Genomic DNA, 56476 nt, shown 5'->3' with positions numbered 1-56476 from the left:
TGCCCGCGTGCTGCTCAAGCTCGGCGATTCCGTCACCACGGACCACATCTCCCCGGCGGGTTCCTTCAAGTCGGACACCCCGGCCGGCCAGTACCTCCTGGCCAACGGTGTGGAGCGCAAGGACTTCAACTCCTACGGTTCACGCCGTGGCAACCACGAAGTCATGATCCGCGGCACCTTCGCGAACATCCGCATCAAGAACCAGCTGCTGGACGGCGTCGAAGGCGGTTTCACCCGCGACTTCACGCAGGCAGACGGCCCCCAGGCCTATGTCTACGACGCCGCCCAGAACTACCAGGCAGCCGGCACCCCGCTGGTGGTGCTGGCAGGCAAGGAGTACGGCTCCGGTTCGTCCCGTGACTGGGCTGCAAAGGGCACCGCGCTCCTGGGCGTCAAGGCTGTCGTGGCCGAAAGCTACGAGCGCATCCACCGCTCCAACCTGATCGGCATGGGCGTCCTTCCGCTGCAGTTCCCGGCCGGCGAATCAGCCGCCACCCTGGGCCTGACCGGTACGGAAACCTTCGCAGTGGAGGGCGTCACCGCCCTGAACGAAGGCACCACGCCGAAGACGCTCAAGGTCACCGCCACGGCCGAAGACGGCTCCGCCAAGTCCTTCGATGCGGTCCTCCGCATCGACACCCCGGGCGAGGCCGACTACTACCGCAACGGCGGCATCCTGCAGTACGTGCTGCGCCAGATCACCGCTAACTAGCGGCAGCGGGCAACACCGGCGCCATCAAAAGCCCCGGCCTGTCTCTGACAGGCCGGGGCTTTTGCGTTGCGCCGCCCGGGTCCGGCGCCCGTCCAGCCTTCAAGGCGTTAGAGTTAAAAGGCATGTCTACCACCCGAAGGGGGCCCCGTTGGGAATTTTGGACACCATCCGGAATCCGCAGGACCTGAGCAAGTTGACCGAAGAACAGCTGTCCCAGCTGGCTACGGAGGTCAGGAGTTTCCTGATCGGCAACGTGTCGCAGACGGGTGGCCACCTCGGACCGAACCTCGGCGTCGTGGAACTGACCATCGCCGTACACCGTATTTTTGACTCTCCCCGCGACAGCATCGTCTTTGATACCGGACACCAGTCGTATGTCCACAAACTCCTTACCGGACGCCAGGACTTCAGCACCCTCCGCCAGGAAGGCGGAATGTCCGGTTACCCGGACCGGGCCGAGTCCGAGCACGACATCGTGGAAAGCTCCCACGCATCCTCCTCGCTGTCCTGGGCCGACGGCATCTCCCGCGCCCGGCAGCTGACCGGCGACGGCGACCGCTATGTGATTGCCGTGGTGGGCGACGGCGCCCTGACCGGCGGCATGGCCTGGGAAGCGATCAACAACATCGCCGCGGACAAGCGCCGGCGCGTGGTCATCGTGGTCAATGACAACGGCCGGTCCTATGCACCCACCGTCGGCGGCTTTGCAGACTACCTCGCATCACTGCGTCCCACCATCGATTCCTTCCGCGCAGCCCCGGCCTACGAGGGAACCCTGGACTGGTGGAAGCGGAAGCTGCAAAACGGCGGACCGGTGGGCCAGTTCACCTACCGCAGCCTGCATGCCATGAAGAAGGGCATCAAGGACTGGTGGGCGCCCCAGGGCATGTTCGAGGACCTTGGCATGAAGTACATCGGCCCCGTCGACGGCCACAACCTCCAGGCCATGGAGCACGCACTCTCCACTGCCAGGAACTACGCCGGTCCGGTCATCGTGCACGCGATGACCGAAAAGGGCCACGGCTACGCGCCCGCGCGCGCCCACGAGGCTGACCAGTTCCACGCCGTGGGCATCATCGATCCCGAAACCGGCGTGCCCACCGAAGCCGGCGGCGCCCAGTCCTGGACGTCGGTCTTCGCCGACGAGATCGCCGCCATCGCCGATGAGCGCAAGGACATCGTGGGCATCACCGGTGCGATGCTCATTCCTGTGGGCCTGCACAAATTCGCGGCACGGCACCCGGAACGCGTCTTCGACGTCGGCATTGCCGAGCAGCACGCGCTGACCTCCGCCGCCGGTATGGCCTTCGGCGGGCTCCACCCCGTGGTTGCCGTCTACGCCACATTCCTGAACCGCGCCTTCGACCAATTGCTGATGGACGTTGCGCTGCACCGGGCCGGCGTCACCATCGTGCTGGACCGTGCCGGGGTCACCGGACCGGACGGCGCCAGCCACCACGGCATGTGGGACATGGCCATGGTGCAGATCGTTCCGGGCCTCCACCTGGCCGCGCCCCGCGACGCCACACGGCTCCGTGAAGAACTCCGCGAAGCTGTGGCCATCAGGGACGCCCCCAGCGTTGTCCGGTATTCCAAGGGGAACGTGGGCGCCGAAGTGGAAGCCCTCGAGCGCCTCAGCGACGGCGTGGATGTGTTGGCCCGCCGTCCTGCAGGCTCCAGCGAAAATGACGTGCTGATCGTGAGCGTGGGCGCCATGTCCGAACTCGCCCTGGACGTCTCCAACCGCCTCGGCGCCCAGGGGATCAGCTCCACCGTGGTGGACCCCCGCTGGCTGCTGCCGGTCCGGAAATCCATCATTGCGCTGGCTGCCCGCCACCGCCTGGTCATCTGCATCGAAGACGGCGTCCGCGCCGGCGGTGTGGGATCACGCATCCGCCAGGAAATGCGCGCCGCCGGTGTGGACACCGCCCTGAACGAAGTGGGGCTGCCGGTGGAGTTCCTGGACCACGGCACCCGCGCCCAGGTGCTGGAACGCGTCGGTTTGACCGGACGCCAGATCACGCACGACGTCGTCGCCCAGGTCCTGGGGACCAAGGTGCCTTTCGCACGTCCCCTGCCGGGCCAGGAGCATCCGACTACGGGCAGCCTGCCGAAACTGTGATCCCGCACGAGGCCACACCTCCCGAGAGCCTCAAACCGGGAGACCTGGTGGTGGCGCGGAACCGCAAATGGAATGGCGGCGCCCACTGGGTGGTCCCGGGTAACTATCTCGGTGAAGACCGGCACGGCTGGTGGATCTTCCAGCCCAAGGGCTCGTTCATCTCACGGCCCGGTGCCGCCTTCCACGCCAGTTCCGATGCCGTGCTGCTCGTTCCCCGCACCGGCGACTACGTGGCCACGTTTTACGACGACACCTACCCCGGGGACTTCCGCGTGTACGTGGACCTCGCCGTGGGCCACGGCTGGAACGGCATCAGGCCCGGGACCCTGGAGTTCCACGTGATCGACATGGACCTGGACGTGATCCGGTCCGTCACCCGGGGCGTGTACATCGACGACGAAGACGAATTCGCCGAACACCAGGTGAGCATGGAGTATCCGCGGGACATCGTGGACCGCATGCTCCAGGAGACAGAACAGCTTTATCAGGCCGTCAAGGCACAGCACGCACCGTTCGACGGCACAGACGCCGAGTGGTTCAGGAGAGGACGGGCATGAGCGGAATTATCAGGGTCTACAAACGCGACGACGAAGGGGTTCTCCAGTTCCGGGAAGCCTGGTTCGATGAGGACTACAGCCAGTTCGTGATGAATCACGGCGTGGTGGGGCACCAGAGCAAGACGGATGAAACGGATGTTCCCGATGCCGCGGCTGCTGAAGGCCTCATGGACGCTTTCGCCGTGCAGTGCGCTGAGGACGGCTACGCGGAGATCGCCGAGGAAGACCAGTTCTGGGTGGTTGCCCAGTATGCGTTGAAAACCAAGGACGGCACGGACCGCGACCGCTACCTCGAGGAAAAGGCGAAGGACGCGCTCATCAGCCACCTCGCCTGGCGCGGCCTCGGCACCGTGGAGCGGTCAGAGTTTGGTGATGCCAAACTCAACATCTTCTGCCTGTGCCCGGACGTCAACAAAGCCGTCAACGCCATCAAGGTCTGCATCCGGGGCGAGGACCTGGACTACACGAAGCTCAGCATCGGGGCGGCGCCGTTCGGAGATCCGGAGGCGTTTAAGCTCAAGCACTCGCCGAAACCGGCTTCGGGCTTTACCCTCTAAGAGGGGGCAACCGACTTTCTGGGAGGCATCCGTAATGACGCGTAAATCCGTTCAACCAGGCCATACCCCGATTCCCCACGGAATCGGCGCGCCTGCCCGCCGGGCCATGGCCCACGCCGGACTGGAAACCCTGGAACAGGTGGTCCAGTTCGGTAAGCGGGAACTGTCGAAGTTGCACGGAATGGGCGTCAAAACCATGGCCCAGCTTGAGGATGCCATGGACGAGCACGGACTCGAGTTCCCGGCCGCCTGACCGGCCGCAGTACCCGCCGCTGCCACAACGGGCAGCGTCGGGTCTTTCCGCGCGGCCGTTATAGGCTGATTTCATGACTGAACACCGCCGCCTTGGAAACTCCGGATTGACCGTCTCTGTTGTCGGCCTTGGCTGCAACAACCTTGGCCGGGCCAATACGGTGACGGAGTCGCAGGAGGGGACCGACGCCGTCGTCCATGCCGCCCTGGACGCGGGCATTACGCTCTTTGACGTCGCGGACACCTACGGCCGCGAGCCCGGACTGAGCGAAACAATGCTGGGCAGGGCCCTCGCCGGCAGGCGGGAGGACGCAGTCGTTGCCACGAAATTCGGCATGGACATGCGCGGAGCCAACGGCAACGACTTCGGTGCCCGCGGCTCCCGCCGCTACATCGTCAAGGCGGCCGAGGCGTCGCTGCGCCGGCTGGGGACGGACTGGATCGACCTCTACCAGTTCCACACCCCGGACCCGCTGACGCCCATCGACGAGACTCTCGCCGCCCTGGACGACCTCGTCACGAGCGGCAAGGTCCGTTACATCGGGCACTCCAACCGGGCCGGCTGGCAGATCGCCGAGGCCGAATTCGTGGCCCGAGGCCGCGGCGGTTCCCGTTTCATTTCGACGCAGAACCACTACAACCTGCTGGACCGGCGCGCCGAGCTGGAAATCACGCCGGTCGCGGAAGCCTACGGCCTGGGCGTGCTGCCCTACTTCCCGCTGGCCAACGGCCTGCTGACGGGCAAGTACGCGCCGGGCAAGGCGCCGGAAGGCTCCCGCCTCAGCCACACCCGCACCAACCTTGTCCACGACGCCGACTGGGACCAGCTGGAGAAGTTCAGTGCGTTCGCCGCAGAGCGCAACCTCAGCGAGATCCAGGTGGCGTTTTCGTGGCTGGCGGCCCAGCCGTCCGTGAGCAGTGTGATTGCCGGCGCCACGAGGCCTGAGCAGGTCCGCGAGAACGCCGCCGCTGTGGCCTGGGTGCCCACTGCCGACGAACGTGCCCAGCTGGATGAGATCTTCCCCCGCACGCCCAAGGTTGCTCTCTTCTGATGCATTCGGTCCTGATGGACGTCGACACCGGGATCGACGACGCACTGGCCCTGGTTTACCTCCTGTCCCGCCCCGACGTCCGGTTGCAGGCCATCACCTGCACCGCCGGTAATGTGGGCGCACGGCAGGTGGCACTGAACAACCTGGCCCTGCTTGAGCTGTGCGGCATACCGGGGGTCGAGGTGGCCATCGGCGCGGAGGTGCCACTGGAGATCCCGCTGGTCACCACGGAGGAAACCCACGGCCCGCAGGGCATCGGTTACGCGGAACTTCCGACGCCGGCCGGCGCGATCTCAACGCGGCATGCCGTGGACGTGTGGGTTGACGAGGTGCGGAAGCACCCCGGCGAGATCACCGGCCTGATCACGGGCCCCCTGACAAACTTCGCCCTCGCCCTGCGCCGGGAACCGGACCTGCCACGCCTGCTCAAGGGCCTCGTGATCATGGGCGGCAGCTTCTACTACCAGGGCAACACCACGCCGACGGCGGAGTGGAACGTCTCCGTCGATCCGCATGCCGCGAAGGAGGTGTTTGCCGCCTACCGGGGCCTCCCGGAGGACAAACTGCCCGTGGTGTGCGCGCTGGAGACCACCGAGCTGATCGAGATGCGGCCCGAACACCTGCAGAAACTGGGGGAGGCCGCGGGCACCGACCAGCCGGAACTCGTCCTCCCCGAACAGCCGGAGGGCCTCCGCAGCCGGTCCGGCAACCCCCTGGTGGCCTGCCTGTCCGATGCCATCCGCTTCTACATGGAGTTCCACCGCCTCTATGACCAGGGCTTCGTGGCACACATGCACGACGCCTTCGCCGCCTGTGTGGCCGTGGGGCGGACGGCAATCACCACGGAGCTGGCGACGGTGGACGTCGAAACCCGGTCACCGCTCCTGATGGGCACCACCGTGGCCGACTACCGGGGACTGTGGGGGCTGCCGCCGAACGCCCGGATCGTGACGTCCAACAACCCGCAGCAGTGCTTTGACGAGCTCATCGGTTCGGTGGGCGCATTGGCCCGGCGGCTCGGCTCCGTATAGGCCCCCGAAGAGCCCCCCGAAAGTAGGAAGCCCCCGCGCACGGCGGCCGCTAAGATGGTAGCTGCGCCGAGGTGACATAGGCGCACGTTTGCCGATCCCGGTACCGGTGTACCCGCGGAGCGCAGCCCACAGCCAAAGGAACAACCATGTCACAGCAGTCCCTGATCCTGCCCGCACCCGGACAGCGGGCTGTCCGCATCCGTCGCCTGCTTGAGGTGCTCGGCGCGGTGTCCATCGCGGCCACTTTCATCTTCCTTGTCCTGACGCAGCCCGCGGACATCACCAACGGGCTGGCCAGCGGGTCCACGCTGGTAGCCCTGGGCGGGTTCCTGCTGGGAGCCATTCTCCTGATCATCGGAGTGCTGCCAACCCTTCCCACGTCCACCCTGGTGCTGATTCCGGTGGCACTGGTCCTCAACATCGCCCTGGGACAAATCATGGGATCCACCGGCCTGCCGTTCTACTTCGATGCGATCGGCACCGTGCTCATCGCCGTCCTGGCCGGCCCGGCCGCGGGCGCCGCAACGGGCGCCCTCAGCAGCATCGTCTGGTCCTTCATCAACCCCACCGTGCTGCCCTTCGCCGCCGGGGCGGCGCTCATCGGGTTCCTGTCGGGGCTGGCTGCCCGCCACGGACTGTTCCGCCGCTTCTACCTGGCCCCGGTGGCCGGTTTTGTGACGGGCATCCTGGCCGGCGTCGTCTCCGCACCCATCGCGGCCTTCGTCTTCGGCGGCACGTCCGGCGCCGGGACCGGCGCGATTGTCGGGGCCTTCCGGGCCATGGGCGACACGCTCCTCGCAGCGATCACCAAGCAGGCGCTGATTTCCGATCCCATGGACAAGGCCATTGTGTTCACCGTCGTCGCGCTGCTGGTGTACGCGCTGCCGCGCAGGACCACGCTGCAGTTCGCCTTTGTGCGGCGATTCAACGTCCTCGCCGGCAAGAAGCAGGAAACGCCGGGCGCCTGATTCCGTGCCGGCACGCCTGAACCCCCTCACCGCCTTGGCGGCGGCAGCAGCCACCGCGGCGACCACGACGGCGGCGTCCAGCTGGGCCGCGTCCCTCACCGTGATCCTTGGCGGCGTTGTGCTGGCGGTTCGTGCCGGAGTGTGCGGCCGCCTGGCGCCGGCCGCGGCCGTAATCCTGGCGCCGTTCTGGCTGTCCCTGTTGATCATGCACGGGCTGTTCTTTCCCGAGGGCCGGACGGTCCTGGCGGAATGGGGCGCGGCCCGAGTGACGACGGAAGGTCTTGGCTTCGCGCTGGACATGGGCACCCGGACGGCAGCGTACGTTGTGGTGTTCCTGCTCTTTTCGTTCACCGTCCGCGTGCCCGACCTGGTAGCGGTGATGTCAGCACGCCGCGTGCCGCCGCAGTTCGGCTACGTGCTGGCATCCACCCTCACACTGGCGCCGGCCATCTCCGGGCGGCTGGCCCGGATCCGGCAGGCCCAGGAATCACGGGGACTGGTAGTCCGTGGCGGACCGCTGCCCCGGCTGGCGGCAGCCCGGCTGCAAATGGTGCCGCTGGTCCTTTCGCTCATCCAGGAGGCCGGCGACCGGGCCCAGGCCCTTGATTCCCGGGGCTTCAACGGCGCCACGGCCCGGACCAGCTACCGGGACGTGCCGGACACCGCCGCCCAGCGGGCCTTCCGCGCCGTCGCCCTGCTGCTGGCCGTCGCCGCTGTGGCGCTGCGGATCTCCGGACAGTGGCCTGACATGCAGTGGCCCAGCAGTCAGTGGCCCGGGGGAGTGCCCGGATGAGGCCGACATTGCTGCAGGCGCGGATTACGGAATTCAGCTACCACGGGGAGGACGCGTCCGTCCTGCGGGACCTGGCGGTTGACGCGGTGCCGGGCACGCTCACTGCCGTGCTCGGCGGCTCCGGCAGCGGCAAGTCCACCCTCGGCAGGCTCCTGGCCGGCTGGCTGTCCGGAGGACACTCCGGCCGGTTCCGGGGCAGCCTCCAGCTGGGCACCGCGGCCGGCACTGCGGCAGGGGACAGCGCTCCTATCGTTTTTCACGGCGGCCCGGACGACCCGCGCATCAATCCTTCCCTGTGGTCCGACCGCGTGGGCTACGTTCCGCAGGATGCGGCCGCCCTGTTGTCCACGGTCGGGTCCACCGTCGCCGAGGAGCTCGCGTTCGGCCTCGAGAACCGCGGCATGGACCGGCGTCTGATGCACGACGCCGTGATGCACGCCGCCGAAGCAGCGGGACTGGCTGCCTTGCTGGAACGCGATCCCGCCACCCTCTCCGGCGGTGAACTGCGGCGCTTGGCGGTGGCGTGTGCCGCCATTACCCGTCCCGGTGTGCTGGTGCTGGATGAACCGCTCGGTTCGCTGGACAAAGCCGGCGCGGCGTCGGTCCGCTCACTGGTCCGCAGGTTGACCGGCTCCGGAACCGCCGTGATCGTACTGGGCCAGGCCGTGGATGAGCTGGCCCTCGAGGCAACCCAATGGCTGGTGCTCGACGGCGGGACGGTCACCGCCCGCGGCACGCCCGGCGAGCTGGCGGGCAGCCCCGGGCTGCTGCAATCCGGCGTCGTGATGCCCGCCCGGACGGGCGGTTGCTTCACCGCGGTCCGCCGGGCTGCTGACCCGCACACGGCCGACCACCGTCGTCGGACTGAACATGATCACGGTGCAGAAACCGCTACACCTCCCGTTCTGGAGCTGGAGCGCATCGCCTTCGCCTTCCCCTCCGGACGGCGCGGAAAGGGTCCCGGTATCCTGGCCGACCTGAGCCTGGCCGTACGGGCGGGACAGATCGTGGCTGTGACGGGCCCGAACGGGGCCGGGAAGTCCACGCTGCTGCGGCATTTCAACGGCCTGCATCGTCCGGACCGGGGGTGCGTCCGGATCGGGGGCGCGGACATCGCCGGCATTCCCACCGGAAAGGTGGCGGACCGGGTGGGCCTGCTCTTCCAGCATCCGCGCGACCAGCTGTTCGAGCGGACGGTTCTGCGCGAAGTGCTCTTCGGCCTGGACCGGAGGTTCGGGCCGGAGGCGGCCACCAAGGCGCTGGCGGCGCTGGCCGCCGTCGGGCTCGCGGACCAGCTGGAGATCCATCCGCATGAACTTCCGGCGTCCCGGCAGCGGCTCCTGGCCCTCGCCACGGTACTGGCCCGGGAACCGACGCTCCTCGCGCTGGACGAACCCACCGTGGGGCTCGACCGCCACGGCCTCGAACGCCTCAACCAGGCCATTGGCGCCGCCGCGCTGCGGGGCGCCGCCGTCGTCATCGTGACGCACGAGCTCGCCTACGCCCGGGCCACCGCCCACCGCATCCTGGAGCTGAGGGACGGCACGCTGCGGGAAGAATGATGCCGGTGCGGCGGCCCGCGGGCAGCACAACGGCGCCGCCGCCCGCACCGGTAGACAGCGCGGGCGGCGGCGCCGGTTGGTTAGGTAGGGTGCTGCTAGGCCGCCACCGCCGCGGAGGCGACACCGGGTGCCAGGAAGCGCTTGCCGTTGACGCGTTCCGAGGCGCCCACGCGGTCCAGGTACGGGGTGATGCCGCCCAGGAACATCGGCCAGCCGGCGCCGAGGATCATGCACAGATCGATGTCCTCCGGTCCGGCCACCACGCCCTCGTCCAGCATGAGCCCGATCTCTTCGGCCAGCGCGTCCTGCGTGCGGCGGAGGACCTCCCCGCCCGTGGACGGGGAAGTGCCGAAGGAGAGCAGCGCCAGTGTTTCGGCCGGAATGAACGGCTTGCCGTCCGGGCCCTTCTCCGGCGCCCACAGGGACTTGACGCCGTTGTCGATCAGCTTCTGCAGGTTCTGTGAGACGGTGAACCGGTCCCCGAACGCGGCGTGCAGGGATTCCTGGACGTGCTGCGCCACCGGCAGGCCCACCATCGCACCCAGTGTGAACGGCGTCATGGGCAGGCCCATGGGCCGCAGCGCGTTGTCCGCGACCTCGGCCGGCGTTCCCTCATCGAACGCGGCCGTCACTTCGCCCATGAGCCGCAGCAGGAGGCGGTTGACCACAAACGCGGCGGCGTCCTTGACCAAAACGGCGGACTTCTTGAGTCCTTTGGCGAGCTCAAACGCGGTGGCCAGCACGGCGTCGTCGGTCTTCGGTGCACGGACGATCTCCAGCAGCGGCATCACAGCCACCGGGTTGAAGAAGTGGAATCCGACCAGCCGTTCGGGGTGGACAAGGTCCGCCGCCATGGCCGTCACTGAAAGCGACGACGTGTTGGTGGCCAGGATGCACTCGGGCGAGACGATCGCCTCAACCTCGGCGAACACCTGCTTCTTGACGTTCAGCTCTTCAAACACCGCTTCGATGACGAAGTCGGCGTCGGCAAACGCCTCCTTGGAAACCGAACCGGTAACCAGGGCCCTGGTGCGGTTGGCGGCGTCGGGGCTGATGCGCTTTTTTGCCAGCAGCTTGTCCACTTCCGCATGGACGTAGCCCACACCCTTGTCCACGCGGGCCTGGTCGATGTCCGTCATAACCACCGGCACCTTGAGCTGCCGGGCGAACAGCAGGGCCAGCTGGCCGGCCATCAGGCCTGCACCGACCACGCCCACTTTGGTCACGGGGCGGGCCAGCTTGCGGTCCGGAGCGCCGGCCGGACGCTTGGTGCGCTTCTGCACAAGGTCCAGGAACGCGTACACGGTGGAGCGGAACTCATCGGTCTGCATGAGGCCGGCCAGCGTTTCGCACTCCAGCGCCGCCGAGTCCTCCTGGCTCATGGTTCTGTTGGCCTCCATGATGTCCAGCACCTTGGCCGGGGCGGGGGAGGCATTGGACGTCTTGGACTCCACAAAAGCCCGCCCGGCGGCAATGGCGCCTGCCCAGCGGCCAGCAACCGCCGGGTCGGAGGGGTCGACGGCGTTGGGCCGCTCCGGGGCGGCGTCGCCCGAGATGACCCCGGCAGCCCAGGCGAGGGACTGCTCCACGAAGTCGGCGGGTTCAAACATGGCGTCGGCCATTCCCAGGCCGAAGGCCTGCGGACCGGTGAGCGTGCGGTTGTTGCTGAGCGGATTTTCGATCATCACCTTGACGGCGTTCTCCGGCCCGATCAGCCGGGGCAGGATGTAGACGCCGCCCCAGCCGGGCACCAGGCCGATGAAGGCTTCAGGAAGGGCCAGCGCGCCCGCGCCGGTTGACACCGTGCGGTAGGTGGACTGCAGGGCGATCTCCAGGCCGCCGCCGAGGGCGACGCCGTTGATGAACGCGAAGCTGGGGACGCCGAGGTTGGCCAGGGTGGCGTAGACGTCGTGGCCGAGCTGCGCCATCCAGAGGCCGTGGTCCCGGTTGTTGAGGGATTTCACGGCGGACAGGTCCGCGCCGGCCACCAGGAAGTACGGCTTGCCGGTGACGCCGACGCCCACGATTTCGCCGCGGGCTGCACGGTCCTTGAGGCCTTCGAGGACCGTGCCGAGCTCCACGAGGGTGTTGGGACCGAGCGTGGTGGGCTTGGAGTGGTCCAGGCCGTTGTCCAGGGTGATCAGGGCGAAGGTTCCGGCGCTGGGCTTCCCGCCACTGTTCTTCCCTCCTGCGGCGGGCAGCTGGATGTCCTGGACGTAGGAATGCGTGACGGTCTCGTCGGGGAAGAGATCGGCAAGCTTGCGGAAATCTGCGGCGCTCATGCTGCGGCTCCTTCGGTTTCTGTGGTGGCAGGTTCGGTGGTGGCAGTTTCGGCGGCGGAATTGTCGCCTGGGAACACGGCCCCGCTGTAGCCTGCGTATTCCGAGTGACGCGGGTTTTCCCAGATGACGGTGGCGCCCATGCCCAGGCCGATGCACATGGTGGTCATGCCGTAACGGACCGAGGGGTCCTCTTCGAACTGGCGTGCCAGCTGATTCATCAGCCGCACTCCGGACGAGGCGAGCGGATGCCCCACGGCGATCGCGCCGCCGTAGCGGTTGACGCGGGGATCGTCGTCGGAAATACCGAAGTGGTCCAGGAAGCTCAGCACCTGGACGGCGAACGCCTCGTTGATTTCGAAGAGCCCGATGTCCCCGATGCCGAGGCCGGCGTTCCTGAGCGCCTTTTCCGTGGCCGGGACCGGCCCGATGCCCATGACTTCGGGCTCGACGCCGGCAAAGGCGTAGCTGACCAGGCGCATCTTCACCGGCAGGCCCAGCTCCGCTGCAGCGTCGGCGGAGGCGAGCAGGGCCGCCGTCGCGCCGTCGTTCAGTCCGGCGGCGTTGCCGGCTGTGACCCGGCCGTGGGGTCGGAAGGGGGTACGCAGCGCGGCGAGGTCCTCGAGGGAAGTTCCCGGCCGGGGCGGTTCGTCAACGGTGTTGACCGTCCAGCCCTGGCCCGGTTTCATGGTGGCCACCGGCGCAAGGTCCGGCTGGATCTGGCCTTTTCCGTAGGCCGCTGCCAGCTTGTCCTGGGAAGCTACGGCGTAGGCGTCGGTGCGGTCCTTGGTGATGGCCGGAAAGCGGTCGTGCAGGTTTTCGGCGGTATTGCCCATGTTGAGTGCTGCGGGATCCACCAGGCGCTCGGACATGAACCGCGGGTTGGGATCTCCGCCCTCGCCCATCGGGTGGTTGCCCATGTGTTCCACTCCGCCGGCGATGACGACGTCGTAGGCCCCGAAGGCGATGCCGCTGGCGGTGGTTGTCACCGCGGTCATTGCGCCGGCGCACATACGGTCCACGGCGAATCCCGGGACGGTGCGGGGGAGCCCCGCCAGCAGTGCCGCCGTGCGGCCGATAGTGAGGCCCTGGTCGCCGGTCTGGGTGGTGGCGGCAATTGCTACTTCATCGACGCGGTCGGCGGGAAGGGAAGGATTGCGGCGCATCAGTTCGCGGATGCACTTGACCACGAGGTCATCGGCGCGGGTTCCGGCGTAGATGCCCTTCTCGCCCGCACGGCCGAACGGCGTTCGGACACCGTCCACAAAGACGACGTCGCGGACGGTGCGGGTGTTTCTGCTGCTCCGGGCTTGGCTCACGTGATACTCCTCATCGAGACATTGATGCCGGACGCACGCCAGTGGCAGCAGCGGTCCGGGCGACATTGATCCCAATGTTACTCGTGAGTAACTTAGCTGGCAAGGACCCCTGCGGCCATTCTGTCCTTTCCTTGAAATCATGCGATGAGGGCGGGCTAGCCTGACGCCCCGCGGCTAACTCCCGTGCTAACTCCCGGCGGCGGGAGCGGCCTTGGGTTCCTTCGGAGGCAGCGGCTGCGGATTGAGGAACGCCGAGGTGATCAGGGGCGCCGTCAGGTCGATCTGCCATGGTCGGGCGCCGAGTTCACTGAGCTCTTCGGCGATTGCTTCTTCGCTGAGCTCCACGGGCGGACGCCAGGCCACGCGGCGCAGGAAGTCCGGCGTGAGCAGGTTCTCGACGGGAAGGTTCAGTTCATCGGCTTTGTCCTGCAGCAGCGGCCTGGCAGTCGACAGCCGTTCGGCAGCTGCCGGGTCCCGGTCGGCCCAGACGCGCGGCGGTGGCGGCGCGTTCGTGGGCAGATGCAGCGGCGGCAGTTCCTCCATGGTCCGTGCAGTGGCGATGCACCGCAGCCAGCGGGGGGCCTCCCGTTGTGCGGCCCGGCCGTGGAAACCTTTGGTGCCCAGCAGCTGCGGGACGGTGGCGGGCATGGCCTTGGCCGCGGCCACAAGCGAAGAGTCCGGGATGAGCCGGCCGGGGGCAACATCGCGCTTGCGGGCCAGGGAATCGCGTTCCATCCACAGTTCGCGGACCGCGGCCAGCTGGCGGCGGTCACGGATCTGGTGCAGCCCTGAGGTCTTGCGCCAGGGATCCACCCGGGGAGGGGCAAGCCCGGCCGCGAGGATGGCCGCGAATTCCTGTTCGGCGTATTCAAGCTTTCCGTCGGCCTGGAGCAGCTCGATGAGCTCCTCGCGCAGTTCCGTGAGGACCTCGACGTCCAGGGCCGCGTACCGCAGCCAGGGTTCGGGCAGCGGGCGCGTGGACCAGTCGGCAGCGGAATGTTCCTTCGCGAGTCCGAAGCCGAGCAGCTGCTCAATGACGGCCGCGAGGCCTACCCGCGGCAGTCCTGCCAGCCGGGCAGCCAGTTCCGTATCAAACAGTTTGTGCGGCCACATGCCCAGCTCCGAAAGGCACGGAAGGTCCTGGCTCGCTGCGTGCAGGATCCACTCAACGCCGTCCAGGGCATCGTTGATGATCTGCAGGTCCCCGAAGGGTTCCGGATCGATGAGCCAGGTTCCCGAGCCTTCGCGCCGGATCTGGACCAGGAAGGCCCGCTGTCCGTAGCGGAAGCCAGAGGCACGTTCAGCGTCCACGCCCGCCGGACCTGTCCCGGCGGCGATGGCGGCTGCGCAGCGTTCCAGGCCGGCAGGGGTTTCAATAACGAGCGGCACTCCGTCGCGGGGGGCATCGAGGTCGATGACCTCGGGGACCAGGCTGTCGAAGCCTTCCACCGTGATGTGGGGAGTAATGTCAGCAGCCGGGACGCCGGCTGTGGTGTGTTCCGGATTTTGAGGGGTCATGATGCCTTCAGTTTACCGACATCGCGCTGAAGGGCGTCCCGCCGTGGCCAGCCATGGTCAGTTGCGCCGCCTGCGGGGCAGGGCGGTCACGCCCTCCGGCAGCGGGGGGAGTCCGGCGAAGGTGCAGACCATGTCCGACCACGCTTCCAGGTGGGACCGGATATCCGGTCCGGCGGGCGTCCAGGAAGCCCGCAGTTCGATGTCGATCGAACCGGGCCGGTCCGAGAGGGTGCCGAAGCTCTCTGACAGGACCCTGGTGGCCGTTCCGCCCGCTGCCCGGTAGGGTGCCCGGTGGTTCTCCAGCGCTTCGACGAGCCAGGTCCAGGCCACCGAGCCGAGCATTTCGTCGTTTCCCATTTCCGGCTCCAGCTGGGCGCGGATGTAGGTCACGATCCGGAACTCGCCGTCCCACACCGCTGATCCGTCGGGGTCGTAGAGCAGGATGAAGCGGCCGGTGGCGAGTTCTTCGTTGTCATCGTCAACGGTGCCGGCAGCGCGGACGAGCGCCGCGGAAACCGGCCCGTGCACTGCTGCCGGGGCCGGGTGCGGGACAGGCCCAATGACCTCAGCGCCAAGGGCCACCGCAAAGGGTGCCAGCCTTGAGGGCGCGGGGATCTCGTCCAGGTGCAGCTCACTGCGGCACCGTGCTTTTCGAAGGGATTCCAACGCGGTAAGGAACTCCGCGGGAACCTGGTCGAGTGCGTTCACCTTCGCAGGTTACGCAAGATGTGGCGCCGATCCCGGCAGGCTCGCCGCCCCGGACGCCCGCTCAACCGGCCGCCAGCTCCCGCTTGATGGCGGCGACGAACGAATCCACGTCCTCTTCGCTCGTGTCGAACGAGCACATCCAGCGCACTTCCCGGGCGGCTTCGTTCCAGTCGTAGAAGCGGAAGGATGCCCGTAGCCGGTCCGCAACGCCCTCGGGCAGGATGGCGAACACTCCGTTGGATTCCGTCTTCTGGGTGGGCTCCACGCCGTCGATCGCGTCCACGGCAGCGCGCAGCCGGGCAGCCATGGCGTTGGCGTGCCTGGCTGACCGCAGCCACAGGTCGCCCTCGAGAAGCGCGATGAACTGGGCGGACATGAACCTCATTTTGGAGGCCAGCTGCATGTTCATCTTGCGCAGGTACACCAGGCCGTGGGCGGCCTCCGGGTTCAGTGCCACCACCACCTCGCCGAACAGCAGCCCGTTCTTGGTGCCGCCGAAGGAGAGGATGTCCACGCCGGCGTCGCGCGTGAACGCCCGCAGCGGCACGTCGAGGTGGGCTGCTGCGTTCGCCAGCCGGGCGCCGTCCATGTGGAGCTTCATGCCCTTGGCATGGACGTGGTCGGCGATTGCGCGGACCTCTTCGGGTGTGTAGCAGGTGCCAAGCTCGGTGGTCTGGGTGATGGATACGGCCAGGGGCTGGGCGCGGTGTTCGTCGCCCCAGCCCCAGGCTTCCCTGTCGATCAGCTCCGGGGTGAGCTTGCCGTCGGCAGTGGGGATCTGGAGCAGCTTGATGCCGCCGATCCGCTCGGGCGCTCCGTTCTCATCCATGTTGATGTGCGCCGTCGACGCGCAGATCACTGCGCCCCAGCGCGGGAGCAGGGACTGAAGGGAGAGCACGTTGGCTCCGGTTCCGTTGAAGACCGGGAAGCATTCGATGCCTGCGCCGAAGTGCCCTTCCATAAGCACCTGCAGCCGTGCGGTGTAATCGTCTTCGCCGTAGGAGACCTGGTGCCCCTCGTTGGCTGCTGCCAGGGCCGCCAGGACTTCGGGGTGGACGCCTGAGTAGTTGTCGGAGGCGAAGCCCCGGACGGCGGGGTCATGGAGCCGTGCCGCGGTGGCGGCAGGGGCAGTTTCAACTGTGGTTGTCATCGCTTTGGTCACGCTTTCAGTCTAGGGATGTCCGCGGTCAACGGCTAAGGAGCAGCCGCTGGCCGTTCAGTTCCGCCGCGGAGGCGGTGAAGAGTCCGACGGCGGCGGCGGCCAGGTCCGCAACGTCGGTATAGCCGGGGAAGCTGCGGCCGGGGGACTTCGCGCGCATTCCGGGGTCCATGAGGCCTTTGACGACAAAGATGACCGCGGCGCTGTGCTGTTCGCCGCTGCCGCTGTGCGGTTCCGTGCTGAAGCCCTCGGCCACCGCCAGGGTCCAGGCTTCGGCGGCGGCCTTGGCCGCAACGTAGCTGGCGCCGGCCGCCGTCGGGGTGGCTACTGCCGTGGAGGTGACCATGGCAAAACGGCCGGCGTCGGAGGCCGCGAGGTCGTCGTAGAACACCCGCGTCACATTCCTCACGGTGGTGATGGCGCCACGTTCCAGGAAGTCCCAGTCCTCGTCAGTCTGGTCCGTGATGCCGCTGGCGCCGCGCCAGCCGCCCACAAGGTGGATGACGCCGTCGACCCTTCCGACCCTGCCGGCAATCGTGGCGTGCAGTGCCCTGACATCCGCCAGGCTGGCGAGGTCGCAGGTCAGCGGAACGACGCCGTCACCCGCCTCCGCAGCGGCGGCCGCGATCCGGGGGGCGTCCGAACCGACCGTGAAGACCGTATGGCCGGCCTCGCGCAATGCACGTGCCGTGGCGATCCCGGACGGTCCGCTGCCGCCGGTGACCACAACGTTCAATGGGCGTCCGGCACTCATCCGGCGTTCAGTGCCCGGGTGGAGCCGCCGTCGTTCGTCGCTGCTCCGGTGTCCGACGTCCCTGTGATGCCGGCCGTGGATTCGATGACCGGGCGCATCTTCTTTTCGAGTGCCTCGTAGAACATGGACAGCGGGAATTCGTCGTCGAGCACCTGGTCCGTGAGGCCGCGCGGCGGTCCGTCCAGCGGGAGGGCAGCCGGACCCTTGGCCCAGACGGAGGCCGGGTGGGGTGTGACTGTCCCGGAAATCAGCTCATAGGCCGCGAGCCAGTGGGCAGCCTTGGGGCGGTCGATCGAGCGCCAGTACAGCTCCTCGATCCGGGCGCCGAGCCCGACCACCACGTCCGCGGCCTCGTCCCAGTCGATGCTGAGCTTGCTGTCGGTCCAGTGCAGGACACGGTGCTGGTGCATCCAGGCGAACAGCAGCTGTCCGCCGAGGCCGTCATAATTGCGGACCCGGCTGCCGGTGATGGCAAAGCGGAAGATCCGGTCGAAGATGACGGCGTACTGGACCAGCTTGGCGTGCCGGCGTGCTTCCGGATCGGCGTCTTCGTCCTTTTCGATCTTCACGGATTCCCGGAAGGCCGTCAGGTCGCAGCGGAGTTCCTCCAGGGAGTACAGGAAGAAGGGCATGCGCTGCTTGATCATGAAGGGATCGAAGGGCAGGTCGCCGCGCATGTGCGTGCGGTCGTGGATGAGGTCCCACATCACGAACGTTTCCTGGGTGAGTTCCTGGTTTTCGAGGAGTTCCGCGGCTTCGGCCGGCAGTGCCAGGCGGGTGATGTCGGCGGCCGCCCGGAGGACCCGGCGGAAGCGGGCGGCCTCGCGGTCCGCGAAGATGGCGCCCCACGTGAAGGTGGGCGTTTCCCGGACCGCGACGGTTTCCGGGAACAGCACGGCCGAGTTGGTGTTGTAGCCCGGGGTGAAGTCCAGGAACCGGATCGGAACGAACAGCTTGTTGGAGTATTCGCCCTCCTCGAGGCCGGCAATGAACTCCGGCCAGATGACCTCGATGAGGACGGCCTCGACGAGGCGGCTGCTGCTGCCGTTCTGCGTGTACATGGGGAAAACCACCAGGTGCCGCAGTCCGTTGATCCGGTGCTGCTGCGGCTGGAAGGCGAGCAGCGAATCCAGGAAATCCGGGACGCCGAAGCCGCCGGCGGCCCACCGGCCGAAGTCGCGGACGAGGAGTTCGAGGTACCGGGCGTCGTGCGGGAACTCAGGGGAGAGTGCCTCCACCGCTGCGGTGATGGTGCCGACGTGTCCGGCGGCGGCCGCATGGTCAGCGGCGTCGGGCACCGAACCGTCCTGGGTCTGGAGGGCCTGCAGGGCGGTGGCGGCGGCCTTGAGCCGCACCCACTCGGGGTGGTTTTCGGTGAGCGGGGCGGCTGCGGTGAGAGCGGTCGTAGTCATCGTCGGCGATCGCCTTTCTGGTTGCTTGGAGCTTCTACGGCGAGCGTAGCAAGCAAACAGATCTTCTAATGCAAAATATGCCTGAGCATAAGTAAGTCTTGGGCAAATGGCTCAGCAAGCCCGCCCCAGCTACAGCGGTGGGCGTGGCTGCCTGTCCCGGCGCTAGCCTCATGGGGAGCCTGGCGGTGGCCCGCTGCGCGGCTGGCCACCGCGCGGGCGCCGGGGCGGAACGGGCTACTTGGCGGAGTCGTCCGTCGAAACCAGCTTCAGCGAGACGGAGTTGATGCAGAAGCGCTGGTCCGTGGGGGTGCCGTAACCCTCGCCCTCGAACACGTGGCCGAGATGGGAATCGCAGTTGGCACAGCGGACCTCCACCCGGTCCATGCCCATGGTGCGGTCATGGATGTAGCGGACGGTGCCGTCTGCAAGCGGGGCCCAGAATGACGGCCAGCCACAGTGGGAATCGAACTTTTCATTGCTGGTGAACAGTTCCGCACCGCAGGCGCGGCAGTTGTAGACACCCGCCGTGTGGGTATCCCAGTATTCGCCGGTGTAGGGACGCTCGGTCCCGGCCTGGCGGAGCACCCGGTACTCCTCCGGAGTTAGCTCCCGGCGCCATTCCTCGTCTGTCTTTTCAACCGGCGGGGTGGCGTTTTCGGTTCCGGGTGCGGCGCCGGGGGACGGGACGGGCGCGACTTTTGGCCTGTTGCTAAAGATGCTCATAGCTTCAATAACGCTCAGGAGTCCCCGATAAATCCCGAACCTGCGTACAGGTGCAGCACGGGCAGTCCCAGCTGGTCCTGGGCCTTGTTGGCCCAGTCGGTGTGGAAGGTGTCCGCGATGGCGTGCGGGCGGGTAATAACGACAGCCTGGCCCGCTCCGAGTTCCTTGACCTTGGCCACCAGGCCCTGGACGGCGCCACCGTCCACCACTTCGCCGGTGACCCCGCTGCCGATCCCGGCCAGCGCGTTGAGCGACACCGCCAGGGTCTCGGCGGCGGCGGCCCGTTCTGATGCAGGGTCCGGGGAATGCGAGGTCAGCTCCCGGAAGGCCTTCGCGACGTCCAGCAGGGACAGGTTTTCGAGGAAGTCCACCAGGAGGTGCCGTTCGGTGTTGGCCGGCACCAGCACGACCAGTGGCGCGTCACCCCCGTCCACCAGGCGTTCGATGTTCACGCGGTCGTCCGCACCCAGCGGCTCTTCTGTCAGAATGACGATTGGATCGCTCATGTCCTCAGCCTAGTCCCGGCCTGACCTTCCCGCACGAATTTCGTCCGCGAGGGCCCGCAGCAGTAAGAATGGATCCATGGCATCCATTCCGGGGCTGCGCCCGGCCAACACAGCGAATCCGCCCCTGGCAACGGGCAAGGTCCCGGTCCCCACTGAAGCCGGCATGTCCTCGAGCGCCAAGTGGGCCCTGGGCGGCGTCATCGCAGGAGGTGCCGCCGCCGGCCTGCTGGGTGCCGGATCCTCGGCGCTCGCCCTGTACTTCGCCAGGCGGGTTATCACTCCGGTGCGGGTCCGGGACGAGAACCAGGAGGTACTGGCTGTCATCCGTGCCGCCGGCGGCCTCCAGGTCATCCTTGCCGCGACAGACGACGCCACCGTGCAAGGCGTCTACGGGCTTTTTTTCGACGGCGGCCGCGGCCACGCGCGGATCGGCCGGATCATTTCGTATTCACCTGCGGAACGCACCGTTCTGCGCGAAGTCGAAGCGGTCTATGCCGGAGACCTCACCACCGCCCGCCGCGGCTACTGGAGCGGCGCCGCCTACCCGGATGCGGCTTCCATCGGACTGTCCGCCGAGGATGTACAGATCGACGTCGAAGGCGGGACCGCGCCGGCCTGGCTGGTGCGCGGGGCGCCGTCGTCGGACATCTGGGCGATCATGGTCCACGGCCGCGGCGCCAGCCGTCAGGAATGCCTGCGCGCCCTGCGCCCGGCGCAGGAGCTCGGCATGACAAGCCTGGTGATCTCCTACCGCAACGACGGCCTGGCGCCGTCGGCCCCCGACGGGCGCTACGGCCTGGGCTCCACCGAATGGCGCGACGTCGAGGCAGCGATCAGTTTCGCCGTCGCCAACGGCGCAAAGGAAGTAGTGCTGTTTGGCTGGTCCATGGGAGGCGCGATCTGTTTGCAGACGGCCGACCTCTCCCGGCACCACCAACGGATCCGGGCCATGGTGCTGGACGCACCGGTGGTGGACTGGGTCAACGTCCTGGCGCACCATGCGCAGCTGAACCGCATCCCGTCCGCGGTGGGACGCTACGGGCAGCTGATGATGAGCCACCGGCTGGGCCGCCGCCTGACCGGGCTGGCGGCACCGGTGGACCTGAAGTCGATGGACTGGATCTCCCGGGCCGTGGAGCTCAGGACCCCCACGCTGATCCTGCACAGCGTCGACGACGAATATGTCCCCTACGGACCGTCAGCAACCATCGCGGAGAAAAACCCGGAGATGGTCACCTTCGAGACCTTCCGGGACGCCCGGCACACCAAGGAATGGAACGTCGATCCGGAGCGTTGGGAAGGCCTGGTCACCGCGTGGCTGCGGCGGCAGCTGGCCCCGCGGGCCAATCCGGGTTCCCGCTCCCGGGAGCGGGATGACGCCGGACCGCGCCCCGCAACGGACGCCCCGGGGACAACCGCCGGCCCTGCCGCTAACGGTCCGGAGTAGCTTTCGGCCCGGTGCTAATGCGGGCCGTGACTGCACCGGTGAGCCGCACCAGGTGGTCCGGACCCAGTTCGATGTCCAGGCCGCGCCGGCCGCCGGAGACCAGGATGCTGTCCTGGCCCAGGGCGCTCTCATCCAGGACCGTGGGGGACGGCTGGCGCTGTCCCAGCGGCGAAATCCCGCCCAGCACATAGCCGGTCCTGCGCTGGGCTGTGGCCGGATCCGCCATGGCGGCCTTCTTGCCGCCGAGCGCAGCAGCTATGGCTTTCAGGTCAAGGTTTCCGTTGACCGGGACGATCCCCACCGCGAGCCTGCCGTCGACCTCCACCATGAGCGTCTTAAAGACCTTGGCGGGATCCACGCCCAGTACCTCGGCGGCCTCCATGCCGTAGCTGGCGGCCGAGGGATCGTGGACGTACGGATGCACCACGAAGGGAACGCCGGCTGCCGCGAGTGCTGCTGTAGCCGGCGTTCCCTGGGAAACCTGTTTGCGCGCCACGCGGTGCCTGGGCCTTCCGGCTCAGGCTTTCAGTGCGGCGGAGGCAGCGACCTTGCGCTTGATCCGACCCAGCATGGCCGTCATTCCCCGCATGCGCAGGGGAGTGATGGCACGCGTGAGCCCCAGGAGCTCGGGCATGTCATCCGGCACCGCCAGGATCTCCGGGGCCGTCAGGCCGTCGAGACCCTCATGCAGGACACCTGCGAAGCCGCGGGTGGTGGGTGCTTCCGGCGGGGCCTTGAAGAACAGCCTTACGCTCTCCGGAGAACCGGCAGCCTGCCGTTCCGTCTCAATGGTCAGGAACAAGGGCGACTGGCATTCCACGACCTGCTCCAGCAGTTCCGGGTGGTCCTTCAACCGGTCCGGAAGCTCAGGGAGCCCCTGCGAGAACTCCAGCAGCAATTGCAGCCGCTCGGGTTCGGTAAGGGCCTGGAAGTCGTCAACTATTTCCGCCAGTGCGGCGGGAAGGGCTTGGTTACTCATCGAGTCCAGTTTACGCCGGTACCGTGCCGCGCTCGGCGCCCTTGGCGATTGGCACGCGGACGGCGTTGCCCCACTCGGTCCACGAGCCGTCATAGTTACGCACGGTGTCGAAGCCCAGCAGGTACTTCAGGGCGAACCAGGTGTGGCTGGAACGCTCGCCGATGCGGCAGTACGCCACGACGTCGTCGCCCGCCTTGAGGCCGGCTTCGCCGAGGTAGAGGGCTTCCAGTTCGCCGCGGTTCCGGTAGGTGCCGTCCTCGGCAGCCGCGCGGGCCCAGGGAATCGACGCCGCCGTGGGGATGTGGCCGCCGCGCAGGGCGCCTTCCTCGGGGTAGGCAGGCATGTGGGTGCGCTGGCCCGTGTATTCCTCGGGGGAGCGGACGTCGATCAGCGGCTTGCCGAAGTGCGCCAGCACGTCTTCCTTGAAGGCGCGGATGGGGGCATCGTTGCGCTCCACCTCGGGGTATTCGGCAGGGGAGGGGACCGTAACGTCGGTGGTGAGGGCACGGCCTTCGGCGATCCACTTGTCCCGGCCGCCGTCGAGCAGCCGGACGTCCTCGTGGCCGAACAGGGTGAAAACCCACAGTGCATAGGCAGCCCACCAGTTGGACTTGTCACCGTAGATCACCACGGTGCTGTCGCGTGAAATGCCCTTCGCCGCCGCCAGGGCCGCAAATGCCTTGCCGTCAACGTAGTCACGGGTGACCTCGTCGTTCAGGTCGGTGTGCCAGTCGATCTTGACGGACCCCGGGATGTGGCCGGTTTCGTAGAGCAGAACATCTTCATCGGACTCCACCACCACAAGCTTGCCGTCGGCCAGGGCGCCGCCGTCGAGGGCTGCCGCGAGCCACTCGGTGGAAACGAGACGCTCGGGGGACGCGTAGGCGGAGAACTTGTCGTTCTGTTCAACTGGGTAGGACATTGAGATGGCCTTTCACTGAAACGGTCAGGGGACCCGTGCCACCGGGAGGCGTCGCTGCGGCCGGGCCAGTTCCAACACTAGCCACGGGCCGGAAGTATTGCGCCCCTGCGTTCACAGAGGGAAATATGGCCTTCGTCACGTGGGCTGTCCGCCCAATGAACCCGGCGCCGCATTGCCGGTATCCTTTCTGGGGACACGAGACCAGCAGAACGGACCACCTTGGTACAGATCGAACAGCTCTCCGCGCGGACACCGGCGGTTTCCGTGGATGAACTCCTCAAGGGTTTCTATCCCTCGCCGCGCTTCGGGGAGGTTTCCTTCGCCAGTTACCGGCCGGACTCCTCGCAGCCGAGCCAGGCCGGTGCAGTGACTGCGCTGGAGTCGTTCGCAACAGGCGTTGGCGCCAACGGCAGCTCCGGTCTCTTCAAGAAGTTTTTTGCGAAGAAGGACAATTCCCGTGCCGGGATCTACCTCGACGGCGGCTTCGGCGTGGGCAAGACCCACCTGCTGGCGTCCCTGTGGCATGCGTCCCCCGGCCCCAAGGCTTTCGGCACGTTCGTTGAATACACCAACCTCGTGGGCGCGCTCTCGTTCCGCAAGACGGTGGAAGCGCTCAGCCACTACAAGCTGGTGTGCATCGATGAGTTCGAGCTCGACGATCCGGGCGACACAGTCCTGATGTCCCGGCTGATGCGGGAACTGGCCGACGCCGGCGTCAAGCTCGCCGCGACCTCGAACACGCTTCCCGGATCGCTCGGCGACGGACGGTTCGCCGCCGTCGACTTCCAGCGCGAGATCCAGGTGCTGGCAGACCAGTTCGACGTCGTCAGGATCGACGGCGAGGATTTCCGCCACCGCGGACTCCCGGCAGCGCCGGCTCCCCTGAAGAACGAGGACCTGACGCACCACATGCAGGCGGAGTTCCACGGCAAGACGGTGGCCCGGGATGACTTCAAGACCCTGATCAACCATCTTGCGGGTGTCCACCCCAGCCGGTACCGGCAGCTCCTGGCCGGGATCGAAGGCGTGGTGTGGCGTGACGTCGAAACCATTACCGAGCAGGCTGTTGCCCTGCGGTTCGTGGTGCTGGCGGACCGGCTCTACGACAAGGATGTGCCCATCCTTGCCAGCGGCGTCCCCTTCGACCAGCTCTTCACCGACGATATGATGACCGGCGGCTACACCAAGAAGTATTACCGGGCGGTTTCCCGGCTGACGGCACTGGCCCGCGAGGGGCAGAACCACGAACCGTCCTAGCCGTTGAACGCGGCCGCCAAACGCCGCGCCTAGGCACCTCCTTTAAACGCCAAAGGCGCCGGCGCCGCCTCACGGCGGGACCGGCACCTCGCTGACGTTCCTGGGTTAGAGGCCCTGCTGCCGGGGTTCCCCGGCTACAGGTGGCTCTCCGGCGACGGGAGGTTCTTCGACAGGAGCCGTGTCCGGCTTCGGGTCGACCTTGTCCACGAGGCCGGTTGCGCCCTTCTGGACGGTATCGATCTTATCGGCGTACTTTCCGCCGGTCTTTGAGTCGATGAAATCACCGGCTTTGCCGATGCCGTCCTTGATGGCCTGTTCATTGCCACCGACCAGTCGCTGAGCCTTGCCCTTCAGATCGTCAAGAATACCCACGGGCACCTCCCTTCTGTCGCGGAGCCAGATCGCTCCTCCGCATTCGATCCTAGCCCCAGACCCTGGGTGTGCCAAGGGCAGGGCCGGGGGTGCGCGCCGGTGTTTGTCTAGGGTCTTGATGCCCTATCAGGGGCCGGCCGGCGCATTCGGGCAACAAAAAAGCAGCTCCTGGGAGCTGCTTCGTGGTGGGCGATACTGGGATCGAACCAGTGACCTCTTCCGTGTCAGGGAAGCGCGCTACCGCTGCGCCAATCGCCCGCGCCCGGAAGAATCCGGCGGGAACACCCGGCTGGGCCGGGAGTGTTGCGTCATTAAAGAAAAGAGAGCGGACGACGAGATTCGAACTCGCGACATCCACCTTGGCAAGGTGGTGCTCTACCAGCTGAGCTACGTCCGCACATGAAGCACATACCGGTGCGACCGGCCGTACAACAACAAGCAAGTTGCCTTGCTCTGGTGGGCGATACTGGGATCGAACCAGTGACCTCTTCCGTGTCAGGGAAGCGCGCTACCGCTGCGCCAATCGCCCAAAAATTTCTCCGGGATTAACCGGAAACCAAGGTTTTCACCGAGGTGGGTACGGGATTCGAACCCGTGTATACGGCTTTGCAGGCCGCTGCCTCGCCTCTCGGCCAACCCACCGTGTAAGCCAGATTCCGGGGAATCTTTGCCTTGACAGTGTCCTGCGAGCGGACGACGAGATTCGAACTCGCGACATCCACCTTGGCAAGGTGGTGCTCTACCAGCTGAGCTACGTCCGCATTATTGTCAGCATTTCCGTGCCGCATTCGGCATTTCCTCGCTTTCCAACGAGTAAGAACTCTATAGGAGGTTCAGGGAACTTACAAATCGGGACGGCGTCACAAGCGCCCGATGGCTCCGCTTCCTTGAAATCTAGCGGATTTTACTAATTACAGGTGTGTAATTTGGGCGGGCGCTCCGACCGGTGTCATTCATGCCTAGGCGACGCAATCGGACGCTGCGCCGGCGTGGAACGGCCCGATTTCCAAATGCCGCCAGGGTGGGCTAGCATTCAATGGCATTGGGGCGATTGGCGCAGTGGTAGCGCGCTTCGTTCACACCGAAGAGGTCACTGGTTCGAACCCAGTATCGCCCACCAATGAATGGCCCGTTCCGCTGAATCAGCGGAACGGGCCATTTCGCTTTTGGGCGGCCTGGTCCCGTCAGCACTTCACGCACGTATTCCTGTCAGCCCTTCATGAAAGAGTATTTGCATGACTGATCCACTCCTTGCCCACGCCACGGAATACGGGCGGATGTATGCACGCTCGACGTCCGACGCTTTCTCCGTTCCGTCCATTACGACGGTCATCGGCCAGCAGCCGCACGGCCTTGACGGCTGGTTCGGGTACATGGGGGCGAACAGCCTTGCCAACGATCCGGCGCTCCCCGCCATCCTGGGAAGTCCGGGCAAGGTCCGCCAGGCGGTCAGCAGGGCAGCCAAAGCCGCAGAAACCTATCGCGACGACGCCGCGAAGCGCGGGGACCGGGTGCACAACTACTGCGAACAGGTTGCGCTCAGGGCCCTCGGCCGGCCCCACCAGATGAAGGAAATGCGGGAGGCGCTGGCAGCCAACGGCGAGGAAGCCTTTGCTGCCCGCTTCGATGAGTGGTGGGAACTCTTTGGTGTGGAGCCCATCGCACCGGAAGTCACGGTCTGGAACAAGACAGTGGGCTATGCGGGCACCCTTGACCTTGTGGCAAAGATCAACGGCAGGACCTGCATCATCGACTACAAGACCAAGGGCACCACCCGCGACGGCACCGTCAAGCCGCTGGACGACAAAGTGGTGATGCAGCTGGTGGCAGGGATGAAAGCCGAGGAAAGCCTGGTTGATCCCGTCGCGGGGGAGTGGGAGCCGTGGAAGCACGGTGATTCCCCGGTGCTGCTGGCGGTAGCCGTGGGCGAAACTGAGGTCCGGCCGATGCGGGCCAACCCGGATGTGCTCAAGCACCACTGGTGGAAGTTCTGCTCCCTTCGCCGGGTCTGGGAGATGTCTGCCGACACAATCGGCGCCGGCACAGCACTGCTTCCGGTGGCGCCGCCGTCGCTGCCCGTGCCAGCGCCCGCGCTGCAGGCTGTGCCCGGAAGGTAGCGGGCCAACTAAACTGGACTGGATCCCGTAGCGCCCACCGAAGGACAGATTGCACATGGCCATTTTGAATATCCGCATCATCGGCGACCCCGTGCTGCGCACAGTGGCCGATCCCGTGACGGAATTCGGGCCGGAACTCGCAAAACTGGTTGCCGACATGACAGAAACCATGGAGGACGTCGACGGCGCAGGCCTGGCCGCGCCGCAGGTCGGGGTCAGCAAGAGGGTTTTCACCTACCGCATCGGCGGCGTGGAGGGCCACATCATCAACCCCGTGCTGGAGAACAGCGACGACTTCCAGCCCGATGAGGTGGAAGGCTGCCTGTCCATCCCGGGCCTTGGCTTCCCTGTCCGCCGCCGCCGGGCCACCCGCGTTACCGGCGTCGACCTGCACGGTAACCCCGTCTCCGTGGACGGCGAGGGCATGCTTGCCCGCTGCTTCCAGCATGAAACGGACCACCTCGACGGCATTCTCTTCACCGACAGGCTCGAAGGCGAAGACCGCAAGGCCGCGCTGCGCTCCATCCGCAATGCCAACTACGACGCCATCACCGAAAAGACGACGTCGAAGCGGGCGAAGACGGTGGGCTCCAGCTTCGGTGGCGGCAGTTTTGGCAGCGGCAGTTTTGGCGCCGGCGAGTGAGGGTACTCTTTGCCGGCACCCCGGCTGTCGCAGTACCGTCCCTCGACGCATTGGTACAGGCAGGGTTTGACGTCGTTGCCGTCCTGACCCGGCCGGATGCGCCGATTGGACGCAAACGCGTGCTGACGCCGTCGCCCGTTGCCGCCCGCGCCGCCGAACTGGGTATTGAAGTGATCCACGCGGCCAAAGTGGATGCGGACGTCACGGCAAGGATCGCCGCAGTCGCGCCGGATGTCGCGGCGATCGTGGCGTACGGCGGCCTGATCCCGCGCGCGGCCCTGGACGTTCCACGGCACGGCTGGATCAACCTGCACTTCTCCCTGCTGCCCGCATGGCGCGGCGCCGCGCCGGTGCAGCGCGCCGTCATGGCCGGCGATGACATCACCGGCGCTGTCACGTTCCTCCTCGAGGAAGGGCTGGACACCGGCCCGGTGTTCGGCACCCTCACCGAGGCCGTCCGCCCGGAGGACACTGCCGGTGATCTCCTGGAACGCCTCTCGCACAGCGGCGCGGTCCTGCTGGCCCAGACTCTTTCTGCAATTGAGTCCGGGCGGGCGGCAGCCGTCCCCCAGGCGGGGGACGTGTCCCTGGCGCCCAAACTGGGCATCGATGACGGCCGGATTGACTGGCATGAGCCTGCCCTCGCGATTGGGCGCAGGGCGCGCGGCGTCACGCCCGAACCCGGCGCATGGACCACGCTTGAAGGGCAGCGTGTCAAACTCGAACCGGTGGCGCTCCGGACCGAGGGCCCGGAACTGAAGCCGGGGCAGGTGCTGCTGAACGGTACAAGCGTGCTGGTAGGGACGGGATCCCACCCTGTTGAGCTGACGCGGATACAGCCCTCGGGCAAAAAGATGATGGCCGCCGCTGATTGGGCGCGCGGACAAGCTGCACTGGAAGGCGTGGTATTCGAATGAGTGAGTCCGGAACGGGCGGCAGCAGCCGCGGCAGGGATCCCCGGCACGGGAAAACAAGCGGCGGAGGGCAATCCGGAGGGCTCTCCGGCGGCAGCCGCCATGGCAGCCAGCGGGACGCCCAGGGCCGGGAGCGCAACCGCGGCCCGAAGCGGAACTTCACCGAGAACGCCCCCTCCCAGCGCACCCGCCGGGCTGATCCGGCCCGCCTGGTGGCTTTTGAAGTGCTGCGTGCCGTCGCCTCGGACGAAGCCTACGCGAACCTCGTGCTGCCGGCCCGGATCCGCCACCACGGGCTGGACAAGCGGGACGCCGGTTTCGCCACGGAGCTGAGCTACGGGGCCCTGCGCGGCCAGGGGACCTATGACGCCGTGCTGGCCCGCTGCGTCGACCGCCCGCTTGACCAGCTGGACCCCGCCATCCTTGACGCCCTGCGGATTGGCGCCCACCAGCTGCTGGCCATGCGCGTCCCCGCCCACGCTGCCCTGGACCAGACCGTGGGGCTGGCCCGCGCCGTCATTGGCGCCGGGCCGTCTGCCCTCATCAACGCGGTACTCCGCAAAGTCTCCGCCCACACCCTCGAGGAGTGGCTGGAGCTGCTCCTCAGCGACGAGACGGACGAGACCCGGATCGCCTCCATCCGCTACGCGCACCCGGAGTGGATTGTCCGCGCATTGAGGCAGTCCCTCGTGGCACACGGCCGCCCCGTCACCGAAATCAACGAACTCCTCGAGGCGGACAACGCAGCCCCGGTGGTGAACCTCGTGGCGCTGCCCGGGCTGGGCAGCCTGGACGAGGCGCTGGAAGGCGGAGCAACCGCGGGCGAGCTTGTGGAAGGCTCGGCGCTCTCCAGTGGAGGAGACCTCGGCCGGCTGGCGTCGGTGCGCGAAGGCAGCACCAGGGTCCAGGATGTGGGCTCGCAGCTGGTGGCCCGCGCCATGGCCGCCGTGGACCTGGCTGCCGTCGATGGGGAGCGTGCGGACCTTGCGGCCGGCCAGGCCGGCGAAAAATGGCTGGACCTCTGCGCCGGACCGGGCGGCAAGGCGGCACTGCTGGGAGCCCTCGCCCGTGAGCAAGGCGCCACCCTGCTGGCCAACGAACCCGCACCGCACCGTGCCAAGCTGGTACGGCAGGCACTTGCCGCGGTTCCGCACGAGGTCTGGCATGTCCGGACCGGAGACGGCCGCGAAGTGGGCACGGAGATGGCGGAGACTTTCGACCGCGTACTGGTGGACGTCCCTTGCAGCGGGCTCGGTGCCCTGCGGCGCCGGCCCGAGTCGAGATGGCGGCGCACCCCCAAGGACCTCGCGGACCTTGGCCCCCTCCAGCGCGAACTGCTCAAGTCGGCACTGGACGCCGTCCGGCCCGGCGGCGTGGTGGCCTACGTGACCTGCTCGCCGCACCCCGCCGAAACAACCGCCGTCGTCACTGATGCGCTGCGCAAGCGCGATGACCTCGAACTGCTAGACGCCGGCGCCGCCCTGGACAAGGTGAGCCTGCCCGGCCACCTTGAAGCCGGGCATGAACTGACGGCCCAGCTATGGCCCCATGTGCACCGGACCGACGCCATGTTCCTGGCCCTCATCCACAAGAAACCCTGATCCCTCCGCCTTTTGTGAAAGGAGCCGACATGGCTCAGTGCTGCATCAACCCCAGCATCCTCTCCGCCGACTTCGTCAACCTCGAGGCGGAGCTGCGCAGAATCAGCAATGCCGATGCCGTCCATGTCGACGTCATGGACAACCACTTTGTGCCGAACCTGACCCTCGGCCTGCCTGTGGTCCAGCGCATCCAGGCCGTCAGCCCTGTGCCGCTGGATGCGCACCTGATGATCGCCGACGCCGACCGCTGGGCACCCGCCTACGCCGATGCCGGCGTCGCCTCCGTGACGTTCCACGTCGAAGCCTCGATCGCGCCCATCAAGCTGGCGCGCGAACTCCGGGCCCGCGGCGCCAAGGCCGGAATGGCACTGCGCCCCGGCACCCCGGTGGAGCCGTACCTGGACATGCTTTCCGAACTGGACTTGCTCCTGATCATGACCGTGGAGCCGGGTTTCGGCGGCCAGTCATTCCTTGACCTCACACTCCCCAAGATCAGGCGGGCCCGGGCAGCAATCGATGGTTCCGGCACCGGCGTGGCGCTGCAGGTGGACGGCGGCATCACCGAGGAGACGATTGTCCGGGCAGCCGAGGCGGGGGCCAACGTCTTCGTCGCAGGGTCCGCCGTGTACGGCGCGGACGACCCCGCAACGGCGATTGACCGCCTCAGGGCCGCTGGCTCGCGCCCGGTTTCGGCCGGGGCGCATGCCGTCCCGGAATCATGACGGAGTCTGACGGGAATAGCAGGACCAGTCATTCAGTTGTGACAGAATAACAACACACATACGTGCTCCGGGGTCGGTGTAAGTCCGAACCGGCGGTGACAGTCCGCGACCCGCGAGTCGGCACAGGTCCTATCCAGGAGCTGTTCCGGCGGACGGTTGAACCGGTGAAATTCCGGTACCGACAGTTAAAGTCTGGATGAGAGAAGCACGTACAGCTGTTACTGCAGCGCCCTTCGGGCGGTGCGGTATTGCGCTGTCGTATACCCCCGGAGCCAACGCGGTTCTTGAGGGAAGGAACGACGAACGCTTTGACGCCGCAGACAACAGCCATGTTCAGCGCTGCCGAGATCGATGCCATGGAGGTCGCCCTCGACGCGGCCCTCCAGGGTCCCCGCGGGGCAAACCCGCTGGTGGGCGCCGTCGTCGTCGGATCCGACGGCCAGCGGCTGGTGACCGGATACCACCGCGGCGCCGGGACCGCCCACGCGGAGGCCGACGCCATTGCCCAGGCCGGGATGAAGGGCATCGACCTGGCCGGGTCCACCATGGTGGTCAGCCTGGAACCCTGCAACCACTGCGGACGGACCGGGCCGTGTGCCCAGGCAATCATCGACGCCGGCATCGCGTCCGTGGTGTACGCCGTGGACGACCCCCACGATCCTGCCGCGGGCGGAGCCGCAACGCTGCGGGCCGCCGGCGTCGACGTCCGTTCCGGGCTGTCCGCCCGGGCTGCGTTCGAGCTGAACCGCCGGTGGTTTGAAGCCGTCTTCGCCAAGCGCCCCTTCGTCACCCTTCACATCGCCCAGACGCTGGACAGCCGCATCGCGGCAGCGGACGGCACCAGCCAGTGGATCTCCAGCCCGGAATCCCTGGCTGACAACCACGGACTCCGCAGCCGGGTTGATGCCATCCTGGTGGGCACCCAAACACTCCTGGTGGACAATCCCCGGCTCACCGCCCGGGACGCCTCGGGCGAGACGGCCGGCAGCCAGCCGCTGCGGGCGGTCATGGGGCTCCGCGGGATTCCCGACGACGCCGCCATCCACGGGGACGACGGCCGCGTGCTGCACCTGCCCACCCGCGACCCGAACGAGGCCCTGGAGCAGCTCTTCGCCGCCGGCGTCCGGCACGTCATGGTGGAAGGCGGTTCCCGGATCCTGAGCGCCTTCCTCGCCGCCGGACTCGTGGACGAACTGATCGTCTACCTGGCGCCCACCCTGCTCGGATCCGGCACGGCAGCCCTCGGCGACCTCGGCATCACCACCCTGGCCGAGGCCCAGGGCTGGGAATGGGATGCGGCGTCCGGGGGAGCCGTACAGACCCTCGGCCGGGACTTGAGGCTGCACCTCTGCCCGGGGCATCCCGAACCCGCCGGCCTGGCAGTCGACCCCGGCCCTGAACTTTTCCCATCCGAAATCCACCCACCCGAACCCTTACCGCACCGCACCGGCGCGGGCACCGCCACAGGAGGCCACTGATGTTTACCGGAATTATTGCCGAACAGGGCAAGGTCCTGTCCGTTGAACGCAACGGCGACGTCAGCGCCACCGTGCGCCTGCATGCGCCCGGCAGCACCGAGGGACTGGCACTTGGCGGCTCGGTGGCCGTCAACGGAGTGTGCCTGACCGCCACCGCCATTGACGGCAAGGACTTCAGCGTTGACGTCATGGGCGAGACCCTGGTGCGGAGCACCATCGGAGAGCTCGACGCCGGCGACACCGTCAACCTGGAACGCTGCGTTCCTGCCGGCGGACGCCTGGACGGACACGTTGTCCAGGGGCACGTGGACGGAGTCGGCGAACTCCTTGAACGCGAGGGCCTGGGCAATTGGGACCGGCTGCGGTTCGGCGTGCCCGTAAGGCTGGCGCGCTACATCGCCGAAAAGGGCTCCATCGCCGTCGACGGCGTCTCCCTCACGGTCACGGCCGTCAGCGAGGCCTCGGAACCGGCCCCGTGGTTCGAGGTGGGCCTCATCCCCACCACCCTCGCCGAAACCGGGCTGGGGGCGAAGAGCCTTGGCGGCAGGGTCAACCTTGAAGTTGATGTGCTCGCCAAGTACACCGAGCGCCTGCTCGCCTTCGCCGGCGGCACCGCAGTTGGCAACGTGGCTGCCGGAACGGGGGACTCAAAATGAGCCAGGTCAAGCACACCCCCGAACTGCGCACCGAAGACCTGGGCGCGAGGACCGGGCTGGACCCGATCGAAGTCGCCGTACGTGCGATGGCTGCCGGCCGTCCGGTCCTGGTAGTGGACAACGAGGACCGTGAAAACGAAGGCGACATCATTTTTGCCGCCCAGCATGCCACCCCCGCCCTAATGGGCTGGACCGTCCGGTACAGCTCCGGGGTGATCTGCGTACCGCTCGACGGCGCCCGCGCCGACGCCCTGCTGCTACCGCCCATGGTCGAGGTCAACGAGGACTCCAAGGGCACTGCCTACACGGTGTCCTGCGATGCCGCCGTCGGCGTCAGCACGGGAATCTCCGCAACAGACCGGGCGCTCACGGCACGGGTGCTGGCGGACCCCGGGAGCAGTCCGGGATCAATCACCCGTCCCGGGCATGTTTTTCCGCTGCGCGCCGTTAACGGTGGAGTGCGTGAACGTCCGGGCCATACCGAGGCGGCCGTGGATCTGTGCCGGCTTGCCGGACTGGAACCGGTGGGCGTGATCGCGGAGGTTGTGTACGACGATGGAGAAATGATGCGCCTGGACGGACTACGCGGCTTCGCAGCAGAACATGGCTGCCCCCTGATCTCCATCGAGGATCTGGTGGCATACCTGGAAGCAGCGCAGACCACCGGACAGGCAGCGGTCCCGGCAGGGAGTGAGGAGATACGATGACGACTTCAGAGGCACGAAACGAGGTCAGGGCCGAGCGCGGGACCCACCCGGTGAGCGGGGGTCCCATCGTCCAGCTGCCCAGTGAGTTCGGCGAGTTCGTGGCACAGGCCTGGACAGACCTGGTGACTGGTGCGGAACACCTGGCGATCAGCTCCCCCCTCCCGCCCGTCGACGGAAAAGTGCCGCTGGTGCGACTGCACTCGGAGTGCCTGACCGGCGACGTCTTCGGCTCCTACCGCTGCGACTGCGGTGAACAGCTGGCGTACGCGCTCGAAAAGATCAACGAAGAGGGCGGGACCCTGCTCTACCTGCGGGGCCAGGAAGGCCGCGGCATTGGCCTGGCCAACAAGATCAAGGCCTACGCCCTGCAGGAAGCCGGCTTCGACACCGTGGAAGCCAACGAGCACCTGGGCCTGCCTGTTGACGCGCGGCGATACAACGCCGCCGCGCAGATTCTGGCTGAGATGGGCCTCCATGATGTGCGGTTGCTGAGCAACAACCCGGACAAACAGAACCGCCTGGCGGATGCCGGCGTCAACGTGGTGGAAATGGTGCCCACCGAGGTTCCGTCCCGCGAGCAGAACATCCGCTACCTGCAGACCAAGAAGGACCGGATGGACCACCGGCTCGTCCTGGACGCCCAGACGACGGAACCGGTGACGGCACTGCCGGCGGCCGGCCAGGGCCCCTTCCAGCACGAGCAAGACTGACTCGAACACGACTGACCCCCACACGACTGACCCGATACAGAAACGAACCAGGAGACTTTAATGAGTGGACACGGCGCACCGGAGATCGACCTCACCACCCTTGACCCGGCGGAGACGTCGCAGCTGAAGCTGGCCATCGTGGCCGCCAGCTGGCACACCCAGATCATGGACGGACTGCTTGATGGCGCGCTCCGCGCCGCGAAGGACGCCGGCATCAATGAACCCACTGTCCTGCGGGTGCCGGGCAGCTTCGAGCTCCCCGTGGCCGCCGCCCGGCTTGCCAAGCACTTCGACGCCGTCGTGGCGCTCGGCGTCGTGATCCGCGGCGGCACGCCGCACTTCGAATACGTCTGCGAGGCAGCCACGATGGGCCTGACCGACGTCAGCGTCAACACCGGCGTACCCATTGGCTTCGGCGTGCTCACGTGCGATACCGAACAGCAGGGCCTGGACCGTGCGGGCCTTCCCGGCTCCTCCGAGGACAAGGGCCACGAGGCCGTCACCGCTGCGCTGGCCACCGCCGTCACCCTCAAGCAGTACCGGTAGGCGTCCCGCTTGCTTGCTCCGGTCCTGTGTGTTGCCTCACATCCGCGCCGTCATGGAACGGCCCGACAGGCGGGGTCAGGGCCGGAGCAAGTAGGCTGGAGGGCGTGAAGAATTTCGAGACGCTGTTCGCAGAACTGAGTGAGAAGGCAGCCACCCGTCCGGCAGGCTCCCGCACCGTCGCAGAATTGGAGTCCGGAGTCCACGGCATCGGCAAGAAGGTCGTGGAGGAAGCCGCCGAAGTCTGGATGGCCGCCGAGTACGAATCCGATGAGGCCGCAGCCGAGGAAATCTCCCAGCTCCTGTACCACCTGCAGGTTCTGATGCTCGCCAAAGGCCTGACCCTGGAAGACGTCTACAAGCATCTGTAGCCATGCTGAGCGTGGCCGATTGCCTGTAACCAAGACTTCCTAACCCAGAAAGACCCCTCATGCTGCGAGTTGCCGTCCCCAACAAGGGATCCCTGTCCGAAGCGGCTTCGGCCATGCTGTCCGAAGCCGGCTACCGCCAGCGCCGCGATACCCGCGAACTGGTCATGGTGGACCCGGACAACGACATTGAATTCTTCTTCCTCCGCCCGCGGGACATTGCTGTCTACGTCGGCCGGGGCACCCTCGACGTCGGCATCACCGGCCGCGACCTGCTCCTCGACGCCGAGGTGGAAGCCGAAGAGCTGCTGCCGCTGGGCTTTGCCGCCTCAACGTTCCGCTTCGCCGGCCCGGTGGGCGATTTCAGTGCAGCTGAACAGCTGGAAGGCAAGCGCCTGGCCACCAGCTACGACGGCCTCCTGCGCGGCTACCTCGCCGAGCGCGGCATCAACGCCAAAGTTGTCCGCCTGGACGGCGCCGTTGAATCATCGGTGCGCCTCGGCGTCGCCGATGCGATTGCCGACGTCGTCGAAACCGGCAACACGCTGAAGGCTGCCGGGATGGAGATCTTCGGCGAACCGATCCTCAAGTCGGAGGCGGTGCTGATCCGCCGCACCGGCCAGGGCACGGCGAACGGCACGGCCAAGGAGATCGAGGTGCTGATCCGCCGCCTGCAGGGCGTGCTGGTGGCCCGGCAGTATGTCCTGATGGACTACGACATCCGCAAGGAACTCGTGGAGCAGGCCGCAGCCCTGACGCCGGGCCTGGAATCACCCACGGTGTCGCCGCTGCGCGATTCGGAATGGGTTGCCGTCCGGTCCATGGTTCCCAAGAAGGAAACCAACCGGATCATGGATGAGCTCTACGACCTGGGTGCCCGCGCCATCCTGGTCAGCAGCATCCACGCCTGCCGGATCTGATCCGGGCCCGTCCAACGGCCCTCACCGAATCCCCTCCAGCGAATCCTCAGGAGTAATCATGGCTGTAGCAGTGCGCGTCATTCCGTGCCTGGACGTTGACGCCGGCCGAGTGGTCAAAGGCATCAACTTCGAGGGCCTCCGGGACGCCGGGGACCCCGTCGAGCTGGCACACCGCTACGACAACGGCGGAGCCGACGAACTGACGTTCCTGGACGTGACCGCGTCATCGGGCAACCGCGAGACCACCTTCGATGTGGTCCGCCGCACCGCCGAGGAAGTGTTCATCCCGCTGACGGTCGGCGGCGGTGTCCGCGGCGTCGCCGAAGTGGACAAGCTCCTGCGCTTCGGGGCGGACAAGGCCTCCATCAACACGGCTGCCGTCGCCCGGCCAGACGTCATTGACGAAATAACCAGGCACTTCGGTTCGCAGGTCCTGGTGCTCTCGGTGGACGCCCGGCGCACCCGCCCCGGATCCGAGCCGACGGCGTCGGGTTTTGAAGTGACCACCCACGGCGGCCGGCAGGGGACCGGCATTGACGCCATTGCGTGGGCACGTGAGGCCGCGGAGCGCGGCGTCGGCGAAATTCTTCTCAACTCGATCGATGCGGACGGCACCAAGGACGGCTTCGACATCGAACTGATCCGCCTGGTCCGCGGTGCAGTCAAGGTGCCCATCATCGCATCCGGCGGCGCGGGCAAGCCCGAACACTTTCCCCCTGCTGTCGCGGCCGGGGCGGACGCCGTCCTGGCGGCGTCGATCTTCCACTTCGGACCCGACGACATGATTTCGCAGGTCAAGACCGCCATCCGTGCGGCGGGCTTCGAAGTCCGCTAGCCAACAGCCTTAAGAAACGCGGGGCCACGTGCGCCGTCATCCTTTGACCGGATGGCGCAACGTGGCCCCGAGTTTCCCGTCAAACGGGGTTAGTTAGAGGCCGACTTCGGCTGACTGGAGCAGCGCGACGGCGTCCGGCTGGCCTTCGAAGGTGACCAGCGCGTGGCGGGTGCGCCCGTGGGCGTGCATCAGCAGTTCGCCGGGTTCGCCGACAATGGCCACCGACACGGGGGCGCGCTTGGCGACGTGGCGTGGACCGGACGGACGCACCAGCACGATGCCCAGGTCCACTCCGCGGTACAGGATGGCTGCGCGCTTGACGAGTTCGTCCCACAGTGCGTCTGAATATTCCTCGTCCAGGGCCCGCGGCGCCCATCGGTCCACGGCACGGCGGACGTCCTCGGTGTGCACGAAGTACTCAATGAGGTTGGAGCTTTCGGCCAGGGCTTTGATCCGCAACGGCGACAGTGCCGGAGGGCCGCCGCGGAAGGTGTTGACCAGCCGGGCGTAGTCCTCGGGGGTCTTGACTTTGGCGGCCAGCTTCGCGGTGGCCTCATCGGAGGCTTTGGCCAGGCTCTTGATGATGAGGCCAAGCCCGACGCCGGCCTTGCGTTCGCGCAGGTAAAGGTGCGCGGCGAGGTCACGGGTGTGCCAGCCCCGGCAGAGCGTGGGGGAGTCAGGACCGGCCGCCAACAGGGTTTCGGCCAGGACTTCTCGGGACGGATCGACGAAATGCATCACTTGTGAAACTAGCACGAGAGGCGGCGAGTTGCGCAGTGGAACCGTTCCGAATTTCGAGCTGATCGTCACACTGTGGTGAGGCACTAGACTTGGTCTGATGTCTGAGCAGCCCGCCCCCGCCCCAGTACCTTCTGCAGTGCCCGTTTCGGCACCCGATACTGCACGCGCTGGTGCGCCGGCTGCTGCACACAACGGCAGCGTTCTTCCGGCCGACGTAGCTGCCGCCCTCAAGCGCGACGGTGCCGGCCTGGTGGCCGCCATCGTCCAGCAGTTCGACACCAACGAGGTCCTTATGCTCGGCTGGATGGACGACGAGGCGCTGCGGCGCACCATGACCACCGGGCGGGTGACGTTCTACTCCCGGTCCCGCCAGGAGTACTGGCGCAAGGGCGATACGTCCGGCCACGTGCAATGGGTCAAGTCGGTTGCACTGGACTGCGACGGCGACGCCCTGCTGGTCCGCGTCGACCAGGTTGGCGCGGCCTGCCACACGGGCACGCGGACCTGCTTCGACGGCCGCGGGCTGTCCGTGGTTGCCGGCGAAGCCAGCGTCACCGGAAACGCCAGCTAGGACGTTCCAGGCCGGGAGCGGCGCAGCCGCCGGCTCCCACCCACAAGATTCAGGCACCACTTACGAAGAGGCGGACAACCATAGCCATGCAGGACCTTGGAATCATCAGCCCGGGCCTCGAGGAATTCCGGGAACTCGCCAGCCACAGCCGCGTCATCCCCGTCCGGCTCAAGGTACTGGCCGACGCGGAGACGCCCATCGGGCTCTACCGGAAGCTGGCGAACGGCCAGCCCGGCACCTTCCTGATGGAATCCGCCGCCGTGGGCGGGGCCTGGTCCCGCTATTCCTTTATCGGCGCCAAATCCCGCGCCACCCTGACCACCAAGGACGGCCAGGCGCACTGGCTGGGCCAGCCTCCGGCCGGCGTACCCGTCGACGGCAACCCTGTGGATGCCATCAGGGACACTGTGGAGGCCCTGCGCACTGACCGCTTCGACGGGCTGCCGCCCTTCACCTCCGGCCTGGTCGGCTTCCTCGGCTGGGAAACCGTGCGGCACTGGGAAAAGCTCACCAGGCCGCCCGAAGACGACCTGCAGCTGCCGGAACTGGCCCTGAACCTGGTCACCGACATGGCAGTGCACGACAACATGGACGGCACGGTCCTGCTGATCGCCAACGCCATCAACTTCGACAACAGCTCCGAGCGCGTGGATGAGGCCTGGCATGACGCCGTGGCCCGGGTCAAGGCACTCCTGGCCAAGGTCAGTACGCCCGTGGAACAGCCGATTTCGGTCCTGGAACCCGCCGCGCTGGACTTTGCCTCCAGCGTGCAGGAGCGCTGGAACGAGCCTGACTACCTCGCTGCGCTGGACCGCGGCAAGGAAGCGATCGTTGACGGCGAAGTGTTCCAGGTGGTCATCTCACGCCGCTTCGAAATGGAGTGCGGTGCCGATCCGCTGGATGTGTACCGGGTCCTGCGGAACACCAACCCCAGCCCGTACATGTACATCTTCAGCCTGGAGGACGCCGCCGGCCGGGAGTACTCCATCGTGGGTTCTTCCCCGGAGGCTCTCGTGACGGTCACGGGCGAGGAAGTCATCACGCACCCCATCGCCGGTTCCCGTCCGCGGGGAAAGACCGTGGAGGCGGACAAGGTGTTCGCCGAGGAGCTGCTGGCGGACCAGAAGGAACGCGCCGAACACCTCATGCTGGTGGACCTGTCCCGCAACGACCTCTCCAAGGTGTGCGTTGCCGGCACGGTGGATGTCACGCAGTTCATGGAAGTGGAGCGGTTCAGCCACATCATGCACCTGGTCTCAACGGTGGTGGGAAAGCTCGCGCCCGCCGCCAAGGCCTACGACGTCCTGAAGGCCACATTCCCCGCCGGCACGCTCTCCGGAGCCCCGAAGCCCCGCGCGCTTCGGCTCCTGGACGAGCTGGAACCGCACCGCCGCGGCATCTACGGCGGGGTGGTGGGCTACCTGGACTTCGCCGGCGACATGGACATGGCCATCGCCATCCGTTCAGCACTGCTCCGCGAAGGCCGGGCCTACGTCCAGGCCGGCGGCGGCATTGTGGCCGACTCGGTCAACCCGACGGAAGCCCTGGAAACCGTCAACAAGGCTGCCGCGCCGCTGCGCGCCGTGCACACAGCGGGATCCCTGCACAACATCACTGCCGAGTCCGTTCCGGAGCCGGGACAGACAACCGGCGGAGACGCCGGCGGCACCCCAAGTCAAAGCGCAGGCCGCTGATGGGTGTCCGGGAAGACGGTACCCAGGATGGCGCCGTGCAGGAAGGCGGGGCCATTCAGCCGGCGGCCGCCAAGCGCACCGGGGCCCCGGTGTGGGCGCGGAAGTCCTCACTGGTGCTGATCATTGCGGCCATGGCCCTCGCGGCCTTCGGCAGCACCACCCAGACCTGGCTGACCGTCCACCTTGACCCGGCCCAGCTGGGCCAGGCGGTCAACAGCCAGGACGGCCTGCAGGTGCAGGGCAGCAAGGCAGCCACCACTGTCACCGCGTTGGCCCTGGTGGCGCTGGCGGGCGGCCTGGCCGCATCGATCGCCGGCCGGATTGCCCGTTGGATCATCACCGCGATCATCGTCCTGGCCTCGGCAGGCATCGTCACCGCGGCCGTCACGGTAATGGCCGACCCGCTCGCTGCGGCCCAGGGCTCCATCGCGGCAGCCACCGGGATCACCGGGAGCAGCGTGCAGGTGAGCGTTTCCGCATTTCCCGCACTCGCCGTCGTCGCCGGAATTCTGCTGGGGCTTGGTGCCCTGCTGATCATCCCGGCGGGACGCTACTGGAAGACCCGGACTAAGTATGACGCCGCAGCGGCCGGTGCAGCCGAGGGCCCGGCGGACGAGATCGACAGCTGGGACAGGCTGTCCCGGGGCGACGATCCCACGTAGGCCGGGCCCGCCGATGTCCAAGGCACGGCCAAAAAATGGCAGAATGTAAGCAGTATTCATCCTGAGGAGATTTCCATGAGCAAAGCCACTGTTTCCGCATCCAAATCCGCTGCTGCAGAAAACGTCAACACCGGCGTCGACCACAGCGCAGACCTCGGCCACGGCAACAGCCCGGCAGCCTGGACGTGTGTGATCGTTATGCTGATCGGCGCACTCATCGCGTCCATCGCCTTTGTCATCGCCAGCACGCCCATTTTCATTGCCGGCGCAGCCGTGATGGTCATCGGCCTGCTTGCCGGCTGGATCATGCGCAAGGCAGGCTACGGCGTGGACGGCAGCAAGCTGAAGAACTCCGGCCACTAGCAGTGACTGTCCTCGACGACCTCAACGCCGGTGCCCGGGAAGACCTGGAGGCCCGCCGGCGCCTGGTGTCCCTTGCTGAGCTGAAGGAACGCGCTGCCGCGGCCGCCCCGGCGCGTGACGCATGGGCTGCCCTCGGCGGCGATTCCTCGCCACGGAACCAGCTGAAGGTCATCGCCGAAATCAAGCGCCGCAGCCCGTCCAAGGGCGACCTGGCAAGCATCGCCGATCCGGCCGACCTGGCGGTCCAGTACGCCGACGGCGGAGCATCCGTCATCAGCGTGCTCACTGAACAGCGCCGCTTCAGTGGATCCCTCGCCGACTTCGACGCCGTCCGCCAGGCGGTGGATGTTCCGCTCCTGCGCAAGGACTTCACGGTTGACGAATACCAGATCTGGGAAGCCCGCGCCCACGGCGCCGACGTGATCCTGCTGATCGTGGCGTCACTGAGCGACGCGGAGCTGCGCGACTTCAGCCAGCTCACCCGTGAACTGGGCATGAACGCCCTGGTGGAGACGCACACAGCCGGGGAGATTGAGCGTGCCGTCGCTGCGGAGGCCCGGATCATCGGCGTCAACGTGCGCAACCTCAAGACGCTCGACGTCGACCGTTCCGTTTTCGCCTCCCTCGCCGGCAGCATCCCTCCGGAAGCTGTCATCGTTGCGGAGTCCGGAGTCCGCGGCGCGGACGATGTCCGGCACTACGCCGCGAACGGCGCCAACGCCGTGCTGGTGGGCGAAGCGCTCGTGAGCGACGCAACGCCGCGCGAGCGGATTGCCGAATTTACCGCTGCTGGGGCGGAAGCCATCGCAGCAAGGGTCTGACGACCGGGGCGCCCGCCCGCAGGAAGCTGCGGCCGGGCGCCACCCGATATTTCTTAAGAACAGTGGAACAGGATGGTGAGACCGATGGTCGACGCGCCAACAACCGGCTCTGACGAGGGCACCGCGGACGCATTTCTTCAAGGAGACCGGTCCCTGCGCCACGCGCCAGGTCCCTATTTCGGCTCCTACGGCGGGCGCTGGATGCCCGAATCCCTCATCGCGGCCCTGGATGAGCTGGAGGACACGTTCGAAAAGGCCAAGGCCGACCCGGACTTCGTCGCCCAGATCGCGGACCTGAACAAGAACTACTCCGGGCGCCCGTCCCTGCTCACCGAAGCCAAGCGCTTCGCCGAGCACGCGGGGGGAGTCCGCGTCTTCCTCAAGCGCGAGGACCTCAACCACACGGGCTCGCACAAGATCAACAACGTCATCGGCCAGGCCCTGCTCGCCACGCGCATGGGCAAGACCCGCGTGATTGCCGAGACCGGCGCCGGCCAGCACGGCGTGGCCAGTGCCACCGCCGCGGCCCTGCTGGGCCTCGAGTGCGTGGTGTACATGGGCGCCGAGGACTGCCGCCGCCAGGCGCTGAATGTGGCCCGCATGGAACTCCTGGGTGCCACGGTCATTCCCGTGACCAGCGGCTCGCAGACCCTCAAGGATGCCATCAACGAGGCACTCCGCGACTGGGTGGCAAACGTCGGCCACACCCACTACCTCCTCGGCACCGCCGCCGGAGCCCACCCGTTCCCGGCCATGGTGCGGTACTTCCACGAGGTCATCGGTGAGGAAGCCCGCGCCCAGATCCTGGACCAGACCGGCCGGCTTCCCGACGCCGTGTGCGCCTGCATCGGCGGCGGCTCCAACGCCATCGGCATTTTCCACGGCTTCCTGGACGATCCCTCCGTCAGGATCTACGGCTTCGAAGCCGGCGGCGACGGCGTGGACACCGGACGCCACGCCGCCACCATCACGCTGGGCAAACCGGGCGTGCTCCACGGCGCACGCTCCTACCTGATGCAGGACGACGACGGCCAGACCATCGAGTCGCACTCCATCTCGGCCGGGCTGGACTACCCGGGCGTCGGCCCGGAACACTCCTACCTCGCGGACATCGGCCGCGTCAGCTATGAGCCCATCACGGACTCGGAGGCGATGGACGCCTTCCGGCTCCTTTGCCGCACCGAGGGCATCATCCCCGCCATCGAGTCCGCCCACGCACTTGCCGGCGCCATCAAGGTGGGCCAGCGCCTCGCGGCGGAGGCCAGCAGCGCAGGCGAAGCCGCAGCCGACAAGATCGTGATCGTGAACCTTTCCGGCCGCGGGGACAAGGACGTGGCCACGGCCGCTGAATGGTTCGACCTGCTGGACAAGGATTCTGTAGAGGCCGAGATCGGCAAAGAGGGGGAGCAGCTGTGACCGGCGTTCAGGACATCACCAGCACCAGCAAATCGGCAGCCGCCATCGACAAGGCACGCGCTGAAGGACGGGCAGCCCTCATCGGCTACCTGCCCGCCGGCTACCCCGACGTGGAGCAGACCATCGCAGCCGGCATCGCGCTGGCTGAGAACGGCGCCGACCTGATCGAGATCGGGATCCCGTACTCCGACCCCGTTATGGACGGAGTGGTCATCCAGGCCGCCACCACCGAGGCCCTCGCCAAGGGATTCCACGTCCGCCAGGTCTTCGACGTCGTCCGCGGCATCACCAGCAAGACCGACGCCGCGGTATTGGTGATGACCTACTGGAACCCCGTCATCCGGATGGGCGTGGACGAATTCTCCCGCCTCCTGGCCGAGGCCGGGGGAGCCGGACTCATCACCCCTGACCTGATTCCCGACGAAGCCGCCGAGTGGATGGCCGCCTCGGACAAGTACGGACTGGACCGCGTATTCCTCGTGGCCCCGTCCTCCTCGCCGGAACGGATGAAGCGCACGGTGGATGCCAGCCGCGGCTTCGTCTACGCCGTGTCCATCATGGGCGTCACCGGTGCCCGCGAATCCGTCAGCAGCGCTGCCCAGGGCGTCGTGGCTGCCGCGCACGCGGCAGGAGCGGAACGCGTCTGTGTGGGGCTCGGCGTGTCCAATGCCGGCCAGGTCCGCGAGATCGCGGCCTACGCTGACGGCGTGATCGTGGGGACGGCGCTCGTCGCCGCCATCCGCGACGGCGGCGTGGAGGCTGTCGCGGCCCTCACCAAAGACCTCAGCGCCGGCCTGACCAGGGAAGAAGCCTAAACAATGCAGACTGTCCTCCACGCGGCGGCCATGCTCCCCGCCAGTATTCCGAGTCCGGACTGGTCCGGGTTCGACATTCCGCTGCCGTGGGGGTCACTGCGGATCCACGCGTACGCACTGTGCATCCTTGCCGGAATCGTCGTTGGCCTCTGGCTGGCGTCGGTCCGCTGGAATAAGCGCGGCACGCCGGAGGGCAGCCTGTGGGACATCGCCATCTGGGCGATCCCGTTCGGTATCATCGGCGGCCGCCTCTACCACGTGTTCTCGTCACCGGACGCTTACTTCGGCCCCGGCTTCGACGGCACGGGTGACCTTTCCCTGATCCCGCAGATCCAGCGCGGGGGATTGGGGATCTGGGGTGCTGTCCTCCTCGGCGCCGTGGGCGCCTGGATCGGCTGCCGCCGGGCCGGGGTCAAGCTCACAGCGTTCCTGGACGCCGCTGCTCCGGGGCTGCTGCTGGCCCAGGCCGTCGGGCGCTGGGGAAACTACTTCAACCAGGAACTCTTCGGCGGGCCCACCACTCTTCCCTGGGGCCTGCAGATCGACGCCGATAACGCGAACTTCCCGGCTGGAATGCCGGCTGACACGCTGTTCCACCCGACGTTCCTCTATGAATCCCTGTGGAACATCGCGGGTGTGGTGATCCTGCTGGCGCTGGACCGGAAGTTCAACTTCCGCCGCGGACGGCTGTTCTGGATCTACGCCATGTACTACACGCTGGGCCGGGTCTGGATCGAAGCCATGCGGATCGACGACGCCGAACAGATCAACCTGTTCGGCATCACCACCCGACTCAACGTCTGGACCAGCATCGTGGTGTTCCTGGCGGCCCTGATCGTGTTCGTGGTGCTGGGCCTCCGCAAGCGCGATGAGCCGGATACCCCTTATCTTGCCGGTCACATTCCGGCGGAGAAGGAGGGCGACGCTGACGCCGGGAACGGTGAGGACGCCGAATTGGAAGCAGTTCCTGCGCACGGCAAAAGCATCCGGCATTCGGACAAGAGTGTCTCAGATAGTGAGTCCCGTGGTAATCTCCCAGATAACCAAAGCGGTCCGGGGCACACTTCCGCCCCAACTGAAGCGGTGACGGATTCATCTGTCGGCACCAAGCCCGTCAAGGGCTCGCCGGCAGCAGGAAACCCCGATCACCAGGACTCCGGATCCGCGCCGGGCACTGACGGCACCAAGTAGTCAGTTCCGGCAACCGGGCCGCAGAGCTACCGCTCGCAGCGCCCGTTCCCACAGCGTCGTGGCACCAGGGCCCCGTACCCGTCAGCACAGAGCTGCCGACGGGTCAAGCCCGGGTCAGGGGCCTGCGTAACTGTTAGTTCAGCAGGCCGGGCTGACCTACAATTTCCAGTAAGTAACACTTTGTTGTGCCCATCACACCGGCATCGCGAGTGGGGCCAACGTTGTCCCTTCCATACGCACGATCAGGAGGAAGGACGTCTCCCATGACCCAAACTCTTCACAGCCCCAGTTGGTCCGAGCCGAACCAGCCGGCTGCCGCCATGTCACCGTTCAAACGGTTCGCGGCGCTGCCGGAGGCCGCAGGACTGTACAACCCGGAGCAGGAGAAGGACGCCTGCGGCCTCGCCATCATCGCAACGCTCCGTGGTGAGCCCGGCTATGACATCGTCGACGCCGCCCTGACCGCCCTGCGCAACCTGGAGCACCGCGGTGCCGTGGGCGCCGACGAAGGAACGGGCGACGGCGCCGGGCTGCTGATGCAGATCCCGGACGAGTTCTTCCGTGCCGTCACCGAATTCGAGCTTCCGGCGCCCGGACAGTACGTCGCCGGTACGGCCTTCCTTCCGGCCGAGCAGCGCGAAGCCGATGCCGCCAAGGCGGGCATCGAGGGCCTCGCCGCCGATGAGGGCCTGACCGTCCTGGGCTGGCGTGAAGTCCCGATCGTGGCCGACCTTGTCGGTGCCATGGCCCGGGCCTGCATGCCCTACTTCTCCCAGCCGTTCTTTGCCTCCAGCACCGGGGAAGTGCTGGAGCGCAACGAACTCGACTCACGGGCATGGCGCATCCGCAAGCGCGCCCAGAACAAGTTCGGCGTGTACTTCCCGTCGCTGTCCTCCCGGACCATCGTCTACAAGGGCATGCTGACCACCGCGCAGCTGGAGCCGTTCTACCCGGACCTCTCGGACAAGCGCTTCAAGACCAAGCTCGCGATTGTCCACTCGCGCTTCTCCACCAATACCTTCCCGTCCTGGCCGCTCGCGCAGCCGTTCCGCACCATCGCCCACAACGGTGAAATCAACACCGTCAAAGGCAACCGGAACTGGATGCGTGCCCGCCAGTCACAGCTGGCCAACCCGCTGCTGGGGGATTCCCCCGAGGAGCTGTACCCCATCTGCACCCCGGGCGCCTCCGACTCGGCGTCGTTCGACGAAGTGGCCGAGCTGCTCTGGCTGTCCGGCCGGCCCATCACGCACTCGATCATGATGATGATCCCCGAGGCCTGGGAAAACCACGCCACGATGGATCCGGCCCGCAAGGCCTTCTACGAATACCACTCCCTGCTGATGGAACCGTGGGACGGCCCGGCCGCCGTGTCCTTCACCGACGGCAGCCTGGTGGGCGCAACGCTGGACCGCAACGGCCTGCGCCCGGGACGCTACTGGATCACCGAGGACGGACTGGTGGTCTTCGCCTCCGAGGTGGGCGTCATCGACGTCGAACCTTCCAAGGTGGTCAAAAAGGGCCGCGTCTCCCCGGGCAAGATGTTCCTGGTGGACACCGAAGCCGGCCGGATCATCGACGACGAAGAGGTCAAGGCCGAAGTCGCCGCCGCCAACCCGTGGGCGGAGTGGGTCAAGGACAACCTGATCGACCTCGACGATCTGCCGGAGCGCGAGCACGTGGTGCACACGGCCGCGTCCGTGAACATCCGCCAGCGGACCTTCGGCTATACCACCGAGGAACTGAAGATCCTGCTGGGCCCGATGGCCCGCACCGGTGCCGAGCCCCTCGGCGCCATGGGGTCCGATACTCCGGTGGCCGTGCTGTCCAAGCGCCCGCGGCTTCTCTTCGACTACTTTGTGCAGTCCTTCGCGCAGGTGACCAACCCGCCGCTGGACGCCATCCGCGAAGAGCTGGTCACGTCCCTGATGTGTGCCATCGGCCCCAACGGCAACCTGTTGGACACCAAGCAGGTCCGGCAGCCGCAGGTTTCGCTGCCGTTCCCGGTGATCAACAACGACCAGCTTGCCAAGATCGCCAACATCGAAAGTCCGGACGGCGACAGGATCGCCATGAAGGTCCGCGGCCTGTACCGCCCCGAAGGCGGCGAAAACGCCCTGCGTGCCCGCCTGACCGAAATCTGCGAGCAGGTTTCCGGTGCCATAAACCGCGGCGTGCAGTACGTGGTGCTCTCCGACCGCGACTCGAACGCCCAGTGGGCGCCCATCCCGTCGCTGCTGCTGGTCAGCGCCGTACACCACCACCTGCTGCGCAGCGCCAACCGGACCAAGACCGCCCTCGTGGTCGAGGCCGGCGACGTCCGCGAGACGCACCACGTGGCCGTCCTGATCGGCTACGGCGCGTCCGCCGTCAACCCGTACCTGGCCATGGAATCCGTGGAACAGCTCATCAGCAGCGGAGACGTTGTTGGCGTGACTGCCCAGGACGGTGTCTACAACCTGATCAAGGGCCTCGGCAAGGGTGTCCTGAAGATCATGTCCAAGATGGGCATCTCCACGGTTGCCTCCTACACCGGTGCGCAGACGTTCGAAGCCCTCGGCCTCGGCCAGGAACTGGTGGACGAATTCTTTGCCGGAACCCACTCCCAGCTCGGCGGCGTCGGACTCGACGTCATCGCCGCTGAAGTGTCCGCCCGGCACCAGATGGCCTACCCGGAAGGCGGCATCGAGCAGCCGCACCGCCCGCTGCTCGGCGGCGGCGAGTACCAGTGGCGCCGTGACGGCGAACCCCACCTGTTCAACCCGGAGACGGTTTTCCGGCTGCAGCACGCCACGCGTGAACGCCGCTACGACATCTTCAAGTCCTACACCCGGGGCGTGGACGACCAGTCCGAGAACCTCATGACCCTTCGCGGGCTGCTGAAGTTCAAGACCGATGCGCGTCCCGCGGTGCCGCTTGAGGAAGTGGAGCCCGTCTCCAGCATTGTGAAGCGCTTCTCCACCGGCGCCATGAGCTACGGATCCATCTCCAAGGAAGCCCACGAGACCCTGGCAATCGCCATGAACCGGCTGGGCGGCAAGTCCAACACCGGCGAAGGTGGCGAGGACGTGGACCGCCTGCTGGATCCCGAGCGCCGCTCGGCCGTCAAGCAGATCGCCTCGGGCCGCTTCGGCGTCACGAGCCTGTACCTGACCAACGCAGACGACATCCAGATCAAGATGGCGCAGGGTGCCAAGCCCGGCGAAGGCGGCCAGCTGATGGCGCAGAAGGTGTACCCCTGGGTTGCCCGGACGCGCCACTCGACCCCCGGCGTCGGACTGATTTCCCCGCCCCCGCACCACGACATCTACTCGATCGAAGACCTCGCCCAGCTCATTTATGACGCGAAGCGTGCCAATCCTTCGGCCCGGGTGCACGTCAAGCTCGTTTCCGAGGTGGGGATCGGCACCGTTGCCGCCGGTGTCACCAAGGCGAAGGCCGACGTCGTATTGGTTTCCGGTCACGACGGCGGTACCGGCGCCTCGCCGCTGAACTCGCTCAAGCACGCCGGTGTTCCGTGGGAACTGGGTCTCGCAGAGACCCAGCAGACCCTGATGCTCAACGGCCTGCGCGACCGCGTGGTGGTGCAGGTGGACGGCCAGCTCAAGACCGGCCGCGACGTGGTCATCGCCGCGCTGCTCGGCGGCGAGGAATTCGGCTTCGCCACGGCACCGCTGGTGGTGGAAGGCTGCATCATGATGCGCGTCTGCCACCTGGACACCTGCCCGGTGGGCGTCGCGACGCAGAACCCCGAACTGCGCGCCCGCTTCAGCGGCAAGCCGGAGTTCGTGGTCAACTTCTTCGAGTTCCTGGCCGAGGAAGTCCGCGAAATCCTGTCGGAGCTCGGTTTCCGCAGCATCGAAGAGGCCATCGGCCACGCCGAAATGCTGGACACCCGTGAAGCGATCAACCACTGGAAAGCCGAAGGGCTGGACCTGGACCCGATCCTGCACGGACTCGAGTTCGACGACGACGCTCCGCTGCGCAACCTGACCGGCCAGAACCACGAGCTGGACAAGCACTTCGACCAGCGGCTCATCACCATGGCCGCCGAGGCGCTGACCGACCGCAGCCCGGTGAAGATCGCCGTGGACGTCATCAACACGGACCGCTCCGTCGGCACCATGCTGGGCCACGTCGTCACCAAGACGTTCAGCACGGACGTCCTGGCCACGGACACGATCGACATCACGCTGACCGGCACCGCAGGCCAGTCGCTGGGCGCCTTCCTGCCCGCCGGCATCACCCTGCGCATGTACGGCGACTCCAACGACTACGTGGGCAAGGGCCTCTCCGGCGGCCGCATCATCGTCCGCCCGGACCGCACCAACGTGTTCCAGGCCGAGAGCAACGTGATCGCCGGCAACGTGATCGGCTACGGTGCCACCAGCGGCGAGATGTTCCTGCGCGGCCAGGTGGGCGAACGCTTCCTGGTCCGGAACTCCGGCGCCACGGCGGTTGTCGAAGGCATCGGCGACCACGGCTGTGAGTACATGACCGGTGGCCAGACCCTGATCATCGGCCGCACGGGCCGCAACTTCGGCGCGGGCATGTCCGGCGGAACGGCCTATGTGCTGGACCTGCGGACCACCCGCGTGAACAAGCAGGCGCTGGAGTCCGGCGAACTGCAGCTTCGCGAACTGGATGCCGAAGACCGCGACATCGTGCACGGCCTGCTGGTCAAGCACGTCGAGGAAACCGAATCGCAGCTCGCGGCACGGCTGCTCGAGAACTTCGATGACACCGCTGCCCGCATTACCAAAGTCCTGCCGCGCGACTACGCGGCCGTATTGCAAACCCGTCTTGACGCGATCGAAGAGGGCCTGGACCCCGATGGCGAAGAAGTATGGTCTCGAATCCTGGAGGTGACCGGTGGCTGATCCACGCGGATTTCTGAAAGTACGTCAGCGTGAAACCCAGCCGCGCCGTCCCGTTCCCGTCCGCATCATGGACTGGAAGGAAGTTTACGAGGCCCAGGAAAAGGGTGTCCTGAAAAGCCAGGCCGGCCGCTGCATGGACTGTGGCGTGCCGTTCTGCCACCAGGGCTGCCCGCTGGGCAACCTGATTCCCGAGTGGAACGACCTCGTGTGGCGGGACAAGGGCGAGGAAGCGATTGAGCGGCTGCATGCCACCAACAACTTCCCGGAATTCACCGGCCGGCTCTGCCCGGCTCCGTGTGAAGCCTCCTGCGTGCTGGGGATCAACCAGCCCGCAGTGACCATCAAGCAGGTTGAGGTCTCCATCATCGATGAAGCCTTCGACAACGGCTGGGTCAACCCGCTGCCGCCGACCCGCCTGACCGGCAAGACCGTGGCAGTGGTGGGCTCCGGCCCCGCGGGCCTGGCCGTTGCCCAGCAGCTGACCCGGGTGGGCCACACCGTCGCTGTTTACGAACGCGACGACAAGATCGGCGGGCTCCTGCGGTACGGCATCCCCGACTTCAAGATGGAAAAGGAGCAGGTGGACCGCCGTCTTGAGCAGATGAAGGCCGAAGGCACCCGCTTCCGGACCGGAGTGGCCGTCGGCACCGACGTGACCTGGGAGCAGCTGCGCCGCCGTTACGACGCCGTGGTTGTTGCCACCGGCGCCACCGTGCCGCGCGACTTGCCCATCCCGGGCCGCGGGCTCGAAGGCGTCCACTACGCCATGGATTACCTCGTTCCGGCAAACCGCGTAGTAGCGGGGGAGCAGGTGGAGAACCAGATCCACGCCAAGGGCAAGCACGTTGTGATCCTGGGCGGCGGCGACACCGGGGCCGACTGCCTTGGTACCGCCCACCGCCACGGCGCCGCCTCCGTGACCACTCTCGCGATCGGCAAGCAGCCGTCCGTGGAGCGCACCCCGAACCAGCCCTGGCCCACGTTCCCCACCCTCTTTGAGGTTGCGAGTGCGCACGAAGAAGGCGGCGAGCGTACATACCTTGCCTCCACCGTGGAGTTCGTTGGCGAAAACGGCAAGCTCACCGGCGTGAAGGTTGCCGAGACTGAATTCGTGGACGGCAAGCGGCTTCCCAAGGCCGGCACCGAGCGGATCATTCCCGCGGACCTGGTCTTCCTGTCCCTGGGCTTCACCGGTGCGGAGCCCGCCGGCATCACCGAGCAGGTCCACGCCGAATTCGACGGCCGCGGCAACGTGGCGCGTGACGGCTACTACATGACCAACACCGAGGGTGTGTTCGTTGCCGGTGACGCCGGCCGCGGGCAGTCGCTTATTGTGTGGGCCATCGCCGAGGGCCGCGCCTGCGCGGCGGCTGTTGACAAGTTCCTGATGGGAACAACGATCCTGCCTGCCCCGGTTGCCCCAACCGACCGGGCGATCGCCGTTCTCTAGTCACAAACGGGGGACCACGGAAGTTCACCTGCGGTACAACTCCAAACCAGAAACACACCAATAGGGTAGGTATATGAGACGCGCTAAGATCGTGGCAACATTCGGACCGGCCATTTCCAGCTTCGAGAACACCCTCGCAGTTATTGAAGCCGGCGTCGATGTTGCCCGCATGAACATGAGCCACGGAGACTACTCCGTGCATGACGGCACTTACGAGAACGTCCGTAGGGCCTCGAAGCAGCTGGGCAAGCCCGTTGCCATCATGGCCGACCTCCAGGGCCCCAAGATCCGTCTTGGCCGCTTTGTCGACGGCCCGCACGAACTGTTCGTCGGCGACATCTTCACCATCACCACCGAAGATGTACCGGGCACCAAGGAGATCTGCTCCACCACGCTCAAGAGCCTCACCGACGACGTCAATGTCGGCGATGCGCTGCTGATCGACGACGGCAAGGTGGCGTTGCGCGCCATCGAGGTCGACGCCGTCAAGGTGGTCGCCCAGGTGACCGTCGGCGGCATGGTCTCCAACAACAAGGGCATCAACCTGCCCGGCGTTGCCGTCAACGTTCCCGCCCTTAGCGAAAAGGACGAGGACGATCTCCGCTGGGCCATGCGCCGCGGCGTGGACATGGTTGCCCTCTCCTTCGTCCGGGACGCCTCGGACATCAAGCGCGTTCACGAAATCATGGACGAAGAAGGCAGCCGCGTGCCGGTGATCGCCAAGATCGAAAAGCCGCAGGCCGTGGAGCAGTTGCACGAGATCATCGACGCCTTCGACGCCATCATGGTGGCCCGTGGCGACCTTGGTGTGGAGCTTCCCCTCGAAGAGGTGCCGATCGTCCAGAAGCGCGCCATCGAACTGGCCCGCCGCTGGGCCAAGCCGGTCATCGTCGCCACCCAGGTGCTCGAGTCCATGATCGACAACCCGCGCCCCACCCGCGCTGAGGCCTCCGACTGCGCCAACGCGGTGCTCGACGGCGCCGACGCAGTGATGCTCTCGGGCGAGACCAGCGTGGGCAAGTACCCGATCGAAACGGTCAAGGTCATGGCCCGGATCATCGAGTCCACCGAAGTCCACGGCCTTGAGCGCGTTCCTCCGCTGGGCACCAAGCCCAAGACCCGCGGCGGCGCCATCACCCGCGCCGCCGTCGAAATCGCCGATCAGCTGGACGCGAAGTACATCTGTGCGTTCACGCAGTCCGGTGACTCCGCGCGCCGGCTCTCGCGCCTGCGCCCGATCAAGCCGGTCTTCGCCTTCACCCCGGTGGAGCACGTCTGGAACCAGCTCGCGCTGACCTGGGGCATCCAGCCGGTCCTGGTCCCCATGGTGGACCACACGGATGAAATGACCGCACAGGTGGACCGCAGCCTCCTGGAACTGAACCTGGTGGAAGACGGTGACCTGGTGGTCATCGCCGCCGGTTCCCCTCCCGGAAGGGCCGGTTCCACGAACTCCCTGAAGGTCCACAAGGTGGGCGACCTCGCTGACACCACGTTCGTGGGCGAAGCTGCCAGCAACAAGGAAAAGCTCGGACCGTGGCCGGAAAAGAAGAAGAAGGCCTAGTCTTCTAGACAAAAGGAAGGATCCCCGCCAGTCGGCGGGGATCCTTCCTTTTTTGTCTCTGCGTACCGGCCGGCGGGCCGGGCTGCCGACGCGGCAGGCCGCCGTCGTGCGGTGCCTGCCGGGCCGGTGTGGTTAGTTGACCTGGTTAATGATTGTTTCGGCGACCTCGCGCATGCTGAGGCGGCGGTCCATGGAGGTCTTCTGGATCCAGCGGAACGCCTCGGGCTCGGTGAGGCCCATTTTGGTGGTCAGCAGGCTCTTGGCGCGCTCCACGAGCTTGCGTGTGGCGAACTGCTCCTGCAGGTCCGAGACCTCGTTTTCGAGGGCCTTGATTTCTTCGTGGCGCGAGAGTGCGATCTCCAGGGCGGGGATCAGGTCCGCGGGGGTGAAGGGCTTGACGACGTAGGCCATGGCGCCGGCGTCACGGGCGCGCTCCACGAGTTCCTTCTGGCTGAAGGCCGTGAGGAGCACGACGGGGGCGATGCGGGCCTTGACGATCTTTTCGGCGGCCGTGATGCCGTCCATGACGGGCATCTTGACGTCCATCAGGACGAGGTCGGGCTTGAGTTCCTCGGCGAGCTGGACGGCCTTCTCGCCGTTGTCCGCTTCGCCGATGACGTCATAGCCTTCGCCCCGGAGGATTTCGATGATGTCCAGGCGGATAAGGGTCTCGTCCTCGGCGACAATCACGCGGCGGGCCGGCTGGGTGTTGGGGTTTGACTCCGTCTGTTCTGACACGGGAACTCCTTGAAAGGTACGGCGGGAACTAGTCCATCTTAGTTGTGCCCGCTGTTGTACTTGGAACTGCTTGGGTTCGTTGCGGCGGCGCTGGCGCGATTCTGGAATTCAGCCTATCTGCATGTAGAGTAATTTCGCGCACTGGAAGCGATCGCGTTGCTCACAACGGAGCTGTGAGCTTAAGATTGTTACTTCGGTGTAATCCGCGCCCGAGTGGCGGAATTGGCAGACGCGCCGCACTCAAAATGCGGTATCGAAAGGTGTGTGGGTTCGAGTCCCACCTCGGGCACAGTGTTTCCGCAGGTCAGCGGGGTTTTGGACCCCGGGGTGTGCACAAAAGCTCGTTTTTTGTGCACACGAAGCCTAGAATTTTGGGCATGGCCAGCGTTTGGGAACGAAAAAAATCGGATGGATCGACGTCCTTTACGGTCCGCTGGCGGAATCCCGAGACGCGAAAGCAAGAGGGGATTACCCTCGCTACGTCGGCTGAAGCCCAGACGCTGAAGCGCCTCCTCGACGCGAACAATCAGTCCTTCGAAATCGCACAGCATGCGATGGTCAAGAACCAGACCAAATCACCCAATGTGGCGGCGGTGATCCAGGAGCACATCGACCTTCTTGTGCGCCCTTCCGTCGGGACGGTCCACACGTACCAGACGATGTTGAAGCTGCACATCGCGGACGTCATCGGCCACATCCCCGTGGACAAGCTGGACTACCGGCACCTGACCTACTGGATCAAGACCATGCAGAAGAAGGGCAGGTCTCCGAAGACCATCAAGAACAACCATGGCCTGATCTTCGCGGCCATGGAGACGGCCGTAATGCTGCGCTATCGGAAGGACAATCCTTGCCGACATGTTCAGCTCCCGTCGGGCGAAAAGGCAGAGGACGAGGCCCGGTTTCTGACGCACGCCGAATTCGGGATGATCCTTGAAGGTATGGGGGAGCGGTACAGGGCTTTCACCGAGTTCCTGGTTATGACCGGAACCCGCTTTGGCGAGGCCACTGCTGTGACCGTGGCTGACGTGGACCTGATGTCCAAGCCAGCAACAATGCGGATCAATAAGGCGTGGAAACGGGGCGCTGATTCCGAGTACTACATCGGTGCGACCAAGACGGGTGCCGGCAAGAGGACGGTTTCCTTGAACCCGCATTTGGTGGAGGTGCTCATTCCGCTGGTGGCCAGCCGGCCTGGTTCGGATCTTTTGTTTACGACGCCTAAGGGTGAGCGGATCATTCACAAGCTGTATTGGCATCACTATTGGGTTCCGGCGGTCAAGGCGGCGCAGGCCCGTGGGCTGACCAAGTCGCCGCGGATTCACGATCTGCGCCACACCCACGCGTCCTGGTTGATCCAGGACGGCGTTTCTCTGTTCACTATCTCCAGGCGCCTGGGGCATGCGTCCACTCGTACAACGGAGCAGGTGTACGGCCACTTGATGCCACAAGCCCTTCAAGATGCCGCTGACGCCGTCGAGCGTTCAGCCGTTGTCTGGCGTGGGTAGCTGCGGCAGTCGCCAAACTAGGAGTATTTCTGGCGTGCCTGGGCCCGGGTACCGATCATTCGGACGGAGGCCGGGGATGCACTCGTTGACCGGACTTCGCGCAGCTGGGCAATCTCTTTCAAGTGGACAGACGTAAAGACGATCTTTCCTTTGCCCCAGACGGAATGCGGGAACTCTCCCTTGGCGGCCCCTTCGCGGAGCCATGCCTCTGAGCACTTGAGGACCGAGGCAGCCTCGGCCGGCTCGAAGAATTCGAGTTTCATGCTTCTTCGATCCTTTCGTGATTTCGCTGCGGCAGTGCTCCGTGCTGAGTCCTGCCCTAGTTCATCGGAGCTGGTCCATCCGGCTGCATGACCGCGTTGCCGAAAGTCGCTGCAAAGTCATCGGTCTGGCGCTGCACCCGCTCCGGAGAAGCCGTGAATTGGCTCGAGGCGCGCTGCACGAGGCCTGCGCTACCAAGGAAGTTGAGCTGTCGACGGATGGTCGACGGCGAGGCCTGCAGCCCGGCTCCGATTTCGCTGCACGTTGATGGGCCGTTCTTGAGTAAGAAGCGGACAATTTGGCTTCGCGTTCGGTTCATCAGGATGTTCGACATGGAGACCGGAACCTAAGGAATGAAGGGAGCGTGTTGCTGTAGACGGGTCTACAGCAGCAGGGTACCCCTGCCGAGGTCATGATGGAAGGGCCTGTTTTTGCCCATGAATCTTCTAAGGCACCGGGACCCTGATTGCCGACGCGCATGACTCGCGGAATACTGGGCGGTAGGGCGGGGGCAGTACCTGACTGGACTGCCGGTGTTGAAGTGGCTGATCAAGGGGCTGTTATGCGGATTGACGAGACAGGGCACGGTGCGGGGCTGTCGCCTCAGGCCCAGCTCGCCCGTCGTT

General features: G+C 66.6%; 55 protein-coding genes, 7 tRNA genes and 1 riboswitch (2 of these 63 only partly in view). Of the genes, 40 read left to right on the top strand and 22 right to left on the bottom strand.

Going from position 1 to position 56476, the window contains the following annotated elements:
• The 10 genes from acnA to CXQ91_RS16270 form a co-directional block, all read left to right on the top strand.
• Nucleotides 1–712 carry the end of an aconitate hydratase AcnA gene (gene acnA / locus CXQ91_RS16315; protein ID WP_104174947.1) on the top strand. It extends 2099 nt beyond the left edge of the window, so the window shows 712 of its 2811 coding nt (coding positions 2100–2811); the start codon falls outside the window, past its left edge; the stop codon is at nt 710–712.
• A 148-nt stretch (nt 713–860) separates the two neighbouring features.
• Entirely contained in the window at nt 861–2834 is a 1974-nt protein-coding gene (gene dxs / locus CXQ91_RS16310; protein WP_104174946.1) for a 1-deoxy-D-xylulose-5-phosphate synthase, read from the top strand.
• Complete coding sequence (locus CXQ91_RS16305) at nt 2831–3391, top strand: DUF402 domain-containing protein (protein WP_104174945.1); 561 nt, start codon at nt 2831–2833, stop codon at nt 3389–3391. Before dxs ends, CXQ91_RS16305 begins: the two co-directional genes overlap by 4 nt.
• Nucleotides 3388–3948 (top strand): hypothetical protein, encoded by a 561-nt coding sequence (locus CXQ91_RS16300; protein ID WP_104174944.1) that lies wholly within the window; start codon nt 3388–3390, stop codon nt 3946–3948. Before CXQ91_RS16305 ends, CXQ91_RS16300 begins: the two co-directional genes overlap by 4 nt.
• Before the next feature lie 34 nt (nt 3949–3982).
• On the top strand, nt 3983–4201 hold the full coding sequence (locus tag CXQ91_RS16295; RefSeq protein ID WP_104174943.1) for a hypothetical protein: 219 nt from the start codon (nt 3983–3985) through the stop codon (nt 4199–4201).
• Nucleotides 4202–4274: 73 nt separating this feature from the next.
• Nucleotides 4275–5252 (top strand): aldo/keto reductase, encoded by a 978-nt coding sequence (locus CXQ91_RS16290; RefSeq protein ID WP_104174942.1) that lies wholly within the window; start codon nt 4275–4277, stop codon nt 5250–5252.
• A complete protein-coding gene (locus tag CXQ91_RS16285; protein WP_104174941.1) occupies nt 5252–6283 on the top strand; it encodes a nucleoside hydrolase in 1032 nt (343 codons plus the stop codon). Before CXQ91_RS16290 ends, CXQ91_RS16285 begins: the two co-directional genes overlap by 1 nt.
• A gap of 146 nt (nt 6284–6429) precedes the next feature.
• A complete protein-coding gene (locus tag CXQ91_RS16280) occupies nt 6430–7251 on the top strand; it encodes a glycosyl transferase family 9 (protein ID WP_104174940.1) in 822 nt (273 codons plus the stop codon).
• Between the two features lie 4 nt (nt 7252–7255).
• Nucleotides 7256–8044: an energy-coupling factor transporter transmembrane component T gene (locus tag CXQ91_RS16275; protein WP_104174939.1), complete on the top strand. Its 789-nt coding sequence runs from the start codon at nt 7256–7258 to the stop codon at nt 8042–8044.
• Entirely contained in the window at nt 8041–9606 is a 1566-nt protein-coding gene (locus CXQ91_RS16270; RefSeq protein ID WP_104174938.1) for an ABC transporter ATP-binding protein, read from the top strand. The genes CXQ91_RS16275 and CXQ91_RS16270 overlap by 4 nt, the downstream gene beginning before the upstream one ends.
• Before the next feature lie 95 nt (nt 9607–9701).
• Here the strand turns inward: CXQ91_RS16270 and CXQ91_RS16265 are convergent, their stop codons facing one another.
• From CXQ91_RS16265 to CXQ91_RS16225, 9 genes are all read right to left on the bottom strand, one after another.
• Nucleotides 9702–11888 (bottom strand): 3-hydroxyacyl-CoA dehydrogenase NAD-binding domain-containing protein, encoded by a 2187-nt coding sequence (locus CXQ91_RS16265; protein WP_104174937.1) that lies wholly within the window; start codon nt 11886–11888, stop codon nt 9702–9704.
• On the bottom strand, nt 11885–13204 hold the full coding sequence (locus tag CXQ91_RS16260; protein WP_104174936.1) for an acetyl-CoA C-acyltransferase: 1320 nt from the start codon (nt 13202–13204) through the stop codon (nt 11885–11887). Before CXQ91_RS16260 ends, CXQ91_RS16265 begins: the two co-directional genes overlap by 4 nt.
• A 186-nt stretch (nt 13205–13390) precedes the next feature.
• Nucleotides 13391–14722 carry an HRDC domain-containing protein gene (locus tag CXQ91_RS16255; protein WP_104174935.1) on the bottom strand — a complete coding sequence of 444 codons (1332 nt, stop codon included), beginning with the start codon at nt 14720–14722 and terminating at the stop codon, nt 13391–13393.
• A 57-nt stretch (nt 14723–14779) separates the two neighbouring features.
• The gene (locus CXQ91_RS16250; RefSeq protein WP_104174934.1) at nt 14780–15430 is read right to left on the bottom strand and encodes a DUF3000 domain-containing protein; all 651 of its coding nucleotides are present in this window, start codon (nt 15428–15430) and stop codon (nt 14780–14782) included.
• A gap of 61 nt (nt 15431–15491) precedes the next feature.
• Nucleotides 15492–16580 (bottom strand): low specificity L-threonine aldolase, encoded by a 1089-nt coding sequence (locus CXQ91_RS16245; RefSeq protein ID WP_104174933.1) that lies wholly within the window; start codon nt 16578–16580, stop codon nt 15492–15494.
• Nucleotides 16581–16617: 37 nt separating this feature from the next.
• Entirely contained in the window at nt 16618–17343 is a 726-nt protein-coding gene (locus CXQ91_RS16240; protein ID WP_104174932.1) for an SDR family oxidoreductase, read from the bottom strand.
• Nucleotides 17340–18755 (bottom strand): DUF6421 family protein, encoded by a 1416-nt coding sequence (locus CXQ91_RS16235; protein WP_104174931.1) that lies wholly within the window; start codon nt 18753–18755, stop codon nt 17340–17342. Before CXQ91_RS16235 ends, CXQ91_RS16240 begins: the two co-directional genes overlap by 4 nt.
• Nucleotides 18756–18989: 234 nt before the next feature.
• Nucleotides 18990–19478 carry a peptide-methionine (R)-S-oxide reductase MsrB gene (msrB, locus tag CXQ91_RS16230; protein ID WP_104174930.1) on the bottom strand — a complete coding sequence of 163 codons (489 nt, stop codon included), beginning with the start codon at nt 19476–19478 and terminating at the stop codon, nt 18990–18992.
• A gap of 14 nt (nt 19479–19492) precedes the next feature.
• A complete protein-coding gene (locus tag CXQ91_RS16225; protein ID WP_104174929.1) occupies nt 19493–19984 on the bottom strand; it encodes a hypothetical protein in 492 nt (163 codons plus the stop codon).
• Nucleotides 19985–20147: 163 nt separating this feature from the next.
• Here CXQ91_RS16225 and CXQ91_RS16220 point away from each other — a divergent pair, with 163 nt between their 5' ends.
• On the top strand, nt 20148–21431 hold the full coding sequence (locus tag CXQ91_RS16220) for a S9 family peptidase (RefSeq protein WP_258074044.1): 1284 nt from the start codon (nt 20148–20150) through the stop codon (nt 21429–21431).
• Here CXQ91_RS16220 and ybaK read toward each other — a convergent pair.
• The 3 genes from ybaK to CXQ91_RS16205 are packed head-to-tail and all read right to left on the bottom strand — an operon-like array spanning nt 21415 to nt 23332.
• A complete protein-coding gene (ybaK, locus tag CXQ91_RS16215) occupies nt 21415–21927 on the bottom strand; it encodes a Cys-tRNA(Pro) deacylase (protein WP_104174928.1) in 513 nt (170 codons plus the stop codon). The two genes, CXQ91_RS16220 and ybaK, sit on opposite strands and share 17 nt — an antisense overlap.
• 21 nt (nt 21928–21948) lie before the next feature.
• A complete protein-coding gene (locus CXQ91_RS16210) occupies nt 21949–22410 on the bottom strand; it encodes a SufE family protein (protein ID WP_104174927.1) in 462 nt (153 codons plus the stop codon).
• 10 nt (nt 22411–22420) lie between these two features.
• Nucleotides 22421–23332 carry a sulfurtransferase gene (locus CXQ91_RS16205; RefSeq protein ID WP_104174926.1) on the bottom strand — a complete coding sequence of 304 codons (912 nt, stop codon included), beginning with the start codon at nt 23330–23332 and terminating at the stop codon, nt 22421–22423.
• 219 nt (nt 23333–23551) lie between these two features.
• Here CXQ91_RS16205 and zapE point away from each other — a divergent pair, with 219 nt between their 5' ends.
• A complete protein-coding gene (zapE, locus tag CXQ91_RS16200) occupies nt 23552–24589 on the top strand; it encodes a cell division protein ZapE (protein WP_104174925.1) in 1038 nt (345 codons plus the stop codon).
• Nucleotides 24590–24694: 105 nt separating this feature from the next.
• Here the strand turns inward: zapE and CXQ91_RS16195 are convergent, their stop codons facing one another.
• The 6 genes from CXQ91_RS16195 to CXQ91_RS16170 all read right to left on the bottom strand — a co-directional run bounded on the left by CXQ91_RS16195 (nt 24695) and on the right by CXQ91_RS16170 (nt 25722).
• Nucleotides 24695–24961, bottom strand: coding sequence for an antitoxin (locus CXQ91_RS16195; protein WP_104174924.1), 267 nt, complete (start codon nt 24959–24961; stop codon nt 24695–24697).
• Nucleotides 24962–25144: 183 nt separating this feature from the next.
• Nucleotides 25145–25219 (bottom strand) — tRNA-Val (locus tag CXQ91_RS16190).
• Between the two features lie 66 nt (nt 25220–25285).
• Nucleotides 25286–25358 (bottom strand) — tRNA-Gly (locus CXQ91_RS16185).
• A 57-nt stretch (nt 25359–25415) separates the two neighbouring features.
• Nucleotides 25416–25490, bottom strand: a tRNA-Val gene (locus tag CXQ91_RS16180).
• Nucleotides 25491–25532: 42 nt separating this feature from the next.
• Nucleotides 25533–25603, bottom strand: a tRNA-Cys gene (locus CXQ91_RS16175).
• A 46-nt stretch (nt 25604–25649) separates the two neighbouring features.
• A tRNA-Gly gene (locus tag CXQ91_RS16170) sits at nt 25650–25722 on the bottom strand.
• Nucleotides 25723–26006: 284 nt separating this feature from the next.
• On the opposite strand from CXQ91_RS16170, the gene CXQ91_RS16165 reads away from it, so the two are divergent.
• The 14 genes from CXQ91_RS16165 to hisF all read left to right on the top strand — a co-directional run bounded on the left by CXQ91_RS16165 (nt 26007) and on the right by hisF (nt 37175).
• A tRNA-Val gene (locus tag CXQ91_RS16165) sits at nt 26007–26081 on the top strand.
• A gap of 115 nt (nt 26082–26196) precedes the next feature.
• Nucleotides 26197–27078, top strand: a complete 882-nt coding sequence (locus tag CXQ91_RS16160) for a PD-(D/E)XK nuclease family protein (RefSeq protein WP_104174923.1) — start codon at nt 26197–26199, stop codon at nt 27076–27078.
• 55 nt (nt 27079–27133) lie between these two features.
• On the top strand, nt 27134–27721 hold the full coding sequence (def, locus tag CXQ91_RS16155; protein WP_104174922.1) for a peptide deformylase: 588 nt from the start codon (nt 27134–27136) through the stop codon (nt 27719–27721).
• Nucleotides 27718–28638, top strand: a complete 921-nt coding sequence (fmt, locus tag CXQ91_RS16150) for a methionyl-tRNA formyltransferase (protein ID WP_104174921.1) — start codon at nt 27718–27720, stop codon at nt 28636–28638. Before def ends, fmt begins: the two co-directional genes overlap by 4 nt.
• Nucleotides 28635–30236: an RsmB/NOP family class I SAM-dependent RNA methyltransferase gene (locus CXQ91_RS16145; protein ID WP_104174920.1), complete on the top strand. Its 1602-nt coding sequence runs from the start codon at nt 28635–28637 to the stop codon at nt 30234–30236. Before fmt ends, CXQ91_RS16145 begins: the two co-directional genes overlap by 4 nt.
• A gap of 29 nt (nt 30237–30265) precedes the next feature.
• Entirely contained in the window at nt 30266–30958 is a 693-nt protein-coding gene (gene rpe / locus CXQ91_RS16140; protein ID WP_104174919.1) for a ribulose-phosphate 3-epimerase, read from the top strand.
• A gap of 58 nt (nt 30959–31016) precedes the next feature.
• A riboswitch (FMN riboswitch) is annotated at nt 31017–31171 on the top strand.
• A 116-nt stretch (nt 31172–31287) separates the two neighbouring features.
• Nucleotides 31288–32436, top strand: coding sequence for a bifunctional diaminohydroxyphosphoribosylaminopyrimidine deaminase/5-amino-6-(5-phosphoribosylamino)uracil reductase RibD (gene ribD / locus CXQ91_RS16135; protein WP_104174918.1), 1149 nt, complete (start codon nt 31288–31290; stop codon nt 32434–32436).
• Nucleotides 32436–33092: a riboflavin synthase gene (locus CXQ91_RS16130; RefSeq protein WP_104174917.1), complete on the top strand. Its 657-nt coding sequence runs from the start codon at nt 32436–32438 to the stop codon at nt 33090–33092. The genes ribD and CXQ91_RS16130 overlap by 1 nt, the downstream gene beginning before the upstream one ends.
• Entirely contained in the window at nt 33089–33799 is a 711-nt protein-coding gene (gene ribB / locus CXQ91_RS16125; protein ID WP_104174916.1) for a 3,4-dihydroxy-2-butanone-4-phosphate synthase, read from the top strand. The genes CXQ91_RS16130 and ribB overlap by 4 nt, the downstream gene beginning before the upstream one ends.
• On the top strand, nt 33796–34509 hold the full coding sequence (gene ribA, locus CXQ91_RS16120; RefSeq protein WP_104174915.1) for a GTP cyclohydrolase II: 714 nt from the start codon (nt 33796–33798) through the stop codon (nt 34507–34509). The genes ribB and ribA overlap by 4 nt, the downstream gene beginning before the upstream one ends.
• 60 nt (nt 34510–34569) lie before the next feature.
• Complete coding sequence (gene ribH, locus CXQ91_RS16115; protein WP_104174914.1) at nt 34570–35055, top strand: 6,7-dimethyl-8-ribityllumazine synthase; 486 nt, start codon at nt 34570–34572, stop codon at nt 35053–35055.
• A gap of 104 nt (nt 35056–35159) precedes the next feature.
• On the top strand, nt 35160–35423 hold the full coding sequence (locus tag CXQ91_RS16110; RefSeq protein ID WP_028270786.1) for a phosphoribosyl-ATP diphosphatase: 264 nt from the start codon (nt 35160–35162) through the stop codon (nt 35421–35423).
• Nucleotides 35424–35482: 59 nt separating this feature from the next.
• Complete coding sequence (hisG, locus tag CXQ91_RS16105) at nt 35483–36340, top strand: ATP phosphoribosyltransferase (RefSeq protein ID WP_104174913.1); 858 nt, start codon at nt 35483–35485, stop codon at nt 36338–36340.
• Nucleotides 36341–36398: 58 nt separating this feature from the next.
• Nucleotides 36399–37175, top strand: coding sequence for an imidazole glycerol phosphate synthase subunit HisF (hisF, locus tag CXQ91_RS16100; protein ID WP_104174912.1), 777 nt, complete (start codon nt 36399–36401; stop codon nt 37173–37175).
• A gap of 93 nt (nt 37176–37268) precedes the next feature.
• Here hisF and CXQ91_RS16095 read toward each other — a convergent pair whose 3' ends face one another.
• Nucleotides 37269–37913: a TIGR03085 family metal-binding protein gene (locus tag CXQ91_RS16095; protein ID WP_104174911.1), complete on the bottom strand. Its 645-nt coding sequence runs from the start codon at nt 37911–37913 to the stop codon at nt 37269–37271.
• A 100-nt stretch (nt 37914–38013) separates the two neighbouring features.
• Between CXQ91_RS16095 and hisI the strand changes: the two genes are divergently transcribed.
• The 11 genes from hisI (at nt 38014) to pyk (ending at nt 53343) form a co-directional block, all read left to right on the top strand.
• Complete coding sequence (hisI, locus tag CXQ91_RS16090; protein ID WP_104174910.1) at nt 38014–38487, top strand: phosphoribosyl-AMP cyclohydrolase; 474 nt, start codon at nt 38014–38016, stop codon at nt 38485–38487.
• An 86-nt stretch (nt 38488–38573) separates the two neighbouring features.
• Entirely contained in the window at nt 38574–40181 is a 1608-nt protein-coding gene (locus CXQ91_RS16085) for an anthranilate synthase component I (protein WP_104174909.1), read from the top strand.
• Nucleotides 40181–40843: a Trp biosynthesis-associated membrane protein gene (locus CXQ91_RS16080; protein WP_258074037.1), complete on the top strand. Its 663-nt coding sequence runs from the start codon at nt 40181–40183 to the stop codon at nt 40841–40843. The genes CXQ91_RS16085 and CXQ91_RS16080 overlap by 1 nt, the downstream gene beginning before the upstream one ends.
• Before the next feature lie 75 nt (nt 40844–40918).
• A complete protein-coding gene (locus CXQ91_RS16075; RefSeq protein ID WP_104174908.1) occupies nt 40919–41206 on the top strand; it encodes an HGxxPAAW family protein in 288 nt (95 codons plus the stop codon).
• A 2-nt stretch (nt 41207–41208) separates the two neighbouring features.
• On the top strand, nt 41209–42027 hold the full coding sequence (trpC, locus tag CXQ91_RS16070; protein ID WP_104174907.1) for an indole-3-glycerol phosphate synthase TrpC: 819 nt from the start codon (nt 41209–41211) through the stop codon (nt 42025–42027).
• 84 nt (nt 42028–42111) lie between these two features.
• Nucleotides 42112–43443, top strand: coding sequence for a tryptophan synthase subunit beta (gene trpB, locus CXQ91_RS16065; protein WP_104174906.1), 1332 nt, complete (start codon nt 42112–42114; stop codon nt 43441–43443).
• Nucleotides 43440–44258: a tryptophan synthase subunit alpha gene (trpA, locus tag CXQ91_RS16060; RefSeq protein WP_181038921.1), complete on the top strand. Its 819-nt coding sequence runs from the start codon at nt 43440–43442 to the stop codon at nt 44256–44258. Before trpB ends, trpA begins: the two co-directional genes overlap by 4 nt.
• Before the next feature lie 3 nt (nt 44259–44261).
• Complete coding sequence (gene lgt / locus CXQ91_RS16055; protein WP_104174905.1) at nt 44262–45449, top strand: prolipoprotein diacylglyceryl transferase; 1188 nt, start codon at nt 44262–44264, stop codon at nt 45447–45449.
• A 263-nt stretch (nt 45450–45712) separates the two neighbouring features.
• Nucleotides 45713–50329, top strand: coding sequence for a glutamate synthase large subunit (gene gltB, locus CXQ91_RS16050; protein WP_104174904.1), 4617 nt, complete (start codon nt 45713–45715; stop codon nt 50327–50329).
• A complete protein-coding gene (locus CXQ91_RS16045) occupies nt 50322–51779 on the top strand; it encodes a glutamate synthase subunit beta (protein WP_104174903.1) in 1458 nt (485 codons plus the stop codon). The genes gltB and CXQ91_RS16045 overlap by 8 nt, the downstream gene beginning before the upstream one ends.
• A gap of 73 nt (nt 51780–51852) precedes the next feature.
• Nucleotides 51853–53343 carry a pyruvate kinase gene (gene pyk / locus CXQ91_RS16040; RefSeq protein ID WP_104174902.1) on the top strand — a complete coding sequence of 497 codons (1491 nt, stop codon included), beginning with the start codon at nt 51853–51855 and terminating at the stop codon, nt 53341–53343.
• A 132-nt stretch (nt 53344–53475) separates the two neighbouring features.
• Here pyk and CXQ91_RS16035 read toward each other — a convergent pair whose 3' ends face one another.
• A complete protein-coding gene (locus CXQ91_RS16035; protein WP_104174901.1) occupies nt 53476–54081 on the bottom strand; it encodes an ANTAR domain-containing response regulator in 606 nt (201 codons plus the stop codon).
• 207 nt (nt 54082–54288) lie between these two features.
• Between CXQ91_RS16035 and CXQ91_RS16030 the strand changes: the two genes are divergently transcribed.
• Together CXQ91_RS16030 and CXQ91_RS16025 are read left to right on the top strand one after the other, a co-directional pair.
• Nucleotides 54289–54370 (top strand) — tRNA-Leu (locus tag CXQ91_RS16030).
• An 88-nt stretch (nt 54371–54458) separates the two neighbouring features.
• A complete protein-coding gene (locus CXQ91_RS16025) occupies nt 54459–55589 on the top strand; it encodes a site-specific integrase (RefSeq protein WP_104174900.1) in 1131 nt (376 codons plus the stop codon).
• A gap of 17 nt (nt 55590–55606) precedes the next feature.
• On the opposite strand, the gene CXQ91_RS16020 is transcribed toward CXQ91_RS16025, so the two are convergent.
• Nucleotides 55607–55852 carry a hypothetical protein gene (locus tag CXQ91_RS16020; RefSeq protein WP_104174899.1) on the bottom strand — a complete coding sequence of 82 codons (246 nt, stop codon included), beginning with the start codon at nt 55850–55852 and terminating at the stop codon, nt 55607–55609.
• Nucleotides 55853–55908: 56 nt separating this feature from the next.
• Nucleotides 55909–56184, bottom strand: coding sequence for a winged helix-turn-helix domain-containing protein (locus CXQ91_RS16015; protein WP_104174898.1), 276 nt, complete (start codon nt 56182–56184; stop codon nt 55909–55911).
• A 228-nt stretch (nt 56185–56412) separates the two neighbouring features.
• On the opposite strand from CXQ91_RS16015, the gene CXQ91_RS16010 reads away from it, so the two are divergent.
• Nucleotides 56413–56476: the 5' end (the start) of a hypothetical protein gene (locus CXQ91_RS16010; protein WP_104174897.1), read on the top strand. The gene runs 440 nt beyond the window's last position; 64 of the gene's 504 nt are visible here — the first part of the coding sequence; it begins with the start codon at nt 56413–56415; its stop codon lies off the right edge, out of view.

It is taken from the genome of Arthrobacter sp. Y81, assembly GCF_002929335.1.
Classification (GTDB): Bacteria; Actinomycetota; Actinomycetes; order Actinomycetales; family Micrococcaceae; genus Arthrobacter.
This window is presented reverse-complemented; position numbering and strand designations above follow the sequence as displayed.

Excerpts from the sequence above, each read along its gene's own strand:
- CXQ91_RS16220 (WP_258074044.1), top strand. The coding sequence starts at position 20,148 with ATGTCCTCGAGCGCCAAGTGGGCCCTGGGCGGCGTCATCGCAGGAGGT.
- CXQ91_RS16300 (WP_104174944.1), top strand. The coding sequence starts at position 3,388 with ATGAGCGGAATTATCAGGGTCTACAAACGCGACGACGAAGGGGTTCTC.
- CXQ91_RS16225 (WP_104174929.1), bottom strand. The coding sequence starts at position 19,984 with ATGAGCGATCCAATCGTCATTCTGACAGAAGAGCCGCTGGGTGCGGAC.
- CXQ91_RS16205 (WP_104174926.1), bottom strand. The coding sequence starts at position 23,332 with ATGTCCTACCCAGTTGAACAGAACGACAAGTTCTCCGCCTACGCGTCC.
- ribB (WP_104174916.1), top strand. The coding sequence starts at position 33,089 with ATGAGCCAGGTCAAGCACACCCCCGAACTGCGCACCGAAGACCTGGGC.
- hisG (WP_104174913.1), top strand. The coding sequence starts at position 35,483 with ATGCTGCGAGTTGCCGTCCCCAACAAGGGATCCCTGTCCGAAGCGGCT.
- msrB (WP_104174930.1), bottom strand. The coding sequence starts at position 19,478 with ATGAGCATCTTTAGCAACAGGCCAAAAGTCGCGCCCGTCCCGTCCCCC.
- ribA (WP_104174915.1), top strand. The coding sequence starts at position 33,796 with ATGACGACTTCAGAGGCACGAAACGAGGTCAGGGCCGAGCGCGGGACC.
- CXQ91_RS16235 (WP_104174931.1), bottom strand. The coding sequence starts at position 18,755 with ATGACTACGACCGCTCTCACCGCAGCCGCCCCGCTCACCGAAAACCAC.
- CXQ91_RS16160 (WP_104174923.1), top strand. The coding sequence starts at position 26,197 with ATGACTGATCCACTCCTTGCCCACGCCACGGAATACGGGCGGATGTAT.
- CXQ91_RS16285 (WP_104174941.1), top strand. The coding sequence starts at position 5,252 with ATGCATTCGGTCCTGATGGACGTCGACACCGGGATCGACGACGCACTG.
- CXQ91_RS16295 (WP_104174943.1), top strand. The coding sequence starts at position 3,983 with ATGACGCGTAAATCCGTTCAACCAGGCCATACCCCGATTCCCCACGGA.
- ribH (WP_104174914.1), top strand. The coding sequence starts at position 34,570 with ATGAGTGGACACGGCGCACCGGAGATCGACCTCACCACCCTTGACCCG.
- CXQ91_RS16020 (WP_104174899.1), bottom strand. The coding sequence starts at position 55,852 with ATGAAACTCGAATTCTTCGAGCCGGCCGAGGCTGCCTCGGTCCTCAAG.
- CXQ91_RS16145 (WP_104174920.1), top strand. The coding sequence starts at position 28,635 with ATGAGTGAGTCCGGAACGGGCGGCAGCAGCCGCGGCAGGGATCCCCGG.
- CXQ91_RS16075 (WP_104174908.1), top strand. The coding sequence starts at position 40,919 with ATGAGCAAAGCCACTGTTTCCGCATCCAAATCCGCTGCTGCAGAAAAC.
- CXQ91_RS16095 (WP_104174911.1), bottom strand. The coding sequence starts at position 37,913 with ATGCATTTCGTCGATCCGTCCCGAGAAGTCCTGGCCGAAACCCTGTTG.
- lgt (WP_104174905.1), top strand. The coding sequence starts at position 44,262 with ATGCAGACTGTCCTCCACGCGGCGGCCATGCTCCCCGCCAGTATTCCG.
- hisI (WP_104174910.1), top strand. The coding sequence starts at position 38,014 with ATGTCTGAGCAGCCCGCCCCCGCCCCAGTACCTTCTGCAGTGCCCGTT.
- CXQ91_RS16130 (WP_104174917.1), top strand. The coding sequence starts at position 32,436 with ATGTTTACCGGAATTATTGCCGAACAGGGCAAGGTCCTGTCCGTTGAA.
- CXQ91_RS16270 (WP_104174938.1), top strand. The coding sequence starts at position 8,041 with ATGAGGCCGACATTGCTGCAGGCGCGGATTACGGAATTCAGCTACCAC.
- CXQ91_RS16290 (WP_104174942.1), top strand. The coding sequence starts at position 4,275 with ATGACTGAACACCGCCGCCTTGGAAACTCCGGATTGACCGTCTCTGTT.
- gltB (WP_104174904.1), top strand. The coding sequence starts at position 45,713 with ATGACCCAAACTCTTCACAGCCCCAGTTGGTCCGAGCCGAACCAGCCG.
- CXQ91_RS16255 (WP_104174935.1), bottom strand. The coding sequence starts at position 14,722 with ATGACCCCTCAAAATCCGGAACACACCACAGCCGGCGTCCCGGCTGCT.
- ribD (WP_104174918.1), top strand. The coding sequence starts at position 31,288 with ATGTTCAGCGCTGCCGAGATCGATGCCATGGAGGTCGCCCTCGACGCG.
- CXQ91_RS16210 (WP_104174927.1), bottom strand. The coding sequence starts at position 22,410 with ATGAGTAACCAAGCCCTTCCCGCCGCACTGGCGGAAATAGTTGACGAC.
- CXQ91_RS16240 (WP_104174932.1), bottom strand. The coding sequence starts at position 17,343 with ATGAGTGCCGGACGCCCATTGAACGTTGTGGTCACCGGCGGCAGCGGA.
- CXQ91_RS16025 (WP_104174900.1), top strand. The coding sequence starts at position 54,459 with ATGGCCAGCGTTTGGGAACGAAAAAAATCGGATGGATCGACGTCCTTT.
- CXQ91_RS16015 (WP_104174898.1), bottom strand. The coding sequence starts at position 56,184 with ATGTCGAACATCCTGATGAACCGAACGCGAAGCCAAATTGTCCGCTTC.
- def (WP_104174922.1), top strand. The coding sequence starts at position 27,134 with ATGGCCATTTTGAATATCCGCATCATCGGCGACCCCGTGCTGCGCACA.
- hisF (WP_104174912.1), top strand. The coding sequence starts at position 36,399 with ATGGCTGTAGCAGTGCGCGTCATTCCGTGCCTGGACGTTGACGCCGGC.
- CXQ91_RS16245 (WP_104174933.1), bottom strand. The coding sequence starts at position 16,580 with ATGACAACCACAGTTGAAACTGCCCCTGCCGCCACCGCGGCACGGCTC.
- trpB (WP_104174906.1), top strand. The coding sequence starts at position 42,112 with ATGGTCGACGCGCCAACAACCGGCTCTGACGAGGGCACCGCGGACGCA.
- rpe (WP_104174919.1), top strand. The coding sequence starts at position 30,266 with ATGGCTCAGTGCTGCATCAACCCCAGCATCCTCTCCGCCGACTTCGTC.
- CXQ91_RS16265 (WP_104174937.1), bottom strand. The coding sequence starts at position 11,888 with ATGAGCGCCGCAGATTTCCGCAAGCTTGCCGATCTCTTCCCCGACGAG.
- CXQ91_RS16080 (WP_258074037.1), top strand. The coding sequence starts at position 40,181 with ATGGGTGTCCGGGAAGACGGTACCCAGGATGGCGCCGTGCAGGAAGGC.
- CXQ91_RS16085 (WP_104174909.1), top strand. The coding sequence starts at position 38,574 with ATGCAGGACCTTGGAATCATCAGCCCGGGCCTCGAGGAATTCCGGGAA.
- CXQ91_RS16280 (WP_104174940.1), top strand. The coding sequence starts at position 6,430 with ATGTCACAGCAGTCCCTGATCCTGCCCGCACCCGGACAGCGGGCTGTC.
- pyk (WP_104174902.1), top strand. The coding sequence starts at position 51,853 with ATGAGACGCGCTAAGATCGTGGCAACATTCGGACCGGCCATTTCCAGC.